The following is a 41,500-nucleotide window of genomic DNA, read 5'->3' on the forward strand; positions in this document are numbered from 1 at the left end:
GTCTGGAAGCTGCCGGTCATTTTTTATGTTGAAAACAACCTGTACGGCATGTCAACCCCCATCGAAAAGCATATGAATATCGAAAACATTTCGGACCGTGCGGCGGCTTATGGCATTCCAGGGCTTACCATTGACGGCAACGACATAATCGAGGTTTATAAAATTGTCAGAAAAGCCCGTCAGTACGCTCATTCCGGCAAGGGCCCTGTGCTCATCGAGAGCAAGACCTACCGCTACAATGGCCATTCCAAGAGCGACGCCCAGGTTTACCGGAGCAAGGAGGAAGTAGAGGCATGGCGGCAGAAAGACCCCATCACCCGCTTTGAGCGGTACCTGGAAGAAGATAAGGTCATGCTACCGGATCAGATGGTACAGATAAAGGAAGCGGCGTACCAGAGTATTGAGGACGCTGTAGAATTTGCAAAAAACAGTCCTGAACCGCCAGTTACCGCAGTTCTGGAAGACGTATACGCTTAGGAGGTGCTTTTTATGGAAATGCAGGAAATGACTTATCGTGAAGCAATCCGCCTGGCCATGTCAGAGGAGATGCGGCGCGACAATGATGTGATTTTTATGGGAGAGGATATCGGCGTTTACGGCGGGGGCTTTGGTGTCTCTGTTGGCATGATCGACGAGTTCGGTGAGGAGCGCGTCATGGATACGCCTATCTCTGAATCAGTAATCGTAGGTGCAGCTGCGGGAGCAGCTGTGACAGGACTACGCCCCATTTGTGAAATGATGTTTATGGATTTTATCTCGTTTGGGATGGATTCTTTAGTTAACCAGGCGGCCAAGCTGCGCTATATGTTCGGCGGTGAGGCCCAGGTGCCAATGGTTGTGCGTCTGCCGTCAGGCTCCGGCACAGGAGCGGCGGCTCAGCACTGCCAGACGCTGGAGGCATGGATGTGCCATGTGCCGGGGCTTAAGGTGGTCACGCCGTCCACTCCGGCTCAGGCAAAGGGACTTTTAAAAGCAGCCATCCGGGATAATAATCCGGTCTGTTTCATTGAACATAAGCTTCTTTACAAAATGAAAGGTATGGTGCCCGTTGATGACAATTACCTCATTCCCATTGGTGAGACATTTGTGGAGCGCCAGGGAACAGACGCCACCATTGTGGCATGGGGCACACTGCTTGTGAAGGCCATGGAGGCCGCAGAAAAGCTGGCGGAGGAAGGTATTGAGGTAGAGATTGTCAATCCGATGACGCTTTATCCCATGGATATGGGGCCCATTATGGAATCCGTCAGGAAGACTGGCCGTCTGATCATTGCCCACGAGGCAGCCAAAACCGGCGGAGTTGGCGGAGAGATCGCTGCACGGATTGCAGAGAGTGACTGCTTTGACTATATGGACGCGCCAATTATCCGTCTCGGCGGACTGGACGTGCCCATTCCATATAACCGTAATCTGGAAGCCGCTGTGGTACCACAGATAGAAGATCTTATGGATGCCGTTTATCAGGTAGTCGGATGCGACGATTAAATAGAAAGGGATTACAAATATGGCAGCAGATATTATTTTACCAAAGCTAGGAATGGACATGCAGTCCGGAACCATAATGACATGGTATAAAAACGAGGGAGACACCGTCAAAAAAGGTGAACCGCTGTTTGAGCTCATGACCGATAAAGTCAATATCGAGGTTGAGGCCGAGGATAATGGTGTCCTTCTGAAACGCTACTATGAAACAGGCGTGGAACTACCGGTATTTACAGTCATCGGCTGTATCGGTGAGGCTGGAGAACAGGTGCCGGAGCATCAGACGGTTTCGCTGCGCGGCAATATGCAGAGCCCGGGCCACCTCACAGATGAGGACCGCGCAGCGCTGAAGGCCATGCGCAGCTCTACCCGCGAGGGATTTTCAAGCGCGGGCAAAACCATACGCGCCACACCGTCCGCCAGACGTTTGGCGGCAGAGCATAAGATTGATCTGGCAAACGTAGCTGGCAGCGGCCCTAAAGGGCGTATTCAGGTAGAGGATATCGAGGCATTGCTGGAAGTATCCAAAAAAGTAGAGAAAACCGAGGTGCCTCAGCAAAAAGTCTTTACTGAACCAGAGGAAAAAAAGATTGAGGCATCAAGCGTTCCAGAGGAAACCAATGAGTTGGCTGACGAACCGGAAAGCATTGTGGCTGAAGAAACCGAAGAAGCCTTTACCGCAGAGCCGAATCCGGGAATGACCGGAGCCCTTGATATGACCCTTGAGGACCTGGTAGCTGGGATGGGCAGCCTTGAAGCCGAGCTGGGCAGCGAAGCCCATGAGGAGGATGTCATGGAGGGTGCTGCTCAAAAGGCGGAAACAGAGGCAGAAGAAGGGCCACATGCAATCAGTGCGTCACCGCTGGCCGAAAAAATAGCGGCGGTCGAAAATATTGACATTCACAGTATTCCCGAGGGCAGCGGTCCGGACGGACGCATCATGAAGGAGGATGTCCTGAAAGCCATGGCCGAAGGATCAATCCGCCATGAAAGCGTGATTGAGGAGGTTGAGGTTCAGGAGAGAGCACCTGAGGAAGAGGAAACCACCGAAGAACCCATCCTGGCAGAACCGGAGCCGAAGCCTGAAAAACAGAAAGAACAGTCAGAGCCCGACAATAGAGATGAAGAAGAGAGCATTGTCGTCACAGGCCCTGAGCCAACCACCCCGGTGTCTGAGGAAGCAAAAGGAGCAGCTGATAAACCGCCGGTAAACGGCAGACTTGAAGCCATGCCGTCAAAACGCAGAATTATTGCGGACCGCATGGTAAAGAGCAATCTTGAAAACGCAGTGATCACCCTGACAACAGAGGTAGATATGACCGAGGTTAAGGACCTGCGCAAGAAAATCAGCAAAAAAGTTGAGAAGGAAACAGGCTATCGCTGTACCTATACGGATTTCCTGCTGGTTTCCGTTTCAAGAGCCTTAATGGAGCATCCCTATATCAACAGCAGTCTGTGTGAGGACGGCGTTGTGCTGCATGATTTTGTAAATCTGGGCATGGCTGTGGGAATGGATGATGGCCTGATCGTCCCTGTTATCCGCGACGCCCATGCCGCAAGTTTTTCCGAAATGGTCGAAAAACGCAGCGAGCTGCTCAAGCTTGTCAAGGCGAAAAAACTGACAGGCGACCATTTTAAGGACAGCACTTTTACAGTAACCAATCTGGGCATGTATGGTATCCTGGAATTCACAGCTATTATCAACCAGCCCAACAGCGCGATTCTGAGCGTGGGCGAGGTGGTAGACAGGGTTCGTATCTTCAAAGGCGAGCCGACTCCGAGATCTATAATGAAGATCAGTCTGAATCTGGATCACCGCGTGGCAGACGGCATGGCAGGAGCCAAATTCCTCCAGACTGTCAAGAGCTATATGGAAAACCCGGCCCTGCTGTTATTTTGAATGGGTAGAAAGAGTCAGAGAAAATGAGTGAGAGTAAAGATTTTAAACATTATGACCTGGTGGTACTGGGCGGGGGATTCGGTGGCTATACCGCAGCCATAAGAGCCGCCCAGCTTGGAAAAAAGGCCGCGGTAATTGAAGAAGACCGCCTTGGCGGCACCTGCCTGAATGTCGGCTGTATTCCCACTAAATTTATGCTTCAGAACGCGAAGATTATAAAAGCCTGTGACGGCGCGGCAAAGCGCGGCGTTGTCATGTCACAGCCAAGCGTCAACATGGCGCAGATGATTAAAAATAAAGATGAAAAGGTCCGCCGGCTGGGAGGCGGCATCAAAATGCTGTTAAAAAGCAACGGGGTGGACGTCTATCAGGGAACTGGCGAGGTTTTTCCGGACTATTCCGCTAAAATTACGGATATGGAGGGCGGAGAGGAAATCATCGGCTGGGAAAAGCTGGTCATCGCTACCGGCTCCAACCCCGCCATTCCCGATTTGTTCAGGGATATTCCTGGGCTGCTGACCAACCGCGAGGCTCTGAACCTTCCGTATCTGCCCAAGGAGCTCATCATTGTGGGCGGCGGTGTGGTGGGTTGTGAGTTTGCCACCATTTTCAGTATTTTTGGCACAAAGGTGACCATGCTGCAAAACGGCAGCACCCTGATCAATGGCTTTGATAAGGAGGGTACCGCCTGTGTAGAGGAAAGCCTGGTTAAAAACGGCGTTACCATTCATTACAACGCCTTTGTCCGGGATATTTACAAGGATTCCGCTTCCAACTTCCACCTGGAGGTTGAGATGCGCAATGAGGAACAGCCAAAAAGCTTTTGCTGCGCCGATGTGCTCATGGCCACCGGACGCTGTGCAAACTTAAAAGGGCTGGACAGCCTGAACCTTGAGCTTGACCGCGGCTGGGTAGATGTCAATGATTACCTTGAAACCTCTGTAGCAGACGTCTACGCCATTGGAGACGTGACAGCCAAATCCCATCTTGCCCACGGCGCGTCCGCTATGGCCATGCGGGCCGTTGAGAACATGTTTGGCGGCAGACCCACTAAGATGAACTACAGCCTGATTCCCTCCTGCGTGTATACCCTTCCCGAGGTGGCCTCAGTCGGTATGCGGGAGGAAGCTGCGAGAGAAGCCTATTCAAACGTCAGGGTGGGGAGCTTCCCCATGAGCGCCAGCGGCCGAGCGCTGATCCGTGATGAAAGCCAGGGCTTTGTCAAGGTCATCACCGAGGATAAATACGGTGAGATTCTGGGCATTCACGTCGCCGGTCCAGGCGCTACAGAGCTGATCACTCAAGCCGAGACCATCATGGCTCTGGAGGGAACCATTGAGGATATGTGCCGGATCATCTATCCGCATCCCACCATCTCCGAAGCTCTGTTTGAGGCGGCTATGGATACCTTTGGCATGTCCATCCATCTGCCGAAGAAAGAAGCCTGAAAAGCCTATGAGAACACTGGGAAACATCATCTGGTTTCTGTTTGGCGGGTTGATTTGTGCCCTGGGATGGGTGATTTCAGGCTTGATCTGCTGTGTGACCATCATCGGTATACCTGTTGGGCTCCAGGCCTTTAAATTCGCCAGCTTTGTGCTCTGGCCTTTCGGGCGGGATATTGATTTCAGCGGAATGGGTACAGGCTCTTTTCTGGTGAATATCCTCTGGATCATCTTTTTTGGGTGGGAGCTGGCGCTTGCCTCACTGGCCTTTGGTCTTGTCTACTGCGTTACCATTGTGGGAATTCCTTTTGGCCTTCAGCATTTTAAATTTATGAAGCTGGCACTGATGCCCTTCGGCGCGGAAATTATTACAATTGATTGACGATTAACAGAAAATACTGGCTGAAAAGGGCTTGACAAAGCGTGATTAACGGATAAACTATATACATTAACTCATCAAGGAGGAAAAATGGCAGAAAGAGAAACAATTCTGATCATCGATTTTGGTGCCCAGTATAACCAGCTCATCGCCCGCCGGGTGCGTGAAGCAAGCGTTTATTCTGAGGTGGTACCCTACGATGTATCCATTGAAAGAATTAAGGAAATCAATCCAAAGGGGATCATCTTTACAGGGGGTCCTTCCAGTGTTCACGAAGAGGGCGCTCCAAAGTGTAACCCGGATATCTATACATTGGGGATTCCTGTGCTGGGAATTTGTTACGGCGCCCAGCTTATGGCCCAGCAGCTGGGGGGAGACACCGACTCGGCTGAGATCCGCGAATATGGCAAAAAAGCTGTGAAAATCGGGAAAAAAGACAGCGTGCTGTTCAAGGATGTCAAAGACGATTCCATAGTATGGATGAGCCACACCAATTATATCGCTCAGGTCCCCGATGGCTTTGAGATTGCAGCCACCACCGAAACCTGCCCGGTAGCCGCCATGGAAAACGCAGGGGCAAAAATGTATGCTGTGCAGTTTCATCCAGAGGTAGAGCACAGCCAATACGGAAAAGAGCTGCTTCGCAACTTCATCTACGATGTCTGCGGCTGCCAGGGCCTGTGGACCATGGAAAACTTCATCGAAGAGCAGATAAAGGCTATCCGCGAACGAGTCGGTGATAAAAAGGTGCTCTGTGCTCTGAGCGGCGGTGTGGATTCATCTGTAGCCTCAACCCTGGTGCACCGCGCCATCGGTGACCAGCTGACCTGTATCTTTGTGGACCACGGTCTGCTGCGTAAAGACGAAGGCGACCAGGTTGAGGAGATTTTTAAAAATCGTTTTAAGATGAACTTTATCCGTGTCAACTGCGAAGACCGCTTTCTCGGCAAGCTGGCCGGCATAGATGATCCTGAACGCAAGCGCAAGATCATCGGCGAAGAGTTTATCCGTGTTTTTGAAGAAGAATCCAGCAAGCTGAAAAATATTGATTACCTTCTCCAGGGAACCATTTATCCAGATGTTATCGAGAGCGGCACCAAAAACGCCGCAGTAATCAAAAGCCACCACAATGTTGGCGGCCTGCCCGAGGATGTGGATTTTGAGCTCATTGAGCCTCTCCGCAACCTTTTCAAGGACGAAGTCCGCGAGCTTGGCGAGGAGCTTGGGCTCGACCATGACTTGGTTTGGCGCCAGCCCTTCCCAGGCCCGGGTTTAGCCATCCGCGTTATGGGCGAAGTCACCAAGGAAAAGCTTGATCTGCTGCGCGAAGCTGATTTTGTTTTCCGCGATGAAATCGCAAAAGCCGGTCTGGACGAAGAAATCTGGCAGTACTTTGCGGTCCTTCCAGGTAACCGCAGCGTCGGCGTCATGGGCGACGAACGGACCTACGACTACACTGTTGGTCTGAGAGCCGTCACCTCTGTCGATGGTATGACTTCTGACTGGGCAAGAATCCCCTTCGATGTAATGGAAAGTATCTCTACCCGCATTGTCAATGAAGTTCCCCACGTTAACCGTATCGTGTACGATATTACGAGCAAGCCGCCATCAACGATTGAATGGGAATAGATAATAAAACAACAAAACCCTCGAAAGGTTTATACAAAACCCTTTCGAGGGTTTATTTTATTGTATAAGATTTATGATATTTTAACAAAAATCAAAAAATATTAACAAAATATTTACTTAGCCCTGTATATAATCATATACAGGGCTAAGCTCAAAAGAAGTAACCGGCACGAAGACGCTTTGTATATATGTCCGTTATCCGTTTTGTGGAGAATCAGATAAAGACATATTTATTTTATGTGGACATGTATCATGAAAATGCGCATTTATTCTTTCTTAATATCTTTTTTAAATTATGTACACTTTATTTATATGAAAACAGATAGAATAAACTGGCAATATCAAATAGGCAAACAGGAGGAATAAAAAAATGATGGATGTAATTATGGTAGGGACATTGATTGTCTGTATCGTTTCAATGCTGGGCTTCACTGTTTTTTGCAGTAAGCAGGTAGACAAAAAAAGTCCTGTCAAAAAGGAGGAATAGAGAATGCTGGTACTTGGAATTATTATTGTGGCAATGTTTGGTTATCTCACCTACGCACTCATAAATCCAGAAAAATTTTAAAAATAAAACATATTGCTGAGATGGCAGTAGCACTAAAATAAAAAAAGAGATGAAGGAGTATTAAATGTTACAAGTTGCTTTAACTTTAGCATTGTTTGTGATTATTATTTTTCCGTTGGGAACATATATTTATCACATCGCAACCAATAAAAAGACCTTTGCTGATCCGGTCTTTGACAGAGTTGACAATGCCATTTATAAAGTATGCGGCGTCGATATGGATCGACAGATGAACTGGAAACAGTATGCTGTTGCTCTGGTCGTCACAAATGCTTTTATGATTTTTATTGGTTACATCATTTTAAGAATTCAGTTTTTACCTGTTTTCAACCCAAATGGGATTGAGGGAATGGAAGCCAGTTTGTCATTTAACACAATCATTAGTTTTATGACCAATACAAACCTCCAGCATTACTCGGGTGAATCCGGCCTTTCCTATTTGAGCCAGATGCTTGTCATTATTTACATGATGTTTGTTTCAGCGGCCTCGGGTTACGGCGTTTGCGTGGCGTTTATCAGGGGTCTGGCTGGCGGTAAAGACGGCAGAAAAGCCATGGGAAACTTTTATGCGGATCTTATCCGTATCACTACCCGCGTTTTATTGCCGTTATCCATTATTTTGGGGACTTTCCTTATTTCTCAAGGGGTTCCGCAAACATTATTGGGAACCGCAACGGTTGCTTCCTTGGAAGGTGGTTTGCAGGATATTGCGCGCGGACCTGTTGCGGCGCTTGAAATTATCAAGCATTTAGGCACAAACGGCGGTGGATTCCTTGGCGCGAATTCATCAACACCGATTGAAAATCCAACGATTTTAACAAATATCTGTGAATTATTATCAATGATGATCATTCCAGGCGCTCTGGTCGTTGCCTTTGGTCTTATGATCAAGGACAAAAAGCAGGGATGGATGGTATTTGGAGCAATGGCCATTATTTTCGTAATTGGCCTTGGCGTATGTATGACGGCTGAACACGCCGGCAATCCGGCACTGGCAGAAGTAGGCTTAAACCAGAGCATGGGTAATTTTGAAGGGAAAGAAGTCCGTTTTGGGATTGACCAGTCAGCACTGTTTACAACGGTTACCACCTCGTTTACAACAGGTACTGTTAATAATATGCATGATTCCCTGACACCTCTTGGCGGCATGGTTCCGCTGCTTCATATGATGCTGAACTGCGTATTTGGCGGCGAGGGCGTCGGATTGATGAATATTTTGACCTATGCAGTGCTGACGGTCTTTATCTGCGGGTTAATGGTTGGCCGTACACCTGAATTCCTGACAAAGAAAATTGAAAGCAGGGAAGTAAAACTGGCGGCGCTGGTGATCATTATCCATCCACTGCTGATTTTAGGCTTTTCAGCCTTGGCGGTATCCGTACAGGCTGGTCTTGACGGCATTACGAATCCAGGCTTCCATGGGTTATCCCAGGTGCTTTATGAATATGCTTCTTCGGCCGCCAACAATGGTTCTGGCTTTGAAGGGCTTGCTGATAACTCAGTGTTCTGGAATGTTACAGCCGGCCTGGCAATGTTCTTTGGCCGTTATTTAGCGATTATCCTTCAGCTGGCTTTTGCAAGCTCCCTGATGAATAAAGCGTCTGTCAGCGTAAGCGCAGGCACGATGAAAACAAACAATGTTATGTTCATGATTTTGCTGGTTTTAATCGTCTATGTAGTCGGCGCGCTGACATTCTTCCCGGCTCTGGCACTTGGACCAATTGCAGAGCATCTTACATTGTGGTTCTAATAAAGGAAGGATTATAAATGAGTAAACAAGAAAAACAAACGAAATTTATAACAAGAGATATACTCAAAGATGCCTTGATTGGATCTGTTAAAAAACTAAATCCGGCCTACATGATTAAAAATCCAGTTATGTTTGTTGTTGAAATTGGATTTTTTATCTCACTGATACTGACCATTTTTCCAACTTTATTTGGAGATATTGGGGATGTCAGTCATCTGAGGCTTTATAATGGCATCGTAGCAGTTATTTTGTTGATTACGGTTCTTTTTGCAAATTTTGCTGAATCGGTAGCAGAAGGACGAGGCCGCGCACAGGCAGAATCATTAAAGAAAACCAAAAAAGACACACAGGCCAGAGTTATCAGAGCAGATGGAAGTGAAGAAACATTGAGCTCAAATGAACTCAAGAAGGGCGATATTGTCTTTGTTAAGGCAGGAGAGATGATTCCGAACGACGGTGAGGTTATCGAAGGGATAGCATCAGTGGATGAATCGGCGATTACTGGTGAATCAGCGCCGGTAGTGCGTGAAGCGGGAGGCGACTTTGCTTCTGTCACTGGTGGGACAACAGTTGTCAGCGATTGGCTGAAAATTAGAATTACAGCGGACCCGGGTGAATCCTTTTTAGACAAGATGATCAAGCTGGTTGAAGGCGCTTCACGTCAGAAAACACCAAATGAGGTTGCTTTGACAACTCTGTTAGTTGGCTTAACCATCATTTTCTTATTGGTAATTGTCACATTGTATCCGCTTGCGGGCTATTCCGGTGTTCAGATTCCGATTTCGACGATGATTGCTCTGGCAGTTTGCCTTATACCAACGACCATCGGAGCGCTGCTCTCTGCAATTGGTATTGCCGGAATGGATCGTGTTACCCGGTTTAATGTTATCGCAATGTCCGGTAAGGCCGTTGAAGCCTGCGGAGATGTCAATACAATGATCCTGGATAAAACAGGGACGATTACCTATGGCAACCGCTTAGCGGCGGATTTTATCCCTGTTGGTGTAGAAAGTAAAAACGATTTAACGGATTATGCTGTGATGTGCTCTATCAATGATGAGACGCCAGAAGGGAAATCGACAGTTGAATTAGGCAAACAGCTCAATACAAAGGGTATAACAGAGGAAGCAAAAAATGCAGAATTTATTGAGTTCTCTGCTCAAACACGAATGAGCGGCATAGATCTGCCCGATGGTACAACAATCCGTAAGGGTGCTTCGGATGCTATTATAGACCGCGTCAAAAAAATGGGTGGTGTCATTCCAAGAGATCTTGAAGAAACCGTAAATAATGTTGCGGCTCTTGGCGGAACACCTCTGGTAGTGTGTGTTAATGAGCGCATCTATGGGGTTATCTATCTGAAGGATACGGTAAAGCCTGGATTGGTAGAACGTTTTGACCGCCTCCGCCAGATGGGGATTAAAACCGTTATGTGTACTGGGGACAATCCTCTGACAGCGGCCACCATTGCGAAGGAAGCAGGAGTTGACAGCTTTATCGCAGAATGTAAGCCAGAAGATAAGATTGAAGCTATCAAGAAAGAACAGGCTGAAGGAAAGCTGGTGGCAATGACCGGTGACGGAACAAATGACGCCCCGGCACTGGCGCAGGCAGATGTCGGCTTGGCAATGAACAGTGGGACAACGGCTGCAAAAGAAGCCGCAAATATGGTGGATCTTGATTCAAACCCGACCAAAATTCTCGAAGTTGTTGAGATTGGAAAGCAGCTGTTAATCACACGTGGCGCCTTGACAACTTTCAGTATTGCCAACGACATCGCGAAATACTTTGCTATTATTCCGGCGATGTTTACATTGGCAATTCCTCAGATGCAGATTCTTAACATTATGCATTTGTCTACTCCCTACAGTGCTATTTTATCAGCGTTAATTTTTAATGCGGTGATTATTCCACTTTTAATCCCGTTAGCAATGCGCGGCGTCAAGTATAAGCCCATGAAATCAGAATCCATGCTGCTGCGCAACATTCTGATATATGGCCTTGGAGGCGTGATTGTGCCTTTTATAGGGATAAAACTCATAGACCTGATCATTGCGCCACTGGTCATGGCGATCGGGCTGGGAATATAAGAAAGGATTGATTTATAATGAAAGAAATCATCACGACAACGCTAAAGCCTGCTTTATTAGTAACCATTGTTTTACTGGTAATATGTGGTTTGCTTTATCCGCTCGCGCTGACAGGTATTGGACAGCTTGCCTTTAACCATCAGGCGAACGGCAGCATTATCACCGTTAACGGCAAGGAAGTGGGATCAGAACATGTTGGTCAGCAGTTTACAGAGCCATATTTCCTGAAGGGACGTGTCTCTGCCTATAATTATAACACTTACACAGAAGAAGACTTGCAGATAGATCCGGAAACGGGAGAGGCGAACTACACAGGCGTCGCATCAGGCGGTTCAAACTATGGAAACAGTAACCCTGAGCTGCAGGCCCGCGTGGAAGAAAGCATCAATGAATTTTTAGCGGCCAATCCAGGTGTCAAACGCGAGGACATTCCAGCTGATCTGATGACAGCCTCTGGTTCTGGGCTCGACCCGGATATCTCACCGGCATCTGCTGAGATTCAGGTGCCAGCTGTTTCAAAGGCAAGCGGTATTCCGGAGGATGAGCTGCGGCAAATGATTGCCGATAATACGGAAGGTAAGGTTTTAGGCATTTTTGGTCAGGACCGTGTTAATGTGTTAAAAGTAAATATTGAGATTGCTCAAAAAATGGGCCTTTTATAAACCTGAGAAGAACATCATAATTTTAAGCAGTAACATTTCTGTAAAATAACAGCCGTATATGAGCCAGCAATATTTTGTCTGGCAAGCATATACGGTTTTTTTGATTTTTTGAAAAAAACGCTTGACTTGAAGTGAACTTCAAGTGCTAAGCTAGGGGATGTAGAAAAGAGGGAATAAAATGACAGAAAAATCAAAGGAATACTTTAGTGGACTTTTTTCAGAAAACGACGGGAGCCTGTTTGGGACAGATCCTGAGTTTACAGATTTTTTCAGCCGTTTCGCGTTCGATGAAGTGCCAAACCAGGATGATTTGGACACGCATACCCGTACATTGGCGATTTTGGCAGCACTGATCGGCTGCCAGGGCGTAGAATTGTTCAGGGACATGCTGCCTGAAGCCATAGATTACAAAGTGACACCCGTTGAGGTGAAGGAAATGATCTATCAGGCAACGGCCTATCTTGGAATCGGCCGGGTATATCCCTTTCTAAGGGCAGCCAATAAGGAATTTACAGACCTGGGTGTAAAGCTGCCATTGCCAGGGCAGGCAACAATAACGGCAAATGACCGTGTTGAAGCCGGAGAGCAGCTTCAGGTCGATATTTTTGGTGAGCAGATGAAAGGTTTCGCTGAATCTGGCCCTGAGGAGAGCCGGCATATCAATAAGTGGCTGTCAGGCAATTGCTTTGGGGATTATTATACCAGGACAGGGCTTGATCAGCGCGAGCGTGAAATGATCACCTTTTGCTTTTTAGCTGCCCAGGGGGGCTGTGAGCCGCAGCTCATAAGCCATGCGGCGGCTAACATGCGTATTGGTAATGATAAGGCATTTCTAATTAAAGTTATTTCCCAGTGTATCCCTTATATTGGGTATCCACGCAGTCTAAACGCACTGCGGTGTGTCAGCGAGGCAGAAAAAGAATAAGCATAAGAAGGAGTTAGTGAAAATGATTTATAAAGAATTTCAGGATTTAAAACTTTCAGCCCTGGGGTTTGGCGCGATGCGCCTTCCAGTAAAAGATAATGACCCGAATGCGGCCATTGATGAGGCAGCAGCTGCGAAAATGGTTGACGAAGCCATTAAAAATGGGATCAACTATTTTGATACGGCGTATGGCTACCATAACGGCCAGTCAGAGATTGTGATGGGAAAAATATTGAGCAATTACCCGCGTGAAAGCTACTATCTGGCCACCAAATTTCCAGGCTACGACCTGTCCAATATGAGCCGGGTAGAGGCGATTTTTGAGGAACAGCTGAGAAAATGCGGAGTTGATTACTTTGATTTTTACCTGTTCCACAATGTGTATGAAAAAAATATTGATCCCTATATGGATGAAAAGAACGGGATAATGGAATACCTCCTGAAGCAGAAGGCTGCGGGCCGGATAAAACATCTGGGATTTTCTGCCCAAGGCAGGTATGATACCATCAAACGCTTTCTGGAGGCCTACAGCGACCATCTGGAGTTTTGCCAGATACAGCTGAATTATCTGGACTGGACCCTTCAGGACGCCAAGGCCAAGGTAGAGCTGCTCAATGAATATCATATGCCGATCTGGGTGATGGAGCCGCTTCGCGGCGGTAAGCTGGCAAGCCTTTCGGATGAGAATATGGCAAAACTCAGAGCATTTCGTCCGGAAGCAGGCGCACCGGAGTGGGCGTTTCGATTTTTACAGTCGATCCCTGAGGTGACAATGGTACTTTCGGGCATGTCGAATGAAGAACAGCTAAGGGTCAATATGGCAGTCTATGAGGAGGAAAAACCGGTAAATGAGCAGGAGCTGGACTGTCTCATGGAGGTGGCAGACAGCATGGTGGACAGTCTCCCGTGTACAGCATGCCGCTACTGCACCACCTATTGCCCCAAAGAACTGGATATTCCAACCATTCTATCACTTTATAATGACGCCCGCTTTACCAACAGTGTTATCACACAGATGGCCGTGGGCGCCATGCCGGAAGAAAAACAGCCGAGTGCCTGCATTGGCTGTAAAAGCTGTGAGGAGGTCTGTCCGCAGCAGCTCAAAATTTCCTCGGCCATGACTGATTTTGTGGATATACTAAACCAGCCAGCTGGGTTATAATAGGTTATGAAAGTACGAACATAAACAGAGCAAAAGCCCTGAAAAGACAATACTTTTCAGGGCTTTTTTGATGGAAAGAAGGGATTGCTATAAAAAAGCTGCATAATGAAATAAAAACAGATCAATACAGAGAGCTCACCATTGACTGTGAAAACTGCTGTGGGCTGTGCTGTGTCGCCCTGTATTTTTCAAAGAATGAAGGGTTCCCGGAAAATAAGCGGGCAGGCAAGCCCTGTGTCAATTTACAGAAGAACTTCAGATGCAGGGTACATACTGAGCTTGAAAAAAGGAAACTAAAGGGCTGTATGGCCTATGATTGTTTTGGAGCAGGACAAAAGGTGACGCAGACAGTTTATCATGGGAAAAGCTGGCAGGATAAAGATGTTAAGCCTGATGAAATGTACCGGGTATTTCTTGCGGTATATCAGCTCCACCAGATGCTCTGGTATTTGAACGAAGCGGCGCTGCTGATTCCCGCAGCGGACATCGATGGAGTAATTGAAAGTGCCATTCAGGATTTAAACAGGCTGACCCGGCAGACACCAGAGGCGCTGCTGAAGCTTGATCTGGAAGCATGCCGCGAGAAGACAAACCGGCTTTTGAAAGAGGTCTGGCACAGGGTTCAGAATACGGTAAAATCAACTGTTGAACCCCAAAAATCAGTAGATTTTATCGGTAAAGATTTCAAAAAAGCAGTGCTGGACGGACAGGACTTTAGCATGAGCCTGCTCATTGCGGCCAATTTGGAGGGATGTTCTCTAGGAGGTGCTAATCTTCTGGGGGCAGACCTCAGAGATGCAAATTTAAAGAATGCCGACCTGCGTGAAAGTATTTTCCTGACGCAGGCCCAGGTTAATACCGCAAAAGGAAATGCGTATACTAAGTTGCCTGAATTTATAACATGTCCAAAAACATGGAGAAAATGACAGGCTGCAGAATTTTAGCAGGGACAAAAGACACCCTTTAAATCAGCCAAATTACTTGTGTTTATGCGAATTATCATGTAAAATAAAAACAAGTCTATTTTAGCTTGGTTTCTTATAAATGTGAGTTAAAATAATTTAAGATGATGAAAGGGAAACGGATGATTGATAAAGATAACCAGCACAGCTTTGTAAAAACCTATGTGATTGCGGTCATTATCTGTATTGGATTCCTTGCTTTCAGTCTTTTGTTCATTTTTCACATTATGAGATTGAATCAGCAGGAAAGCGCAAACTACCTTAACGAATCGGCCCAGCAGAGCCAGACCTCTGTGGAGAAGCAGATCAGCGGTGATTTTCAAACGCTGGACGGCATTGCGGAGTGTGTCGGCGATCTGGATGTTTTAAACGCAGACCAGATCGGCCAGCTGCTCAAAAGGATCAATGACAACAATGTCTTTATCCGGATGGGATTTGCGGATAAAAACGGTATTATTGATTTTTATGATATTAATGGGGATACCCATAAAAATGTAGATATTTCAAGGGAATATTTTTTCAACGACGCCCTGACAGGTAAAGATGTGATCTCACGCACGGTAGAAGATCCAATAAATCCAGGGCAGTATATCAATTATTATGCGGTACCTATACGACATAACAACGAGGTCGTCGGGGTGCTCTGTGCGGTCAATGAGGCATCAGTGCTCCGAAAGATAATTGACACGCCGGTCTTTAATGACCGGGGATTTACCAATATTATCGACAGCAGCGGTGATATCATCATGCGTTCAGCGCAGACTGGTGAACGCTATAGCAATGTGACCAAGCTGAATGAGCTCGGAATATTGTCTGTCGGGGAACAGGAAAAACTAAATCAGGCTTTAAAAGAGGGCAAAAGCCTTAGCTTTGTCTATGACAGCGAAGATGGAAAGGAGATGGCTGTGTTAGAGCCTGTTGGTATCAACGGGTGGTTTATTTTAACCGTCGCACCTCAGTCCATCGTTAGAGATTATTATAATAAAACCGCCATTGGCATGATTTTGATTGTGCTGGCTGCCTGTCTGATTTTTCTTTATCTCTTGTACCATCAGAGCAAAATTATGTCTAAAAGCCGGAATGAGCTTTTGAGAGCCGCCTATGTTGATCCCCTGACTGGACAGCGTAACAACACGCGTTTCCGTATTGATGGGGAAGAGGTACTGAAGGAGAACAAGAACGCCCCCTATGGTATCTGGTACTGTGATATAAAGAAATTTAAATTTTTAAATGACTTGTATGGCTATGAAAATGGCGATAAAATACTGAAATGCTTATCGGATATTTTGCTGGATCACAGCAGAAAGGACGATCTTTTCTGTCGGGTTTCGGCGGATAACTTTGCCGGTATCCGTTCTTATCATGAACGTGTTGAGCTTACGGATTGGTTTAACGAGCTGGTCTGGGAAATCTCGGAATCAGTGATGGATAAAACCAGACATCTGCCCATCGAGCTTTGCATGGGTATATACTGTACCGATGACCAGTCTGAACAGCTTACACTCAATGATATGATTGACCGCGCGAATATGGCGCAAAAATCCATCAAGGATCAAGTCGGCAGTCAGATGACCTTTTATACAGAAGAAATTCGAAACCAGACCATCAAGGAAACCGAGATGGAAGCTCTTGGCAAAGAAGCGCTCGAAAAAGAAGAGTTTGTCATCTATATGCAGCCTAAGGTTAACATACAAAAGAATAATATCATTGCCGGAGCCGAAGCTCTGGTCCGCTGGAACAGCCGCCAGAAAGGGATGATCTCCCCAGGCGAGTTTATTCCGTTATTTGAAAAGACCGGTTTGGTCGTTGATCTTGATCGGTATATGTTTGAGAAGGCCTGCCACTGGCTCAGAAATTATCTGGACGCTGGACGGCCAGCTCTTAATGTGGCTGTCAACGTCTCACGGCTTGGCTTATTCCAGGAGGACTTTGTAGAGTATTATTCTGGAATCAAACAGAAATACCGGATTCCAGACTTTCTGCTTGAACTGGAATTTACAGAGAGCGTGATGCTGGATGACTCCAGTACATTTAAAAATGTGGTCGAGATCTTAAAGAAAAATGGTTTCCGTTGTTCTCTGGATGATTTTGGCTCAGGGTATTCCTCGCTGAATGTGCTGAAAAACCTTTCCATTGATATTTTAAAACTTGATATTCTTTTCTTCAAAGAGGGGACAGACCTTCGAAGAGAAAGGGTGGTCATCGCGAATACAGTGGCCATGGCAAAGGAATTAAATATCAAGACCATTGCTGAAGGAGTCGAAGATACGGAACAGGTCGAGTTTTTAAAGAGTATCGGCTGTGATGTGGTACAGGGCTATGTATTTTCCAGACCGATGCCTCTGATGGAATTTGATGAGATGTTAAAAACATTGAGGGGACGGTCGATTGACGTCCTGAAAGACTAATAATGACGGCTTCCCACTTAGGGAGGCCGTTTTTTTACTGTTAAAAAACATTGACGAACGATTGTTTTGGCAATATAATAGATACAAATAAATGTTCTTTAAAAAAGGAGCTGATCGAATGAATGTATATTATGATGTGAAACAGGTTGGTTTTTGCTTTGATCAGAACAGGATTCCGGTCACTCTGCTCACTGACCAGAGGCAATTTCGTATTAACAAGGTCTTTGATACACGGCATGTGCTGCTGACCGGCGGCAGGGCTGTGCGCTATACCTGTCTGATTGAGGGAAAGGTAAGGTATCTGTATTTTTGGAATGGGCGATGGCTTTTGGAAGGGCACGAGCGAACAGAAGAACAGGAAGACGCTGGTGAGATCCTGTATATGTAAGATAAATTATTGTAATTTAAAGGAGAATCATAATATCCTCTGAAATTTGTGTTAAAATGGAACTTAGTGTTTATTATCCGTTGAAAATGGGAATGATAATATACTGGTAAAATTTACAGAAAAGGAGGAAGTTATGGATACGAAGTTGATTCTGGCCATTATTGCCATCACGCTGGCTCTGGTATTTTATACCATTGGGGTATTTGGCGAGCGCAGAGCAAAGACCCTGAAAAAACAGCACGTTATTATTTTTTGGCTGGGGCTGTTGTGCGATACGACAGGTACAACCATCATGAGCCTTATCGCCCGTTCTGGGGTTAAGGCCATCTCACCGGCGGCTCAGATGCTGCACAGTGTCACTGGTGTTGTTGCCATTGCCCTGATGCTGTTTCATGCAGTCTGGGCCACATGGGTCCTGAACAAAGGCGATGCGAAAAAAAAGGAAGCCTTTCATAAGTTCAGCATTGTCGTCTGGGCAATTTGGCTGATCCCCTATATTTTAGGCGCTTTTGTCGGGATGTCCGCGTAAGAGAGGTAATAAAAAAGCACTTTACAGAATAAAATGTAAAGTGCTTTTTTTATAAAGGTTTTGAGGCTGATCTTATTTAACCGGAGACATACCGTTATCCTTGAGCATAACGTCGTGAGCGCCGCCTTCCACAATGCTGGTAGAGGATACCAGGGTCAGCTTGGCTTTTTCCTGGAATTCAGGAATGTTTAGCGCGCCGCAGTTGCACATGGTGGAACGTACTTTGCTTAAGGTCAGACGGACATTATCGCGCAGCGGGCCGGCATAGGGCACGTAGGAGTCAACGCCTTCCTCAAAGGAAAGTTTTTTGTCGCCGCCCATATCATAGCGCTGCCAGTTGCGGGCGCGGCTGGATCCTTCACCCCAGTATTCCTTCATATAGCTGCCGTTAATGTTGACCTTGTTGGTCGGGCTTTCGTCAAAACGGGAGAAGTAACGTCCCAGCATGACAAAGTCAGCGCCCATGGCCAGTGCCAGGGTAATGTGGTGGTCATAGACAATCCCGCCGTCGGAGCAGATGGGAATATACACGCCGGTTTCTTCAAAATATTCATCGCGTGCTCTGGCGACCTCGATAACAGCCGTAGCCTGGCCGCGTCCGATGCCCTTCTGCTCACGGGTGATACAGATGGAGCCGCCGCCGATGCCGATTTTAATAAAGTCAGCGCCTGCTTCAGCCAGGAAACGGAAGCCTTCACGGTCAACCACGTTTCCAGCGCCCACCTTTACAGATTCACCGTAATGCTCACGAATCCATTCAATGGTAAGCTTCTGCCATTCTGAGAACCCCTCAGAGGAGTCAATGCATAAAACATCCGCCCCGGCTTCCACCAGTGCTGGCACACGTTCAGCGTAGTCGCGGGTGTTGATACCAGCGCCGACAATATAGCGTTTCTGAGCGTCCAAAAGCTCCAGCGGGTTTTCCTTGTGTGAGGAGTAATCCTTGCGGAATACGAAATAAAGGAGACGCCCGTCCGCTGCCACGATCGGCAGGGTGTTCAGCTTGTGGTCCCAGATGATGTTATTGGCTTCCTTCAGGCTGGTGCCTTCAGGAGCGTAGATGATTTTTTCGAGCGGAGTCATAAATTCCTTGACCTTGGTAGAAGGGTCCATACGGCTGACACGGTAGTCACGGCTGGTGACAATCCCGACAAATTTGCCGTTTGCGGTACCGTCAGAGGTCACGGCAACGGTAGAATGGCCTGTTTTTTCCTTTAAGTCTAGGATGTCCTGCATGGTGGCGTCAGGAGTCACGTTGGAGTCACTTGGAACAAAACCGGCTTTGTAAGCCTTGACGCGGGCGATCATGGCCGCCTCGTTTTCCACACTCTGTGAGCCGTAGATAAAGGAAATCCCCCCTTCGGTCGCCAGCGCAATGGCCATTTTTTCGCCGGATACGGACTGCATGATGGCAGAAGTCATGGGAATATTCATGTATATTGAAGATTCCTCACCTTTCTTGAATTTTACGACAGGGGTTTTCAGGTTAACATTAGCCGGCATACACTGTGAAGAGGAATAACCTGGTACGAGCAGGTATTCGCTAAAGGTACGGGACGGTTCTTCAAAATAAAAAGCCATAGATTTAGTTTCTCCTTCTTTACTTTAATAAAATAAATCAGCACTTAATTACAAGAAAAGCAATAACCACGGATATTTGAGGCTATTGCTTATTGAATGTAATTCTGGTACGTTTGTCAGTACGATCTGTTGTAAGCTTTAGTATATGGCTTTTCAGCCGAACTGTCAAGGCGAAAGGGCGGCTTTTTAGGCGAAATTAAACTGTTAACCGTTGTCAAATTAAAGGTGAAATGATTGCGAACAGGTGTACGTTGGTGTATAATGTTTTTAACAATAACGAAGGGGATATTTATGGAGACCTTAAAAGGAACAGTAGATCATATTATTTTCCATAATGACAAAAACGGTTATACCGTAGCGGATTTTGATGTGGACGGCCAAATGGTAACGGTCGTTGGCAATTTTGAGGAGCTGAAGGAGGGCGAATTTTTAAAGCTGACCGGCTTCTGGAAGGAGCACCAGAGCTATGGCGAGCAGTTTCAGATCGAGAGCTATGCGCTGGATCTCCCGACCTCTGAGGAAGGCATCATCCGTTATCTGAGTTCAGGACTCCTGCCGGGTATTGGCGAAAAGACCGCTATTGAGATCGTAAACCATTTTGGAGCCGACACGCTGGATATCCTGGACAACCATCCAGACCGGCTGAGCGAGGTTCACGGCATCGGCAAAAAGACACTCGACAAAATAAAAGAGGTTTACAGTGAACAGAAGGAAATCCGGGATGTCATGATCCAGATCCAGGAATATGGCATTTCCTCGACCTATGCCATGAAGCTGTATAAAACCTATCAGAGTGATACGGTGCGTGTTCTTTTGGATAACCCCTACCAAATCATCAAGGATGTGCGCGGCATTGGCTTTAAAATAGCAGACCAGATTTCCGCTCAGCTGGGTTTTGAGTCCCAGAACCCTAAGCGGATTCTCTCGGGCATCAGCTTCTGCCTTCAGGACTGTTACTCAAGGGGCAACACCTACATGACCGAAAAAGACCTTATTGAGCACAGCGCCAGTATCCTCGGGGTTTCAAGGGAGGACATTGAATTTCAGCTTCAGGAGCTGGCCCTGCGGGGAGACGTACGCCTAGAGTTCATCGACGACGAGCCAGCCTACTATCCTTCAGCCCTTTTTGAGGCAGAGGACAATGCCGCCCTGTCCATGGTACGCCTGGCTGGCGCAGTCTTTGAGATGCAGGAAGTTGATATACCAGCCATGATCGCAGCCTATGAGGAGGATATGAGCATTCGTCTGGATAACCGGCAGGCAGAGGCCATTGAGGCGGCCATCGAAAATGGCATCGCCATTATTACAGGGGGACCAGGCACAGGGAAAACAACGATTATCAACGGTATCGTCTACATTTTTAAGCGTCTTGGCATGAAAACTGTTCTGGCTGCCCCCACAGGCCGCGCCGCCAAGCGCATCACAGAAACAACCGGTGAGCAAGCCAAGACCATCCACCGGCTTTTGGAGTATGACTATTCTGGTGACGATGATTTTCCATCCTTTAACAGGGACGAGGAAAACCCGCTTGAGGCTGACGCCATCATTCTGGATGAAGCCTCTATGATTGATATTGTGCTGCTCAACAGCCTGCTGGAGGCCATCAGGCCCGGCACGCGCCTCATTCTGGTAGGCGACGCCGACCAGCTGCCCTCCGTTGGACCGGGAAACGTCTTACAGGACCTGATCGAGAGCAACGTGGTCAAGGTTGTGCGTCTGGACCGTATCTACCGTCAGTCGGAGGAAAGCATGATCTCCATAAACGCTCATGCCATTAATGAGGGTATGATGCCGGAAATCAATAACCAGTCTGACTTTATGTTTATAAGGACAATGGACCCCGATAAGGTGCTGGATACCATTTTGGATCTGGTTGCCTGGCGTATTCCTGAAAAAAAAGGCTTTGACGCCATGAAGGATGTTCAGGTCATCTCACCCATTAAAAAAGGAAAGCTCGGCGTTATTTCGCTGAATAAGGAGCTCCAGGAGGTTCTGAACCCAGCGGCAGACTATAAAAAGGAAAAGACCTTTGGTACAGTGGTGTTCCGCGAGGGGGACAAGGTCATGCAGATTAAAAACAATTATAAGCTCAAGTGGGAGGATATCCACGGCTTTGAAACCGGAGAGGGTGTTTATAACGGCGATATCGGCAACATCATCCGCATTGATGAGTACAATAAAACCTTTGAAATCCTGCTGACAGATGACAAAAAAGTCGTTTATGAGTTTGACCAGCTCGACGAGCTCACCCATGCCTATGCCATGACTGTTCACAAAAGCCAGGGGAGTGAATTTCCAGTTGTTATCATGCCGATGGTAGGCGGACCGCCTATGTTTTTAAACCGGAAGCTGCTGTACACAGCAGTGACCAGAGCCAAAAAGATGCTGATGCTTATCGGGCCTCAGAATTATTTTTACCGGATGGTCAAATCCGGAGATACCAATGAACGGCGGACAGCCCTCAAACAGCGGATCAAAATGTATGGAGAGCTCAATGTCTGAGTCTGGATTTAAGGCAGGGGTGAAGATACTGCTCAGAGAGACACTGTTTCTGCCAAACGGTGTCTGTCCGGTGTGCGGCAAGGTACTTTTCAGAACAGAAAGCTATCTGTGTGAGCGCTGTGCACAGTCGCTGCCGAGAGTAACCATGCCTTCCTGCAAATATTGTGGAAAACCGCTGCCCGAAAAGGGACTGGATTTCTGCGGGGACTGCGGACCGCTGAAAGATCCAGTGCTGGCAGGCGGGGCAGTATGGCTGCATTACAGCGGCTCAGGACAAAGGCTGGTACACAGCCTGAAGTTTGGGCATCTCCCTCAGCTTGGCAGCTGGATCGGCCGGCAGATGGCTGAAGCCGTGAGGGAAAAGGACTGGGCGGGAAAGCTGGAACTGGTGGTGGCGGTTCCCCTGCATGAAAAACGCCTGGAGGAACGCGGCTATAACCAGAGCAGCTACCTGGCAGAGGGGCTGGCAGGCGCCCTGAACCTGCCCTATAAAAGAAAAGTACTGAAGCGTCTTTATGACACACCCCATCAGATCGGTCTGAGCCGTGAGGAGCGCCTGATAAACCTGACCGGCGCTTTCGATGTTCTGGAGAAAAAGGCTGTGTCCGGAAAGACTGTGCTGCTGGTAGATGATGTCAATACGACAGGCTCTACCCTGCGGGAGTGCGCCGAGGTGCTGAAGCGGGCAGGGGCAAGAGCCGTGTATGCAGCCGCCTGTGCCGGAGCCCAATAGGAGCAGGCAGCGGTTTGGCCGCCCAAAGATATTGAAGTTTTCATTGCGAATGTTTTCAACTTCTTATATAATAGAGCTAGTGAAACACAGGGGGATGATAAAATGATTGATATGCATAACCACGTATTATACGGTGTTGACGATGGAGCCCAGAGCATTGAGGACAGTGTCGAGATGCTTTTTAAGGCGAAAGAGATTGGCTTTTCAGGCGTTGTCTTAACGCCGCACTACATGTGCTATCAGAACTTTACCTCACCTGTAGCAGAAAATAAAAAACGATACGAAACCCTGAAAAAAATACTGGCGCGCGCAGGCCTGGAGCTGGATTTATATCTCGGCAGCGAGCTTTTATATGAGTATAAGCTGGTCGATTTAATCGATAAAGAAGAATTTACCACCCTGGCCGGCACCCCGTGGTTTCTTGTGGAGACAATCCGGCACGGTGGTACAGCCACCGGCGTTCAGAACTTTATGCACAAACTTAAGGAAAAAGGTTATAAGGCTATTTTAGCCCACCCCGAACGCTATGATTTTGTACAGGAGGACCCCAACGTGCTTCTGGATTTTATGAAAAGCGGCGTCCTGATCCAGTGCAATTATCTGAGTCTTGTCGGGTATTACGGCGAGCCTTCCAGACACACCCTTGAGATTTTACTCAAGCACCATATGGTGCAGCTCATGGGGAGCGACGCGCATCAGGTGGAGGGCTATGAGCGTTATCCCGAGGCCAGAGCGGCAGGCGTTTCCCTTGTCGGGGAGGAAGAATGGAACCGGATTATGTGCCGTAATCCAGAGCTCTTGATCAAGAATGAAGGCGGCATCGCCGTCAATCCAATCCCCTGCACAGAAGAAGTGAAGAGCAGCGTCATTGGGAGAACCTTTTTTTAATCCATACAATAAAAGCCAATCCTGTTAAAAGGAATGGCTTTTTTTAATGTTATCGTCAGCTTTAGTATGGTATAATAATACGGATACCCTTTGGAAGGAACGAGTAAAAGAATGAATAAAGAAATGATCAAGAATAAATTAATGGATGTCATTGCAGCAGAAAGGATTTTATGCGATGAACCCATGAAAAACCATATTTCCTTTAAGGTAGGAGGACCGGCGGATTTTTTGGTGGTGCCCGAGAGCTGTGAGGAATTTATAAACGTATTGGCTTGCTGCCGTAAAAACAATCTCCCTTTTTATGTAATGGGCAACGGGACCAATCTTTTAGTCAGGGATAACGGCTATCGCGGTGTCATGATAAAAACCCGTCAGCTTTGCAGGATCACTGTAGGGGATACCGGTATCAGCGCTGAGCCTGGCTCACTGCTCAAAGATGTTGCCCAAGCGGCTCTTGAAGGATGTCTGACAGGCATGGAGTTTGCCTCTGGAATCCCAGGCTCACTGGGAGGGGCTGTTGTTATGAATGCAGGCGCCTACGACGGCGAAATGAAGGATATTATCCGTTCTATCGAGGTTGTGACAGAGAGCGGCGAAATCCTTGAGCTTCCCATCGATGAGTGCCGAATGGGCTATCGAAAAAGCATTGTTCAGGAAAATCCCTGGTTTGTCACAGGTGTAAATCTGTTGTTAAGAAAAGGGGACTACAATACCATTAAGGCAAAGATGGATGACCTGAACGAGCGCAGAAGGAGCAAGCAGCCTCTGGAATACCCCAGCGCAGGCAGCACCTTCAGACGCCCAGAGGGATATTTTGCCGGAAAACTGGTTCAGGACTGCGGATTTAAAGGTTACTGTGTCGGCGGCGCCCAGGTATCCGAAAAGCACAGCGGCTTTGTCATCAACAAGGATAACGCCACAGCCGACGATATCATCACCCTGATTCAGACCATTCAAAAGAAAGTAAAACAGGACTACGGTGTGGATATGCGCACCGAAGTAATTATGATAGGAGAATAATGAAGCTACTCTGCGATATGCACACCCACACTACCTACAGCCATGGCAAAAATACCATTGAGGAAATGGTAGAGCAGGCACGTGCACTCGGCCTCAGGGCAATCGTAATTTCAGACCACGGCAGAAGCCACCCCATGTTTGGAGTGCGCAGAAAAAATTTCGAGAAAATGCGCCGGGAAATTGACGCGCTCAATGAAAAATACAATGATATTGAGATTTACCTTTCAGTGGAGTCCAATATCACCGGAGCGGACGGCAGCATTGATATCGGAAAAGAGGAGCGTCAGTACTGCGACTGGATCTATGCCGGATACCATTACGGCTACATACCAGCCAGCGTAAAGGACGTTTTTCGCTTTGCCATCCGAAATTATCTGACCGTGGTTTTCCCGTTTATGAAGGAAAAAACACGGAAGGTCAATACCAGAACCTATCTGGAAATGATGGACCGCTACGAGCTTAAGATGATTACCCATCCTGGAGATAAGCTGCCAGTGGACATTGAGCCTATTGCCAAAAAGGCGGCTGAGAAGGGCGTTATCCTGGAGATTAACCCAAGGCACAGTCATCTCAACAGCGAGGAACTCAAGATCGCTTTGAAGTACAATGTACGGTTTGCTGTCAACAGCGATGCTCACAGTGTCCAGGCTCTCGGACAGGTACAGGGGGCAGCGGCCATCATAAAAAAAGCCGGCGTTCCCTATGAACGCATTGTCAATATTGAAGAATAATACCTAAGGGAGAAATTATGAAAACTATTATCGTCACAGGTTTATCAGGAGCAGGAAAATCACAGGCCATACAGATTTTAGAAGATCTGGGCTATTTTTGTGTCGATAATCTTCCGCCAAAACTGATTAAAACCTTTATCGAGCTGTGTGAGAATACCGGCGCTGAAATTGAGAAGCTGGCGCTGGTAACCGATATCCGCGGGGATATTTTCTCAGAAGCCTTTCAAAACTCCCTTATCAATTTTAAGGGCGGCAGCAGAGACATCGAAATGCTGTTTTTGGAGGCTGATGATGAAACGCTGATTACCCGCTATCAGGAATCAAGGAGAAAGCACCCCCTGACAGGCATTGCCGGAAGTCTTTCCGAATCCATTAAGCTGGAAAGAGAAAAGATGAGTACCTTCAGGCAGGAAGCGGACTATGTGATCAATACGACCGATATGAGCAACAAGGAGCTGAAGGCAACACTTGAAAAAATACTGCAATCGGAGACAAGTGAAGCCTTTACACAGATCAACGTCGCGTCCTTTGGCTTTAAATACGGGCTGCCAATGAGTGCAGATTTCGTTTTTGATGTCCGTTTTCTCCCAAACCCATTTTACAAAAAAGAACTCCGCAGCAAAACCGGTGAAGACCAGGAAGTACGCGATTATGTTATGTCCTTCGAGGAAGCGCGCGAATTCTATGAAAAGGTCGAGGACCTGATCGAATTCGTCATTCCCCAGTACAGAAAGGTCGGGAAGGAGCATCTGGAGGTTGCCTTTGGCTGCACTGGCGGCCAGCACCGCTCCGTCACCTTTGCTTACCTTATCGAAGAGGCTTTCCGGAAAAAAGGCTATCTGACCAAGATTAGCCACCGTGACATCACAAAGGACCGGGAGGCCAATTAAAAAGCCTTATCCGATTATTAGGAGAAAAATATCATGGAAATGAAAGAATATATCAGGGAGTTTACCCTGAAGGATATTGTCACCGTCCGTAACCCAAAGGTGGTTGCACTGGGCGGCGGTACTGGCCTGTCCGTTATTCTGAGAGGCCTGAAAAAGTATACCAACCGTCTCACCGCCATTGTAACAGTGGGAGATGACGGCGGAAGCTCCGGGATGCTGCGGCAGGATCTGGGCATTTTACCGCCAGGCGATATAAGGAACTGTATTCTGGCGCTGGCCGACGATGAGAATGTTATGCAGTCTCTGTTCAATTACCGCTTTACCGAAGGCGGACTGGAGGGGCACAACTTTGGGAACCTGTTCCTGGCAGCCATGAACGGTATCAGCAACGACTTCTACGACGCAGTTCGCCGCACCTCAGACGTCCTTCAGATTAAAGGCCGGGTACTGCCTGTCACCCTGGATGACATGACCCTGAACGCCAGCCTGGACAACGGTGAAACCGTCGCAGGCGAATCGCAGATACCAAAGGCGGCCTGCGAAAAGCACTGCCGGATCGAAAAAATCTTTCTGAAGCCAGACAAAATCGAACCTTTGGAGGAGACGCTCGAGGCCATCAAAATGGCGGACATTGTCATTATTGGGCCGGGAAGCCTTTATACAAGTGTTATTCCAAATTTGCTTGTGGATGGAATCGAGTCCGCCATCAAGGAAAACAGAGGGCGCAAATTTTATGTGGGCAATATCATGACGCAGCCTGGGGAAACCGATGGCTATACTCAGTGCGACCACGTCCGCGCCATTGAAGCGCACCTGAAAATAAAAGAGCGCAGGCTTTTTCAGTACTGTGTTTTTAACAGCGGGAATCTGCCCGACTATGTGGCCAGGCAGTATCAAAAATATAACTCCGAAAAAGTGGAAATTGGCGAAATGCTGCCAGAATACCAGTATGTTACCGATGATTTTATCATCGTTGAAAATGGAAGAATCCGCCACGACGCGGACCTTCTGGCAAGACGAATTTTTGAAGCCTATGTAAACAGTAAATAAGGGAAGGAAGATTTGCGTGAGTTTTTCATCAATGATTAAAAAAGACCTCAGCGCCCTGGAGCCTGAATCCGATGGCTGCGCCCGCGCAGAGCTGTCCGGTATGATTGCCTCCACCGCGGTAATCGAGGTCGGTGAAAGATCCCGGATGTCCTTAAGCTTTAAAACAGAAAACCCGGCGGTGGCAGGACGGATTTTCAAGCTCATGAAAAGGCTGTATAGCATTGCGCCAGAGGTATTCATTAAAAAGACCAGAAAATTTAAGGAGCACCGCTACTACACCATTGCTCTTGAAGAAAATGAAAAGGTGCAAAAGGTTTTGAAGGATACCCGTATCCTCAGGCATAACGCTAAAGGAAAAATTTTCTTTACTAATGAAGTGCCCGGCTTGTTTTTATCAAAGCAGCGCTATATTAAAAGCTATATCCGGGGCGTGTTTTTAGCCTGCGGTTCCATCTCAAATCCTGAGAAGACCTATCATCTGGAGCTGGTGTGCCGTCAGAAAACCTATCTGAACAGCCTTCGGGAGCTGATGGAGCAGTATGACATTAAAGCCAGCCTGATCACAAGAAAGGGAAGCGGTGTTCTCTACATGAAGGAAAGCGAGAGTGTCGCTGGATTTTTAAATGTCATCGGCGCCCACAAGGCGCTGCTGGAAATCGAAAATATTCGTATCATCAAAGAAATGCGGAACGGCGTCAACCGCCAGGTGAACTGCGAGACTGCCAATATGAACAAGACAGCAGCGGCAGCCTACGAGCAGATCGACAATATTCTGCTGATCAAGGAAATGACAGGGCTGCATAAGCTCCCCAAAAACCTATTTGAGATGGCGGAGGTCCGGCTGAATTATCCGGAGCTTACAATTAAGGAGCTGGGTGAAAAAATGGACCCGCCGGTAGGAAAATCCGGTGTTTATCACCGCTTAAAAAAGCTTAACCAGATGGCAGAGGAGCTTCGAAACAGCGGGGATAATCAGAAAGCTTAAGGAATAAAAGTTTTCAGTACCGCCTGTCCGTTATTCGATACAAGGGACTTGCTGCCCGGGAAAATAGTCATTATAATAAAAGTGAGCTTGTATTACCGCACAGAAAATTTCACTTTTCCAATCTCTCATTACCTACCTCAAATTTCTTTTCTGTGCGGCTATATCTTTATCGGATTATAAAAATTAAGAGAGAAGCAGGACGCGAGCAGCCGCTCGGCCTGCTTTTTTGTTTTGTGGTGAAAATTTACAAAGGGTTAACGGAGGAATTACCAGGGTACATTAAAAGAGTGATATAATGCCATTAAATTATACAGGAAAGAAGACCATCCTATGAAACAAGAAAAACCCCTGATTATTTTAACTACCAATGATCTGCACGGTGCATTAGTAAGCGGCGCAGGCGTTGTTGGTGCAGACTATACAGCAGCTTTAAAAAGAGACTATAAAGGCGCTCTTTTACTGGACGCCGGCGATGCCATCCAGGGCAGCGCCCTGGCAGCTTTAAGCAAAGGCCGAGATGTTATCGCGCTCATGAACGCAGCGGGCTACGATGCCATGGCCGCCGGGAACCATGAATTTGACTATGGGCTGGATACCCTGCTGACAGACGCGCGCCGCGCCGATTTTCCAATCCTTTCGGCCAACGGTTTCCGGGACGGAAAACCTGTTCTGGCCGGAGAAGCCTACCGCGGCGGTCATAAAATTAATAATGGGGCCTACATCCTGTTAAAGAGACAGGGTGTCAGCGTTGGTATCTTTGGCATAACAACGCCGGAAATAGCTAACGGGACAGGAGAGGCAGAGCCGAAGGAAGTACGTGGGATACACTTTAAAAGCCCGCTGACCACCAGCCGGGAAACTATCAAGAAATTAAAGGAGCTGGGGGCGGAAATTATCATCTGCCTGGCCCATCTCGGAATAGACCCGGGCAGCGCGCCAGAGAACCAGAGTGTTGGTCTGGCGGAAGCCCTGGGAGAAAACAGCGGGCTTGACATCATCATCGACGGACACAGCCATTCTGTCTTTGCCGAAAAAAGAATCAATGGGATTCTCCTGCAGCAAAGCGGAAGCGGAGCCCAGCGTATCGGAAAAATTATGATTGATCCTGTAACGCACAGCGCCAGAGGCAGCTTTTTAGAAGAAGAGACCATTAAAAAAAGCTGCAAACCGGATAAAAAGGTAACAGAGCTTGCAGACTTGCTGGTAAAGAGCCATTCGGCGAAACTGGCGCCAGTGGTGGCAAGGGTTCAGACAGCTCTTTGGGGAGGCACTGTCAATGGGATCAATGAGGCGCGGGTTGCCGAGACGAACCTGGGAGATGCGATTGCCGACGCCATGGCAGACGCGGCAAAGGAACGTTTTAAAAGCCAAATGACCGGCGCCTGTATTTTTGAAGACATGCCTGTCATTGCCCTGCATAACGGAGGCGGTATCCGCGCCAGCCTTCACCGCGGTCAGATAACAGCCGGAGACTGCCTGGATGTACTCCCCTTTGGCAACAGGCTGTATTTCAGAGAGGCGACACCCAGAATCCTGTATCAGGCTTTGGAAAATGGTGTAAGCCGTGTCAGGGGGCAGGACCCAGAGACCGGAAGAATCATTGGCGCTGGCGGCTGTTTCCCGCAGATTTCTGGTATGACCATGGTCTACAGCCCTGACCGCCCCGTCGGAGAACGGGTGATGTCTGTAACGCTGGACTCCGGACAGCTCCTGGATCCTGAGGACGATAAAACGCCTGTGATACTGGTTATCGACGAAGCGAAACTTGACGGCGGCGATGGTTATACCATGCTCATGCACCTTCCAGAACTCGGTGACGCTGGAATTTTAGAAACAGTTTTCAGAGACTGGCTTACCAAAATAACAGAGGAAAAAGGCGCAGTGGAAAGGCCCCCCTCCATCAGCCGGATACAAACAGCCGGGGTCTATCAGCCAAAGCGCTATGACGCGTGTGTTCATATTACACAAGGCAACAGGCCAGCTCCGGGAAAGCATATTGCCGGCTGTATTGATGGGGAAACGCACTTCCAGGCAATTTTGGAAAAAGACAGTATATTACATTTGAGGGGCCTGGCAGACGGACCTCATACCATCAGCATAGATGGCGGAGACGAAGTGCTGGTCAATAATTACAGCGGCGCAGGACTGGCTAAAGATGGCATAGCAGTAAGCGTCACCCTTAAAAAAAAGAGTGGTTGCCAGGAAAAAAATTGCAGAACCCGCAGAAGAACAGCCAGAAAAAAAGAAGGCACTTTGACCCAGCGCTAAAATAAACAACCAGGATACTTTTCTTAAACAAAAGAAAAGACTTCTTTAAACAAAAAGTTGATACCGTTATCTATGGGGTTATTTTGAGCAGAAAGGTTGAAAAAATCAGGCATTAAAGTTAAGATGGAAACAGAACAAAAAAATTGGTTATTAATTCTGAAAGGAAATCAATAAAATGGCAATTACAGATAAAAATACAAAGCATAAAGTAAAGACAAAGGAAGCCTTCAGAAAGGCTTTCATTAAAAAAGTTGAGGAAGTCTCCGGCGAAGATTTCAGTGAGTCTACCACCAGACACCAGTATGAAGCACTGGCAGAGCTGGTGATGGAAGAAATCACAGCGGAGTGGGCTGTAAATAACAGCCGTCTGCATAAAATGGAAGAAAAACAGATTTACTTTTTCTCCATCGAGTTCCTGATTGGCCGATTGTTAAAAGCCTATGTCAACAACCTGGGCTGGGATACCATGGTTGAAGAAACCCTGGATGAGCTGGGGGTTGACTATGAAGCCATTCAGGCAGAGGAACATGACCCTGCACTGGGGAACGGCGGCCTTGGCCGTTTGATGGCATGCTTCTTAGACTCTACAGCCGCGCTCGGTTTTCCGGGCCACGGCAATGGCATCCGCTACAAATACGGTCTCTTTGAGCAGAAAATTATTAACGACGAACAGGTTGAGGTTGCGGACATCTGGCTTAAAAACGGCTATCCCTTCGAAATCGTAAAGCCCGATAAGGCTGTTGTGGTTAAATACAACGGGGATGTGCGTGTAGAAGAGGTAAACGGCAAAATGCAGTTTATCCATGAAAACTACGATCCAGTCCTGGCGGTTCCCTATGATATTCCGGTTAAAGGCTACCGAAATAACACTGTAAACTCACTGCGTTTATGGAGCGCCAAGCCTGTAGAAGATTTTGACCTGTCCACCTTTAACCAGGGACACTTCCTCAAAGCCATGCAGCGCAAATCAGAGGCCGAATCCATCAGCCAGATCCTGTACCCAAGCGACCATGGATTTGAGGGCAAGCTGCTGCGCCTGAAACAGGAATACTTCTTTGTATGCGCGGGCCTCAAACGGATTGTCCGCCGCTATAAGAAGCACAATCATGGCTCTATGGACGGCTTTCCGGATAAAATCTGTATCCACATTAACGACACGCACCCGGCGCTCTGTGTGCCAGAGCTCATGCGTATTTTAGTGGATGAGGAAGGCTATGACTGGGATGTTGCCTGGGATATGACCATTAAGTCCATCAGCTTTACAAACCATACCGTATTACCCGAAGCCCTTGAAAAATGGCCGATTGATATGGTACAGAAGTTGCTGCCCCGCGTTTACCAGATCATTGAAGAAATTAACCGCCGTTTTATCAACGATATGAACTGGTTCTATCCAGATCAGGTTGACCGTAACTACAGCATGGCTATTTTAAAAGACGGCCAGGTTCATATGGCACATTTGGCCATTATCGGCAGCCACTCCGTCAATGGTGTGGCAGAGCTGCACAGCAAGATCCTGCGGGAGGAAACCTTTAAGGATTTTTACGCGGTGTTCCCAGACCGCTTTACCTCTGTTACCAATGGGGTAACCCAGCGCCGTTTTATGATGGGCAGCAATCCGGGACTAAAAACCCTGCTGGATGATACCATCGGTACAGACTGGAAAAAGCCTGGCAATATGTGCAGCCTCGAAGCGCTGCTGCCTTATGCGCAGGACGCGGCGTTCTGCCAGAAGCTGGGAGACATAAAGCACGCCAATAAGGAACGGCTGGCTAAGTATATCAAGGAAACCCAGGGTATTGTCCTGAACCCGGATTCTATTTTTGACGTACAGGTCAAGCGTATCCATGAATATAAACGCCAGCTCTTAAATATTCTGCACGTCATTCTGACTTACAATCAGCTGCGCTCCAATCCGAATGCCGATATCGTACCAAAGACCTATATTTTCGCGGGCAAGGCAGCGCCCTCCTACGTATATGCGAAGGAAGTTATCCGCCTGATTAACGTGGTTGCAGACCGCGTCAACAATGACCCGCTGGTTAAGGATAAGCTCAAGGTTGTCTTTGTACCAAACTTTAACGTGTCCGTGGCAGAGCTCATCTACCCTGCGGCAGAGATCTCAGAACAAATTTCAACCGCCGGTAAAGAAGCCTCCGGTACAGGCAATATGAAATTCATGATGAACGGCGCCCTGACCCTTGGCACTATGGACGGCGCCAATGTCGAAATCGCTGAGGCTGTGGGAATGGACAATGTCTTTACCTTTGGCCTGTCCGATACAGAGGTGTACAATTATAATACCCATGGCGGCTACCGCTCATTGGAAGTCTACGAGTCCGATTCCCGCCTGCAGGAAATCCTTGGACAGCTGATCAGCGGTTTCTTTGGGGAAAGCGCGGGCTTCCAGATGATTTACGACTCCCTGCTGCTGCACAATGATACCTATTTTGTCCTGAAAGATTTTGCCCCGTATGTCGATATTCAGGATATCGTCAGCAACGTCTACAGAGACCAGAAGCAATGGCAGAAAATGTCTGCCATCAATATTGCCCACTCTGGAATCTTCTCAAGCGACCGCTCTATTGAGGATTACGAGAAACGGGTTTGGAAAGTTAAATAAGCATTAAAAAGAAAGCTGCCGTATCAGCGCAAAGACACTGATCGGCGGCTTTTTAAATTGGCTTAAAGCGTGGCTTTTAAGAAAAAATCTTGACAAAAACTTGAATAATACCCGATAAAAATTAAGTTATAATATAAAGCAGAGAACGATTTAATAAAGGAGTCCTATTATGAAAAAAATATTCCCAGAACGGTTTAAGGGGCAGGTCATCGTGTTAACAGGCGCTGCGCGCGGTATTGGAAAAGCCACAGCATTGAGGGCAGCAAGAGAAGGCGCAAGGCTGGTTCTGACAGACCGTCTTGAAAAGGAAGGTAGCGAAGTACTAAAGGCTGTGACAGAGGAAGGCGGCGAAGCGATTTTCCTGTGCCTGGATCTGTCGATTGAGGAAAACGCCCGGAAAATGGTGGAGGAGGCTGTAAAAGCCTATGGCCGGATTGACATCGCCATCAACAATGCCGGTGTGATGGGAAATCCAGACCCTGTGCACGCCCTGACAAAGGAGCAGATGGATTATACCATGGCCAATAATTTTTATTCGGTTTTTTACAGCTGTAAATATGAGCTTCAGCAGTTTATGAAACAGAAAAAAGGCGGCGCTGTCGTCAACAATGCGTCCATCGCAGGGCTGACTGGTTTGCCGGGCAACCCTGCCTATGTAGCATCCAAACACGCGGTAAACGGGCTGACCAAAAATCTGGCATTGGATTACGCGCGCTTTGGTATCCGTGTCAATTCCGTCAATCCGGCGGGTACAGATACGCCAATGGTGAAGGAAGCATATGAATTTGTCATGCAGAAACAGAAGGAAGCACAGGCGAACGGCGTCTCTGAACAGGAAGCGCAGTCCATGGCAGGCCAGAAAACAGAATCCATGCTCAAACGCGACGCACTGGCGGAGGAACAGGCAGCTTCCATTTTATTTTTGGCGTCTGACGACGCAAGCCATATGACCGGGGAAATCGTGGCCACTGACGGAGGATGGACGTCATTTTAAAAGCACAAAATTCATGTGAACAGCCTAAAGTCGTGACGAACGGTATTTTTTATACCGGATCAAAATGATATAATTGAAGCAATACTTATATATGGACAGCGCATTAAAAACGTTGCCGGAAGAGGAAGAGAAATATGAAGCAGGATGCCGTAGAGCTGACACGTATGATTATGCGAAAGCATTATGAAAGAGATCTGGATTTTGTGATTGAGCAGATGGCAGAAGATATTATGTGGATCGGTCCCCTTAAAAGCCAGTTTATCAACGGCCTGGATAACTTTAAAGAAATACTGGAGATTGAGCAGGGGATTCCTTTTCAGGTCAAAGACGACGTTTATGAGCTTGTTGGGGAAAGCGAGGAGGGCTGTGTTGTCAGCGGAAAATATACCGTTTATAACGAGGGCGTCCAGAACTACATTATGCTGGCTGAGCAGCGCTGCACCTTTGTGTACCGCAGGCAGGAGGGAAGGCTGCTTGCCATACATATCCATGTATCCAATACGGCAGACAATCTGCTGATTGGCGATGAGAAATATTTCCCCTTTAAAGCTGGCCGTGAAAATTATGAGTATATGCAAAAGCTGATCCAGGAAAAGATCGGCAAAGAGAAGAAGGTCTGCTTTAAAGGTTTGAACAAAGAAGAATACTTTGTGGACATCAACCAGATCATTTACATAGAGGCCGGACACCGTAAGAGCAGGCTGCAATGTGCAGATAAGGCCATGAATATCCGGGTGCCCATCGGAGAAATTGAGACAGAGCTGCCTGAACAGTTTATCAGAATTCACCGCAGCTACATCATCAATCTGGATTATGTATTAAACGTACAGTACCGTGAAATAAATATGTACGATGGCAGTACCCTGCCAGTTCCAGAAAAGCGCTATCCACAGGTACTTAAGAGCATACAGGATTATCATGAGAACCACTCATACCGTTAATGCTGTAATAAATTATGATAAAAAATCAAAAAAAGCAGCTCCTCTGTCTAAACGTGGAGCTGCTTTTTTATAAGAATTATTTGACATGATTATAAAATGTTTTACTGTAACATAACTATTATTTTATTATTAAACATCGTTTGTATAGATTTTGATCGCCAGTCGTTTATATTTTTAGTATCAATATCAGCTTTTAAAAGCGAGATGTTATTTTCCATGTTACCAGTTTTCAGATTGTATAAATCAGCATGATATATAAAGTCACCTTTGAATACAAAATAGCCGAAGAAATTATATTGTTTTATCTGATTACGGTTGTAACTCAGTTTACCGGTGTAAAGATAATTTCCAGGTACGGAAAAGCCGACAGACTCCAGTTCGTCGAGAAGCGAATTTTTACCGCTGGCAGATAACCGTGATTTCATAGAATCTAAAGTTTCAATTGGTGGGGGTGATATAAATCGCTGATCATATAGGAATATATACATACACAAGTTCTGATACATCATGCTTTCATAGAGATCAGGATGAAACATAGACACTCCGGAGGAATACCGTACTCGTTCTTCACACTGTTTAAAAAAAACTTTTGGATCAAAAACAACAAAACAATCATATGCATATGTTTTTCCGTCAATCAGGTTGATATCCTTTCCGTCGGGAAGTTTCATGCTTGTATCATAGGCTTCGCATTTTTTAATGAATTTTTGAAACTGTCCTCTCATCTGCTCTATTGCGTAATCATATCGATGGTCTGTGTTATTGCTCTGCATATAGCACATGCTTATCATATAGGCCTTCAGGTAGAGTGAGGTGGTATAGGCCAGAAAACGGGATTTAGCAGGAATGGTTTGAGAGGACCAGTTATAGCGTGAATTATAAAGATTCACATAGACATCTAAAGTGCTGTCGCTTTCCATGACATTATCACCGAGAATGGATTTTCCGAAAGCCAGAGTGTCTCTTGCAAAGGTATCGCCGCCGCCGGCGCTGTATGCAACCGTATTATTAATCTCATTAACATAGGTGTGATATTCAGTGGATTCAGTGTCTGTGACCTCCATTAGTTTAGCAAGTACATCATTTTCCGGGCTATTGACTTTGTTAACAGTCCAGGCAAGACTGTCCGCCTCTTTTCCGAATGCGGAAACCTTATCTCGCATTTCCGTATCTTTGATATGATTTATCAGGTCTTTGAGTTCCTGGCTGATGGCGTCAGTTTTTCGACTGATCTCAGCAACTTCAGCGTTCAGTGCTACCAAATTATCTCTAATTTCGCCCATTCCACTGGAGGATAAAGCATCACCGCCGAGGCCCAGGATTCCGGCAATTCCCGCCAGAGGGGATCCTGTGACAAAGGAATTGACAATGCTTAGTATTTTAGAAGTGTATACGAATGATTTTGCGACAATATCTTGTGCCGACGCATTTGAAGCTAACAGTTCATCGTCTGAAGCATCACTTTCATATACGACCATGGCGTATTCAGAAGCCTGCACGGGGACCCCGTAGGCGTCAGTAACACAGTTTGTATCCAGATAAAGCCTTTGCGAGTAGGCCCAGTAGGCAAAAAACATTTCAAGCCCTTCATCATCCTCAGCCCAGTTGGGGAGCACAGGATCATCAATTGTCACTGTAAAGCTGAAGCGATTATTTGAACCGTCCATGATCTTTAAAGGTGAGACACTGACACCAGGATGCGGCTCGTCGGCGAGAGCGACGGCTCCCTGTGTTAAATCAACACTGCCATTGAGCGAGCTGACACGGCCAGTAAACTCAGCCGTGGCCTGAGTCTCTTTTTCAGAGCTGCGCACCGCATTCGCCAGAATTAAATCGGTGCTGATTCGTTCTTCTTCAAGCTTGAGCGGCAGCGTCAGGCTGTCACAATTAAGGGCAGCACTGTCAATGGTCATCGTAGTGCCGCGCAGCGCATTCATGACGTCCGTCTTGCTCTCCGCACCATTGACACGTACTTCCAGAAGCCCATCCCTGCTGGAAAGAGTTGAGGGAATGGTCAGGTTAACCGGCTGGATGGCTGGATCATCAAAGGTAAAGGCTGACGCGTCCGCCGTTTGGGAGAACTGTGCAGTGTCGACGCTGAATTGCAGAACAGCCGTATCGTCTTTGTTAAGGTGCACATTGTCAGTGCCTTCCGCAAAATACGGCAGCGGAGAGGAGACATCAACCATCAGACGCCCTTGCTTTTCGCCGTCCTGTTTAAAGCAGTTTTTGCTAAGCTCAAGCAGCCCGTTGCTCTCATCCTCTTTATCCAAAGTTCCAGTGAGACTCAACGCTAACGTATGCTCGTCCAGAAGAGTGATTGTATCAATTCTGGCATTTTCAAAAGCATTTTTCAGGACAATATCCTCAGCCTTCACAGCGTCAGAAAATGGGTCACTTTGGCTGGAAATAACAATATCGAAAAAGGCAGCGCCAGCGGCGACAGAGCTGTTAGTCTGAAGCGCTTCATATGTAATTTCAGACAGCTCAACCAACTCGACAGAACCAATGGTGACAGTGGTAGAAAGTACTTCTGTGCTCTCGTTTACTGTCAGATCGCTGCTAACAGAATAAGAGATGCTCTCTACTTCATCAGACAAAGAAGTATCCGTATCACTTTCCTCCTCGGCGTAAACGGGATTTGGAAAAGCCGTCAGCAGAAGCTGTGTTGTCAACAGCAGGCAGAGCGCAATCGAGAATACCATCTGCCCCTTTCTTCTTTTGCAGAGCCAAACAGCAAAGACGATCAATGCAGCGGTTAGGGCAATACCAATGCCGATAGTACCCGGTGCTCCTGTTACAGGATTTGAAGGGATGCTGGAGAGTGACACAGGGATCACAGAGCTTTTGTCGCCAACCTGTATTGTAAAGCTGTGAAGGATTTTTTGTCCGGCGGCGATTTTATCATAGGTTCTTGTGGTACTTTCAGAATACAGCCCCTCAGGGAGAGTGGTCTCAAGGGTTACATTCATTAAATCAGCGTTTGTCTGGTTGTCCAGCTCTAAGGTTGCTGTTACCTGGTCGCCATCCTTTACAGATTCTTTATTAAAATAAAGCTGTGTGTGAGGATACCCTTCGGGAGGCCCGGTATCCGAATCCTGAGCAAAAACTGAAAAATTCCCCAGCACCAAAAAGATAAAAAGCATAGAAATCGTTGACAAAATTTTTTTGAACTTTTTCATTTAAAAACACATCCTTTATAATTTATAAAATATTTTCAAAACGTTACTTTTTCAAAATTATCTGTTGACAGACAATCGAGATTCACAAAATTTTTATCGAATTGAGCCGTGCAGGCAGAGAGCCGATGTGGTGGCCGCCGAGGTGGCCGTGCATAGCCATTGAGAGAATTGCTGTCTGAGGTCTGGGCTAAAGCAGGCATACTCCAAAGCATTAAGAACAAAAGAAGCATGGAGATTGTTGACAGAGCAGTTTTAAATTTTTTCATTTTAAAGCACATCCTTTCATATTATGTTTGGCACCATTTTAACACAGGATTTTTTTCGCACAAGTGTTTTAAATAAAATTAAAGAATATGCTTTTGTTTAGTGTTATGGTTTAAAAAACAGGAAAAATGAACAGAACAGTTATTTCAGGCTATAGGCCAATAATAAACAGGTTGTCACAGTGGTGTCAACAATGGTGCGTGAAAAAGTTTTATATTCGTTTCAAAATAAGTTTTTTACTGTTATACTCAAAAACCAGGCATGAAAAGATAAGCGTCAAAGATGACAGGAGGAATTTATATGAAAAAGTTTTACACACGAGAACTTCACAGGTTAAGTATAGGGTTGCTGATCATACTTACGCTGTTGTTCGCGTTTTTATTAAATACTGCCGTTCAGGCAGAAGAACAGGAGTTACTAAAAGCGAAACAGGTGATTTATACCTTTGATATACCCGATGGAAGTTTAGACGACCGGGATGTTGCGTTAGGAACCAGCCAGGAGCAGCTAGACCTCCCTTCCAGCCTGATTGCTAGGGTAAAAAACGCCGAAAAGGAGCAGAAGTTCGAGGTACCAGTCACCTGGACAGCCCATCCCCAGTATGACAGGGACGCTCCGGGAGAATACCGGTTCACCGCAATACCAGCAGAGGAATATACACTGGCAGATCATCTTACGCCCCCGGGTGTTACAGTAACTGTAAATGAAGCGGAGGTGGATGATCCTAAAGCAGTTGATGAGAGGGAAGATGTGCGATTTAAAGAGGAAAAATCGGAAGATCGGAGTCGCTCCAATCAACCTTTCTCATTTGATATCGCCAGTGGAAGTGTTGTCATTGAGCCTGATACGACAGGCCAATCAGATATTCAGGTCACACAGGGCAGTACAGTCACACGTGGGATCGACTCATCAGATACGATTGAGCTTTACAGCACCTCCGGCGCCACCGTTAATCATTTCGTCATGGTGAAAGGCGGGATCGAGACGAATGTTGCTGCAAATGGTATTAACATTAAATCACCCAGCGGAGACGGCTTTTCCATTACTGAGAATTCGACTGTTACACTTACGCTTGTTGGAAATAACTATGTTCAACCATCAGGCTCCTATTATGCGGGAATATTAGTGCGTGTCGGAAGCTCACTCACTATTGAAGATGGAGGCAATGGTTTTATTGAGGCCAGAGGAGGAAACTACAGTGCAGCCATAGGAGGTGCCTCGTCATATGATGGTACAGGTAGTGGTGACATAACAATAAACAGCGGGACAATTAATTGTTATGCGGGAAAATGGAATGCCATTTTGGGAGGTGATGATGCAAATATAACAATAAATGGTGGAAAGGTAAATATTACTAATACTAATAGTAATTTTGATAAAAAAGGAATTTCAGCAGATACGCTGGTTTTAAATGGAGGGACTGTCTCGGCCGATGGGTACAGAAACCGTAGTATAGAATGCAGCAAAGCAATTATAAACGGAGGAAGTCTGTATGTAAATTCCTCAATATCAGGAACTTTTATCAACAGCGCAGGTCTCCCAGTGTCCCAGAATCGAATTGACGCAAGCTCTGTTTATGGACCGAATGAAATGGTAAAAGCAGGTGAGCTTGACGTCCTGATGGCCAGGCTCCACACGGCACAGGTACCGAATGCTTACTCTAACCTTTACGGCGTCAGGGATGTCTATACCGATTCAAGCGCAAGTGTATATTTATGGCTGCCCCGGGTTAATATGCCGCTCACCGATATTGAAGATCCATCTTCCGTAAAGGACTATGATAACAGCGGACTGCCGGAGAGGATAACCGCCAAATATCTAAGTACGCCAGTCACTTTAAAGCTCTTAAACCCCGATGATTATTCATCATCGGCAGTTTATCAATGGCAATTGAACGGAAAAGATATAGAGGGCGCAACAGCACAGACTCTGGAAGCAAAAGACATTGGTACATATACACTAAATATAACGGACGGAGGTTCTGTTTCCAGCTATCGTCAAATCATATTTTCCGCTGTCTATACGCTTGCCTTTGACAGTAACGGAGGCAAGGGCGTGATGCCGGACCAGACAAAAAATTACGGCGAAGAGCTGCCATTGAACCCAAATGAATATACCAAAACCGGCTACACCTTTAGCGGCTGGAAAGAATTGAAAAGTGGAGCTGTTTATCCCGATAAAGCCACACTAACCGAAGATTTTACAGTCATAGATGGCGAAGTAGTCAAATTATATGCCCAGTGGCGTGCAAATAACTATAACGTCAAATTCGACGGGAACACCGCCGATGGCGGCATCATGGCCGATCAGGCCATGACCTATGACGAGGCGGCCAGTCTGGCGAGCAACAGCTATACCAAGACCGGCTACACCTTTACGGGCTGGAACACCCAGGGCGACGGCAGCGGAACTGCCTATGGCGATGGTGAGAAGGTTAAAAATCTGACCACAGCCGATGGCGAAGTAGTCAAGCTGTATGCTCAGTGGCGTGCCAACAAGTACAGCATCCAATTCGACGGCAACACCGCCGATGGCGGCAGCATGGCCGATCAGGCCATGACCTATGACG

General features: G+C 46.9%; 32 protein-coding genes (1 of these 32 cut by a window edge). 29 read left to right on the plus strand and 3 right to left on the minus strand.

Annotation, left to right across the window (positions count from 1 at the left end; all coding sequences use genetic code 11):
- The 16 genes from BUC22_RS06170 to BUC22_RS06245 all read left to right on the plus strand — a co-directional run.
- Positions 1-477, plus strand: the 3' portion of a protein-coding gene (locus BUC22_RS06170) for a thiamine pyrophosphate-dependent dehydrogenase E1 component subunit alpha (RefSeq protein ID WP_013379431.1). The gene continues 486 nt to the left of window position 1, outside the view; the window shows 477 of its 963 coding nt (coding positions 487-963); its start codon lies off the left edge, out of view; the stop codon is at positions 475-477.
- Between the two features lie 18 nt (positions 478-495).
- The gene (locus tag BUC22_RS06175; protein WP_337926971.1) at positions 496-1,485 is read left to right on the plus strand and encodes an alpha-ketoacid dehydrogenase subunit beta; all 990 of its coding nucleotides are present in this window, start codon (positions 496-498) and stop codon (positions 1,483-1,485) included.
- A gap of 19 nt (positions 1,486-1,504) precedes the next feature.
- Positions 1,505-3,382 (plus strand): 2-oxo acid dehydrogenase subunit E2, encoded by a 1,878-nt coding sequence (locus BUC22_RS06180; protein WP_013379433.1) that lies wholly within the window; start codon positions 1,505-1,507, stop codon positions 3,380-3,382.
- A 23-nt stretch (positions 3,383-3,405) separates the two neighbouring features.
- A complete protein-coding gene (gene lpdA, locus BUC22_RS06185; protein ID WP_013379434.1) occupies positions 3,406-4,830 on the plus strand; it encodes a dihydrolipoyl dehydrogenase in 1,425 nt (474 codons plus the stop codon).
- 7 nt (positions 4,831-4,837) lie between these two features.
- A complete protein-coding gene (locus BUC22_RS06190) occupies positions 4,838-5,209 on the plus strand; it encodes a YccF domain-containing protein (protein WP_013379435.1) in 372 nt (123 codons plus the stop codon).
- An 87-nt stretch (positions 5,210-5,296) separates the two neighbouring features.
- Positions 5,297-6,835: a glutamine-hydrolyzing GMP synthase gene (gene guaA / locus BUC22_RS06195; protein ID WP_013379436.1), complete on the plus strand. Its 1,539-nt coding sequence runs from the start codon at positions 5,297-5,299 to the stop codon at positions 6,833-6,835.
- A gap of 490 nt (positions 6,836-7,325) precedes the next feature.
- On the plus strand, positions 7,326-7,403 hold the full coding sequence (gene kdpF / locus BUC22_RS22595; RefSeq protein WP_013379440.1) for a K(+)-transporting ATPase subunit F: 78 nt from the start codon (positions 7,326-7,328) through the stop codon (positions 7,401-7,403).
- A 64-nt stretch (positions 7,404-7,467) separates the two neighbouring features.
- Positions 7,468-9,153 carry a potassium-transporting ATPase subunit KdpA gene (kdpA, locus tag BUC22_RS06205; RefSeq protein ID WP_013379441.1) on the plus strand — a complete coding sequence of 562 codons (1,686 nt, stop codon included), beginning with the start codon at positions 7,468-7,470 and terminating at the stop codon, positions 9,151-9,153.
- Positions 9,154-9,170: 17 nt separating this feature from the next.
- Entirely contained in the window at positions 9,171-11,243 is a 2,073-nt protein-coding gene (gene kdpB / locus BUC22_RS06210; RefSeq protein WP_013379442.1) for a potassium-transporting ATPase subunit KdpB, read from the plus strand.
- Positions 11,244-11,260: 17 nt separating this feature from the next.
- On the plus strand, positions 11,261-11,905 hold the full coding sequence (locus BUC22_RS06215; protein WP_013379443.1) for a K(+)-transporting ATPase subunit C: 645 nt from the start codon (positions 11,261-11,263) through the stop codon (positions 11,903-11,905).
- A gap of 178 nt (positions 11,906-12,083) precedes the next feature.
- A complete protein-coding gene (locus BUC22_RS06220; protein ID WP_013379444.1) occupies positions 12,084-12,830 on the plus strand; it encodes a carboxymuconolactone decarboxylase family protein in 747 nt (248 codons plus the stop codon).
- A 22-nt stretch (positions 12,831-12,852) separates the two neighbouring features.
- On the plus strand, positions 12,853-13,992 hold the full coding sequence (locus BUC22_RS06225) for an aldo/keto reductase (protein ID WP_073382606.1): 1,140 nt from the start codon (positions 12,853-12,855) through the stop codon (positions 13,990-13,992).
- Between the two features lie 305 nt (positions 13,993-14,297).
- Entirely contained in the window at positions 14,298-14,918 is a 621-nt protein-coding gene (locus BUC22_RS06230; RefSeq protein WP_013379463.1) for a pentapeptide repeat-containing protein, read from the plus strand.
- Between the two features lie 158 nt (positions 14,919-15,076).
- Positions 15,077-17,362, plus strand: coding sequence for a bifunctional diguanylate cyclase/phosphodiesterase (locus BUC22_RS06235; protein WP_041689830.1), 2,286 nt, complete (start codon positions 15,077-15,079; stop codon positions 17,360-17,362).
- A gap of 118 nt (positions 17,363-17,480) precedes the next feature.
- The gene (locus BUC22_RS06240; protein ID WP_013379465.1) at positions 17,481-17,750 is read left to right on the plus strand and encodes a hypothetical protein; all 270 of its coding nucleotides are present in this window, start codon (positions 17,481-17,483) and stop codon (positions 17,748-17,750) included.
- A gap of 133 nt (positions 17,751-17,883) precedes the next feature.
- Positions 17,884-18,279, plus strand: coding sequence for an HsmA family protein (locus BUC22_RS06245; protein WP_013379466.1), 396 nt, complete (start codon positions 17,884-17,886; stop codon positions 18,277-18,279).
- A gap of 72 nt (positions 18,280-18,351) precedes the next feature.
- Here BUC22_RS06245 and BUC22_RS06250 read toward each other — a convergent pair whose 3' ends face one another.
- Entirely contained in the window at positions 18,352-19,860 is a 1,509-nt protein-coding gene (locus BUC22_RS06250; protein ID WP_013379467.1) for an IMP dehydrogenase, read from the minus strand.
- A gap of 291 nt (positions 19,861-20,151) precedes the next feature.
- On the opposite strand from BUC22_RS06250, the gene recD2 reads away from it, so the two are divergent.
- The 12 genes from recD2 to BUC22_RS06310 all read left to right on the plus strand — a co-directional run bounded on the left by recD2 (position 20,152) and on the right by BUC22_RS06310 (position 35,485).
- Positions 20,152-22,362, plus strand: coding sequence for an SF1B family DNA helicase RecD2 (gene recD2, locus BUC22_RS06255; RefSeq protein ID WP_013379468.1), 2,211 nt, complete (start codon positions 20,152-20,154; stop codon positions 22,360-22,362).
- Entirely contained in the window at positions 22,355-23,095 is a 741-nt protein-coding gene (locus BUC22_RS06260) for a ComF family protein (protein WP_073382609.1), read from the plus strand. The genes recD2 and BUC22_RS06260 overlap by 8 nt, the downstream gene beginning before the upstream one ends.
- A 102-nt stretch (positions 23,096-23,197) precedes the next feature.
- A complete protein-coding gene (locus BUC22_RS06265; protein ID WP_013379470.1) occupies positions 23,198-23,983 on the plus strand; it encodes a tyrosine-protein phosphatase in 786 nt (261 codons plus the stop codon).
- Positions 23,984-24,094: 111 nt separating this feature from the next.
- Positions 24,095-25,003, plus strand: coding sequence for a UDP-N-acetylmuramate dehydrogenase (murB, locus tag BUC22_RS06270; protein WP_013379471.1), 909 nt, complete (start codon positions 24,095-24,097; stop codon positions 25,001-25,003).
- Positions 25,003-25,734: a PHP domain-containing protein gene (locus BUC22_RS06275; protein ID WP_013379472.1), complete on the plus strand. Its 732-nt coding sequence runs from the start codon at positions 25,003-25,005 to the stop codon at positions 25,732-25,734. The genes murB and BUC22_RS06275 overlap by 1 nt, the downstream gene beginning before the upstream one ends.
- Before the next feature lie 17 nt (positions 25,735-25,751).
- A complete protein-coding gene (gene rapZ, locus BUC22_RS06280; RefSeq protein WP_013379473.1) occupies positions 25,752-26,624 on the plus strand; it encodes an RNase adapter RapZ in 873 nt (290 codons plus the stop codon).
- Between the two features lie 33 nt (positions 26,625-26,657).
- Positions 26,658-27,674 (plus strand): gluconeogenesis factor YvcK family protein, encoded by a 1,017-nt coding sequence (locus BUC22_RS06285; protein WP_013379474.1) that lies wholly within the window; start codon positions 26,658-26,660, stop codon positions 27,672-27,674.
- 16 nt (positions 27,675-27,690) lie between these two features.
- A complete protein-coding gene (whiA, locus tag BUC22_RS06290) occupies positions 27,691-28,659 on the plus strand; it encodes a DNA-binding protein WhiA (RefSeq protein ID WP_013379475.1) in 969 nt (322 codons plus the stop codon).
- A gap of 330 nt (positions 28,660-28,989) precedes the next feature.
- Complete coding sequence (locus BUC22_RS06295; protein ID WP_013379476.1) at positions 28,990-30,927, plus strand: bifunctional metallophosphatase/5'-nucleotidase; 1,938 nt, start codon at positions 28,990-28,992, stop codon at positions 30,925-30,927.
- A 175-nt stretch (positions 30,928-31,102) separates the two neighbouring features.
- Positions 31,103-33,550 carry a glycogen/starch/alpha-glucan phosphorylase gene (locus BUC22_RS06300; protein ID WP_013379477.1) on the plus strand — a complete coding sequence of 816 codons (2,448 nt, stop codon included), beginning with the start codon at positions 31,103-31,105 and terminating at the stop codon, positions 33,548-33,550.
- Between the two features lie 169 nt (positions 33,551-33,719).
- Entirely contained in the window at positions 33,720-34,544 is an 825-nt protein-coding gene (locus BUC22_RS06305; protein WP_013379478.1) for an SDR family NAD(P)-dependent oxidoreductase, read from the plus strand.
- 134 nt (positions 34,545-34,678) lie between these two features.
- On the plus strand, positions 34,679-35,485 hold the full coding sequence (locus BUC22_RS06310; RefSeq protein WP_013379479.1) for a LytTR family transcriptional regulator: 807 nt from the start codon (positions 34,679-34,681) through the stop codon (positions 35,483-35,485).
- A 101-nt stretch (positions 35,486-35,586) separates the two neighbouring features.
- On the opposite strand, the gene BUC22_RS06315 is transcribed toward BUC22_RS06310, so the two are convergent.
- Positions 35,587-38,667 (minus strand): COG1470 family protein, encoded by a 3,081-nt coding sequence (locus tag BUC22_RS06315; RefSeq protein ID WP_073382612.1) that lies wholly within the window; start codon positions 38,665-38,667, stop codon positions 35,587-35,589.
- A gap of 35 nt (positions 38,668-38,702) precedes the next feature.
- Positions 38,703-38,933, minus strand: coding sequence for a hypothetical protein (locus BUC22_RS21420; RefSeq protein WP_013379482.1), 231 nt, complete (start codon positions 38,931-38,933; stop codon positions 38,703-38,705).
- A gap of 298 nt (positions 38,934-39,231) precedes the next feature.
- On the opposite strand from BUC22_RS21420, the gene BUC22_RS21735 reads away from it, so the two are divergent.
- Positions 39,232-41,500: InlB B-repeat-containing protein (locus BUC22_RS21735; protein WP_200805536.1), on the plus strand; the 2,269-nt coding region annotated here is incomplete at its 3' end.

Source organism: Eubacterium callanderi, from assembly GCF_900142645.1.
Taxonomy (GTDB): domain Bacteria; phylum Bacillota; class Clostridia; order Eubacteriales; family Eubacteriaceae; genus Eubacterium; species Eubacterium callanderi.

Coding starts and splice junctions, on each gene's coding strand:
- BUC22_RS06305 (WP_013379478.1), top strand. CDS start 33,720: ATGAAAAAAATATTCCCAGAACGGTTTAAGGGGCAGGTCATCGTGTTA.
- BUC22_RS06230 (WP_013379463.1), top strand. CDS start 14,298: ATGGCCTATGATTGTTTTGGAGCAGGACAAAAGGTGACGCAGACAGTT.
- BUC22_RS06265 (WP_013379470.1), top strand. CDS start 23,198: ATGATTGATATGCATAACCACGTATTATACGGTGTTGACGATGGAGCC.
- kdpA (WP_013379441.1), top strand. CDS start 7,468: ATGTTACAAGTTGCTTTAACTTTAGCATTGTTTGTGATTATTATTTTT.
- BUC22_RS06285 (WP_013379474.1), top strand. CDS start 26,658: ATGGAAATGAAAGAATATATCAGGGAGTTTACCCTGAAGGATATTGTC.
- BUC22_RS06190 (WP_013379435.1), top strand. CDS start 4,838: ATGAGAACACTGGGAAACATCATCTGGTTTCTGTTTGGCGGGTTGATT.
- murB (WP_013379471.1), top strand. CDS start 24,095: ATGAATAAAGAAATGATCAAGAATAAATTAATGGATGTCATTGCAGCA.
- BUC22_RS06240 (WP_013379465.1), top strand. CDS start 17,481: ATGAATGTATATTATGATGTGAAACAGGTTGGTTTTTGCTTTGATCAG.
- BUC22_RS06245 (WP_013379466.1), top strand. CDS start 17,884: ATGGATACGAAGTTGATTCTGGCCATTATTGCCATCACGCTGGCTCTG.
- BUC22_RS06225 (WP_073382606.1), top strand. CDS start 12,853: ATGATTTATAAAGAATTTCAGGATTTAAAACTTTCAGCCCTGGGGTTT.
- BUC22_RS21420 (WP_013379482.1), bottom strand. CDS start 38,933: ATGAAAAAATTTAAAACTGCTCTGTCAACAATCTCCATGCTTCTTTTG.
- kdpF (WP_013379440.1), top strand. CDS start 7,326: ATGCTGGTACTTGGAATTATTATTGTGGCAATGTTTGGTTATCTCACC.
- BUC22_RS06295 (WP_013379476.1), top strand. CDS start 28,990: ATGAAACAAGAAAAACCCCTGATTATTTTAACTACCAATGATCTGCAC.
- kdpB (WP_013379442.1), top strand. CDS start 9,171: ATGAGTAAACAAGAAAAACAAACGAAATTTATAACAAGAGATATACTC.
- BUC22_RS06310 (WP_013379479.1), top strand. CDS start 34,679: ATGAAGCAGGATGCCGTAGAGCTGACACGTATGATTATGCGAAAGCAT.
- BUC22_RS06250 (WP_013379467.1), bottom strand. CDS start 19,860: ATGGCTTTTTATTTTGAAGAACCGTCCCGTACCTTTAGCGAATACCTG.
- BUC22_RS06235 (WP_041689830.1), top strand. CDS start 15,077: ATGATTGATAAAGATAACCAGCACAGCTTTGTAAAAACCTATGTGATT.
- rapZ (WP_013379473.1), top strand. CDS start 25,752: ATGAAAACTATTATCGTCACAGGTTTATCAGGAGCAGGAAAATCACAG.
- BUC22_RS06315 (WP_073382612.1), bottom strand. CDS start 38,667: ATGAAAAAGTTCAAAAAAATTTTGTCAACGATTTCTATGCTTTTTATC.
- BUC22_RS06275 (WP_013379472.1), top strand. CDS start 25,003: ATGAAGCTACTCTGCGATATGCACACCCACACTACCTACAGCCATGGC.
- BUC22_RS06220 (WP_013379444.1), top strand. CDS start 12,084: ATGACAGAAAAATCAAAGGAATACTTTAGTGGACTTTTTTCAGAAAAC.
- recD2 (WP_013379468.1), top strand. CDS start 20,152: ATGGAGACCTTAAAAGGAACAGTAGATCATATTATTTTCCATAATGAC.
- lpdA (WP_013379434.1), top strand. CDS start 3,406: ATGAGTGAGAGTAAAGATTTTAAACATTATGACCTGGTGGTACTGGGC.
- BUC22_RS06215 (WP_013379443.1), top strand. CDS start 11,261: ATGAAAGAAATCATCACGACAACGCTAAAGCCTGCTTTATTAGTAACC.
- BUC22_RS06260 (WP_073382609.1), top strand. CDS start 22,355: ATGTCTGAGTCTGGATTTAAGGCAGGGGTGAAGATACTGCTCAGAGAG.
- BUC22_RS06300 (WP_013379477.1), top strand. CDS start 31,103: ATGGCAATTACAGATAAAAATACAAAGCATAAAGTAAAGACAAAGGAA.
- guaA (WP_013379436.1), top strand. CDS start 5,297: ATGGCAGAAAGAGAAACAATTCTGATCATCGATTTTGGTGCCCAGTAT.
- BUC22_RS06180 (WP_013379433.1), top strand. CDS start 1,505: ATGGCAGCAGATATTATTTTACCAAAGCTAGGAATGGACATGCAGTCC.
- BUC22_RS06175 (WP_337926971.1), top strand. CDS start 496: ATGCAGGAAATGACTTATCGTGAAGCAATCCGCCTGGCCATGTCAGAG.